General features: G+C 70.8%; 47 protein-coding genes, 1 tRNA gene and 3 pseudogenes. 29 read left to right on the forward strand and 22 right to left on the reverse strand.

What is annotated here, in order from left to right:
• The 4 genes from AC1DU4_RS15575 to AC1DU4_RS15590 all read left to right on the forward strand — a co-directional run.
• Positions 1 to 617 (forward strand): FtsB family cell division protein (locus AC1DU4_RS15575; RefSeq protein ID WP_477841279.1); only part of this gene is annotated, 617 nt, incomplete at its 5' end.
• Positions 614 to 1,165 carry a DUF501 domain-containing protein gene (locus AC1DU4_RS15580; protein WP_477841281.1) on the forward strand — a complete coding sequence of 184 codons (552 nt, stop codon included), beginning with the start codon at positions 614 to 616 and terminating at the stop codon, positions 1,163 to 1,165. The genes AC1DU4_RS15575 and AC1DU4_RS15580, both read left to right, overlap by 4 nt.
• The gene (locus AC1DU4_RS15585) at positions 1,162 to 2,118 is read left to right on the forward strand and encodes a Ppx/GppA phosphatase family protein (protein ID WP_477841283.1); all 957 of its coding nucleotides are present in this window, start codon (positions 1,162 to 1,164) and stop codon (positions 2,116 to 2,118) included. Before AC1DU4_RS15580 ends, AC1DU4_RS15585 begins: the two co-directional genes overlap by 4 nt.
• A gap of 40 nt (positions 2,119 to 2,158) precedes the next feature.
• Positions 2,159 to 2,232, forward strand: a tRNA-Leu gene (locus tag AC1DU4_RS15590).
• Positions 2,233 to 2,267: 35 nt separating this feature from the next.
• Here the strand turns inward: AC1DU4_RS15590 and AC1DU4_RS15595 are convergent.
• Both AC1DU4_RS15595 and AC1DU4_RS15600 read right to left on the reverse strand, forming a co-directional pair.
• Positions 2,268 to 2,483, reverse strand: a pseudogene (locus tag AC1DU4_RS15595) (tyrosine-type recombinase/integrase); the annotation flags it as partial.
• Between the two features lie 21 nt (positions 2,484 to 2,504).
• The gene (locus AC1DU4_RS15600) at positions 2,505 to 2,654 is read right to left on the reverse strand and encodes a hypothetical protein (RefSeq protein WP_477841285.1); all 150 of its coding nucleotides are present in this window, start codon (positions 2,652 to 2,654) and stop codon (positions 2,505 to 2,507) included.
• A gap of 308 nt (positions 2,655 to 2,962) precedes the next feature.
• On the opposite strand from AC1DU4_RS15600, the pseudogene AC1DU4_RS15605 reads away from it, so the two are divergent.
• Together AC1DU4_RS15605 and AC1DU4_RS15610 are read left to right on the forward strand one after the other, a co-directional pair.
• Positions 2,963 to 3,163: pseudogene (locus AC1DU4_RS15605) on the forward strand (transposase); the annotation flags it as partial.
• A gap of 67 nt (positions 3,164 to 3,230) precedes the next feature.
• Complete coding sequence (locus tag AC1DU4_RS15610; protein WP_477841287.1) at positions 3,231 to 4,070, forward strand: alpha/beta fold hydrolase; 840 nt, start codon at positions 3,231 to 3,233, stop codon at positions 4,068 to 4,070.
• Between the two features lie 213 nt (positions 4,071 to 4,283).
• On the opposite strand, the gene AC1DU4_RS15615 is transcribed toward AC1DU4_RS15610, so the two are convergent.
• Both AC1DU4_RS15615 and AC1DU4_RS15620 read right to left on the reverse strand, forming a co-directional pair.
• Entirely contained in the window at positions 4,284 to 4,472 is a 189-nt protein-coding gene (locus AC1DU4_RS15615) for a hypothetical protein (protein WP_477841289.1), read from the reverse strand.
• A gap of 423 nt (positions 4,473 to 4,895) precedes the next feature.
• Positions 4,896 to 5,264, reverse strand: coding sequence for a hypothetical protein (locus AC1DU4_RS15620; RefSeq protein ID WP_477841291.1), 369 nt, complete (start codon positions 5,262 to 5,264; stop codon positions 4,896 to 4,898).
• A 240-nt stretch (positions 5,265 to 5,504) separates the two neighbouring features.
• On the opposite strand from AC1DU4_RS15620, the gene AC1DU4_RS15625 reads away from it, so the two are divergent.
• The 6 genes from AC1DU4_RS15625 (at position 5,505) to AC1DU4_RS15650 (ending at position 11,238) form a co-directional block, all read left to right on the forward strand.
• Complete coding sequence (locus tag AC1DU4_RS15625) at positions 5,505 to 5,627, forward strand: hypothetical protein (protein WP_477841293.1); 123 nt, start codon at positions 5,505 to 5,507, stop codon at positions 5,625 to 5,627.
• 803 nt (positions 5,628 to 6,430) lie between these two features.
• Positions 6,431 to 7,141 (forward strand): M23 family metallopeptidase, encoded by a 711-nt coding sequence (locus AC1DU4_RS15630; protein WP_477841295.1) that lies wholly within the window; start codon positions 6,431 to 6,433, stop codon positions 7,139 to 7,141.
• A gap of 282 nt (positions 7,142 to 7,423) precedes the next feature.
• A complete protein-coding gene (locus AC1DU4_RS15635; RefSeq protein ID WP_477841297.1) occupies positions 7,424 to 8,239 on the forward strand; it encodes a M23 family metallopeptidase in 816 nt (271 codons plus the stop codon).
• A gap of 83 nt (positions 8,240 to 8,322) precedes the next feature.
• Positions 8,323 to 9,012 carry a nitroreductase gene (locus AC1DU4_RS15640; protein ID WP_477841299.1) on the forward strand — a complete coding sequence of 230 codons (690 nt, stop codon included), beginning with the start codon at positions 8,323 to 8,325 and terminating at the stop codon, positions 9,010 to 9,012.
• A gap of 31 nt (positions 9,013 to 9,043) precedes the next feature.
• Complete coding sequence (locus tag AC1DU4_RS15645) at positions 9,044 to 10,180, forward strand: class I SAM-dependent methyltransferase (RefSeq protein WP_477841301.1); 1,137 nt, start codon at positions 9,044 to 9,046, stop codon at positions 10,178 to 10,180.
• A gap of 206 nt (positions 10,181 to 10,386) precedes the next feature.
• Entirely contained in the window at positions 10,387 to 11,238 is an 852-nt protein-coding gene (locus tag AC1DU4_RS15650) for a Bax inhibitor-1/YccA family protein (RefSeq protein WP_477841303.1), read from the forward strand.
• A gap of 91 nt (positions 11,239 to 11,329) precedes the next feature.
• On the opposite strand, the gene AC1DU4_RS15655 is transcribed toward AC1DU4_RS15650, so the two are convergent.
• Both AC1DU4_RS15655 and AC1DU4_RS15660 read right to left on the reverse strand, forming a co-directional pair.
• Entirely contained in the window at positions 11,330 to 12,547 is a 1,218-nt protein-coding gene (locus AC1DU4_RS15655; RefSeq protein WP_477841305.1) for an acetyl-CoA C-acetyltransferase, read from the reverse strand.
• A 64-nt stretch (positions 12,548 to 12,611) separates the two neighbouring features.
• Positions 12,612 to 13,670: an SGNH/GDSL hydrolase family protein gene (locus AC1DU4_RS15660; protein WP_477841307.1), complete on the reverse strand. Its 1,059-nt coding sequence runs from the start codon at positions 13,668 to 13,670 to the stop codon at positions 12,612 to 12,614.
• Between the two features lie 120 nt (positions 13,671 to 13,790).
• On the opposite strand from AC1DU4_RS15660, the gene AC1DU4_RS15665 reads away from it, so the two are divergent.
• The 3 genes from AC1DU4_RS15665 (at position 13,791) to ilvA (ending at position 17,687) form a co-directional block, all read left to right on the forward strand.
• Positions 13,791 to 15,173 (forward strand): cystathionine beta-synthase, encoded by a 1,383-nt coding sequence (locus AC1DU4_RS15665; RefSeq protein WP_072846730.1) that lies wholly within the window; start codon positions 13,791 to 13,793, stop codon positions 15,171 to 15,173.
• Positions 15,174 to 15,240: 67 nt separating this feature from the next.
• On the forward strand, positions 15,241 to 16,383 hold the full coding sequence (locus AC1DU4_RS15670) for a cystathionine gamma-synthase (protein ID WP_477841309.1): 1,143 nt from the start codon (positions 15,241 to 15,243) through the stop codon (positions 16,381 to 16,383).
• 83 nt (positions 16,384 to 16,466) lie between these two features.
• On the forward strand, positions 16,467 to 17,687 hold the full coding sequence (ilvA, locus tag AC1DU4_RS15675; protein WP_477841311.1) for a threonine ammonia-lyase: 1,221 nt from the start codon (positions 16,467 to 16,469) through the stop codon (positions 17,685 to 17,687).
• A 4-nt stretch (positions 17,688 to 17,691) separates the two neighbouring features.
• Here ilvA and AC1DU4_RS15680 read toward each other — a convergent pair whose 3' ends face one another.
• Entirely contained in the window at positions 17,692 to 18,480 is a 789-nt protein-coding gene (locus tag AC1DU4_RS15680) for an FAD:protein FMN transferase (RefSeq protein WP_477841313.1), read from the reverse strand.
• Complete coding sequence (locus AC1DU4_RS15685) at positions 18,477 to 18,779, reverse strand: hypothetical protein (RefSeq protein WP_477841315.1); 303 nt, start codon at positions 18,777 to 18,779, stop codon at positions 18,477 to 18,479. The genes AC1DU4_RS15680 and AC1DU4_RS15685 overlap by 4 nt, the downstream gene beginning before the upstream one ends.
• Before the next feature lie 212 nt (positions 18,780 to 18,991).
• Between AC1DU4_RS15685 and AC1DU4_RS15690 the strand changes: the two genes are divergently transcribed.
• Positions 18,992 to 20,323, forward strand: coding sequence for a C40 family peptidase (locus AC1DU4_RS15690; protein WP_477841317.1), 1,332 nt, complete (start codon positions 18,992 to 18,994; stop codon positions 20,321 to 20,323).
• Positions 20,324 to 20,381: 58 nt separating this feature from the next.
• Complete coding sequence (locus AC1DU4_RS15695) at positions 20,382 to 22,319, forward strand: SEC-C domain-containing protein (protein WP_477841319.1); 1,938 nt, start codon at positions 20,382 to 20,384, stop codon at positions 22,317 to 22,319.
• 156 nt (positions 22,320 to 22,475) lie between these two features.
• Here AC1DU4_RS15695 and greA read toward each other — a convergent pair whose 3' ends face one another.
• Together greA and AC1DU4_RS15705 are read right to left on the reverse strand one after the other, a co-directional pair.
• A complete protein-coding gene (gene greA / locus AC1DU4_RS15700) occupies positions 22,476 to 22,970 on the reverse strand; it encodes a transcription elongation factor GreA (RefSeq protein ID WP_072846725.1) in 495 nt (164 codons plus the stop codon).
• 249 nt (positions 22,971 to 23,219) lie between these two features.
• A complete protein-coding gene (locus AC1DU4_RS15705; RefSeq protein WP_072846724.1) occupies positions 23,220 to 23,645 on the reverse strand; it encodes a DUF4307 domain-containing protein in 426 nt (141 codons plus the stop codon).
• 208 nt (positions 23,646 to 23,853) lie between these two features.
• Here AC1DU4_RS15705 and mca point away from each other — a divergent pair, with 208 nt between their 5' ends.
• Genes mca through AC1DU4_RS15720 form a run of 3 tightly spaced genes read left to right on the forward strand, consistent with a single transcriptional unit; the run spans position 23,854 to position 27,089 of the window.
• Positions 23,854 to 24,750: a mycothiol conjugate amidase Mca gene (mca, locus tag AC1DU4_RS15710; protein ID WP_477841322.1), complete on the forward strand. Its 897-nt coding sequence runs from the start codon at positions 23,854 to 23,856 to the stop codon at positions 24,748 to 24,750.
• Positions 24,747 to 25,070, forward strand: a complete 324-nt coding sequence (locus AC1DU4_RS15715) for a hypothetical protein (protein ID WP_477841324.1) — start codon at positions 24,747 to 24,749, stop codon at positions 25,068 to 25,070. The genes mca and AC1DU4_RS15715 overlap by 4 nt, the downstream gene beginning before the upstream one ends.
• Positions 25,071 to 27,089 (forward strand): thioredoxin domain-containing protein, encoded by a 2,019-nt coding sequence (locus AC1DU4_RS15720; protein ID WP_477841326.1) that lies wholly within the window; start codon positions 25,071 to 25,073, stop codon positions 27,087 to 27,089.
• Positions 27,090 to 27,120: 31 nt separating this feature from the next.
• On the opposite strand, the gene trhA is transcribed toward AC1DU4_RS15720, so the two are convergent.
• Positions 27,121 to 27,786, reverse strand: a complete 666-nt coding sequence (gene trhA / locus AC1DU4_RS15725; protein ID WP_477841328.1) for a PAQR family membrane homeostasis protein TrhA — start codon at positions 27,784 to 27,786, stop codon at positions 27,121 to 27,123.
• 174 nt (positions 27,787 to 27,960) lie between these two features.
• Between trhA and AC1DU4_RS15730 the strand changes: the two genes are divergently transcribed.
• On the forward strand, positions 27,961 to 28,728 hold the full coding sequence (locus AC1DU4_RS15730) for an isoprenyl transferase (RefSeq protein WP_072846719.1): 768 nt from the start codon (positions 27,961 to 27,963) through the stop codon (positions 28,726 to 28,728).
• 70 nt (positions 28,729 to 28,798) lie between these two features.
• Here AC1DU4_RS15730 and coaA read toward each other — a convergent pair whose 3' ends face one another.
• The gene (gene coaA, locus AC1DU4_RS15735; RefSeq protein WP_072846718.1) at positions 28,799 to 29,731 is read right to left on the reverse strand and encodes a type I pantothenate kinase; all 933 of its coding nucleotides are present in this window, start codon (positions 29,729 to 29,731) and stop codon (positions 28,799 to 28,801) included.
• 149 nt (positions 29,732 to 29,880) lie between these two features.
• Between coaA and AC1DU4_RS15740 the strand changes: the two genes are divergently transcribed.
• A complete protein-coding gene (locus tag AC1DU4_RS15740) occupies positions 29,881 to 31,101 on the forward strand; it encodes a DUF885 domain-containing protein (RefSeq protein ID WP_477841330.1) in 1,221 nt (406 codons plus the stop codon).
• 3 nt (positions 31,102 to 31,104) lie between these two features.
• Here the strand turns inward: AC1DU4_RS15740 and AC1DU4_RS15745 are convergent, their stop codons facing one another.
• Positions 31,105 to 31,578 (reverse strand): nuclear transport factor 2 family protein, encoded by a 474-nt coding sequence (locus AC1DU4_RS15745; RefSeq protein ID WP_477841332.1) that lies wholly within the window; start codon positions 31,576 to 31,578, stop codon positions 31,105 to 31,107.
• A gap of 191 nt (positions 31,579 to 31,769) precedes the next feature.
• On the opposite strand from AC1DU4_RS15745, the gene glyA reads away from it, so the two are divergent.
• From glyA to AC1DU4_RS15760, 3 genes are all read left to right on the forward strand, one after another.
• Positions 31,770 to 33,083 carry a serine hydroxymethyltransferase gene (gene glyA / locus AC1DU4_RS15750; RefSeq protein ID WP_477841334.1) on the forward strand — a complete coding sequence of 438 codons (1,314 nt, stop codon included), beginning with the start codon at positions 31,770 to 31,772 and terminating at the stop codon, positions 33,081 to 33,083.
• A 223-nt stretch (positions 33,084 to 33,306) separates the two neighbouring features.
• A complete protein-coding gene (locus tag AC1DU4_RS15755) occupies positions 33,307 to 37,545 on the forward strand; it encodes a molybdopterin-dependent oxidoreductase (RefSeq protein WP_477841336.1) in 4,239 nt (1,412 codons plus the stop codon).
• Positions 37,546 to 37,846: 301 nt separating this feature from the next.
• Positions 37,847 to 39,157 (forward strand): PhoH family protein, encoded by a 1,311-nt coding sequence (locus AC1DU4_RS15760; protein ID WP_477841338.1) that lies wholly within the window; start codon positions 37,847 to 37,849, stop codon positions 39,155 to 39,157.
• Between the two features lie 59 nt (positions 39,158 to 39,216).
• Here the strand turns inward: AC1DU4_RS15760 and AC1DU4_RS15765 are convergent, their stop codons facing one another.
• Together AC1DU4_RS15765 and AC1DU4_RS15770 are read right to left on the reverse strand one after the other, a co-directional pair.
• Positions 39,217 to 39,651 carry a carboxymuconolactone decarboxylase family protein gene (locus AC1DU4_RS15765; RefSeq protein ID WP_072846712.1) on the reverse strand — a complete coding sequence of 145 codons (435 nt, stop codon included), beginning with the start codon at positions 39,649 to 39,651 and terminating at the stop codon, positions 39,217 to 39,219.
• Between the two features lie 104 nt (positions 39,652 to 39,755).
• Positions 39,756 to 40,181 carry a limonene-1,2-epoxide hydrolase family protein gene (locus tag AC1DU4_RS15770; protein WP_477841340.1) on the reverse strand — a complete coding sequence of 142 codons (426 nt, stop codon included), beginning with the start codon at positions 40,179 to 40,181 and terminating at the stop codon, positions 39,756 to 39,758.
• 90 nt (positions 40,182 to 40,271) lie between these two features.
• Between AC1DU4_RS15770 and AC1DU4_RS15775 the strand changes: the two genes are divergently transcribed.
• The gene (locus tag AC1DU4_RS15775; protein WP_477841341.1) at positions 40,272 to 40,922 is read left to right on the forward strand and encodes a L,D-transpeptidase family protein; all 651 of its coding nucleotides are present in this window, start codon (positions 40,272 to 40,274) and stop codon (positions 40,920 to 40,922) included.
• 10 nt (positions 40,923 to 40,932) lie between these two features.
• Complete coding sequence (locus AC1DU4_RS15780; protein ID WP_477841343.1) at positions 40,933 to 41,469, forward strand: ester cyclase; 537 nt, start codon at positions 40,933 to 40,935, stop codon at positions 41,467 to 41,469.
• 40 nt (positions 41,470 to 41,509) lie between these two features.
• On the opposite strand, the gene AC1DU4_RS15785 is transcribed toward AC1DU4_RS15780, so the two are convergent.
• The 3 genes from AC1DU4_RS15785 to AC1DU4_RS15795 all read right to left on the reverse strand — a co-directional run bounded on the left by AC1DU4_RS15785 (position 41,510) and on the right by AC1DU4_RS15795 (position 45,417).
• On the reverse strand, positions 41,510 to 42,913 hold the full coding sequence (locus AC1DU4_RS15785) for a class II fumarate hydratase (RefSeq protein ID WP_477841345.1): 1,404 nt from the start codon (positions 42,911 to 42,913) through the stop codon (positions 41,510 to 41,512).
• Between the two features lie 81 nt (positions 42,914 to 42,994).
• A complete protein-coding gene (gene glpX, locus AC1DU4_RS15790) occupies positions 42,995 to 44,035 on the reverse strand; it encodes a class II fructose-bisphosphatase (protein WP_477841347.1) in 1,041 nt (346 codons plus the stop codon).
• A gap of 116 nt (positions 44,036 to 44,151) precedes the next feature.
• A complete protein-coding gene (locus AC1DU4_RS15795; protein ID WP_477841349.1) occupies positions 44,152 to 45,417 on the reverse strand; it encodes a hypothetical protein in 1,266 nt (421 codons plus the stop codon).
• A gap of 99 nt (positions 45,418 to 45,516) precedes the next feature.
• Here AC1DU4_RS15795 and AC1DU4_RS15800 point away from each other — a divergent pair, with 99 nt between their 5' ends.
• Entirely contained in the window at positions 45,517 to 46,086 is a 570-nt protein-coding gene (locus tag AC1DU4_RS15800) for a DUF4245 domain-containing protein (RefSeq protein WP_477841351.1), read from the forward strand.
• A 47-nt stretch (positions 46,087 to 46,133) separates the two neighbouring features.
• Here AC1DU4_RS15800 and AC1DU4_RS15805 read toward each other — a convergent pair whose 3' ends face one another.
• Genes AC1DU4_RS15805 through AC1DU4_RS15815 form a run of 3 tightly spaced genes read right to left on the reverse strand, consistent with a single transcriptional unit; the run spans position 46,134 to position 48,243 of the window.
• A complete protein-coding gene (locus AC1DU4_RS15805; protein WP_072846708.1) occupies positions 46,134 to 46,352 on the reverse strand; it encodes an exodeoxyribonuclease VII small subunit in 219 nt (72 codons plus the stop codon).
• Positions 46,349 to 47,635 (reverse strand): exodeoxyribonuclease VII large subunit, encoded by a 1,287-nt coding sequence (gene xseA, locus AC1DU4_RS15810; RefSeq protein WP_477841353.1) that lies wholly within the window; start codon positions 47,633 to 47,635, stop codon positions 46,349 to 46,351. The genes AC1DU4_RS15805 and xseA overlap by 4 nt, the downstream gene beginning before the upstream one ends.
• Positions 47,632 to 48,243 carry a lipid droplet-associated protein gene (locus AC1DU4_RS15815; RefSeq protein ID WP_477841355.1) on the reverse strand — a complete coding sequence of 204 codons (612 nt, stop codon included), beginning with the start codon at positions 48,241 to 48,243 and terminating at the stop codon, positions 47,632 to 47,634. The genes xseA and AC1DU4_RS15815 overlap by 4 nt, the downstream gene beginning before the upstream one ends.
• A 96-nt stretch (positions 48,244 to 48,339) precedes the next feature.
• Between AC1DU4_RS15815 and AC1DU4_RS15820 the strand changes: the two genes are divergently transcribed.
• Positions 48,340 to 49,353, forward strand: a complete 1,014-nt coding sequence (locus tag AC1DU4_RS15820; RefSeq protein ID WP_477841357.1) for a 4-hydroxy-3-methylbut-2-enyl diphosphate reductase — start codon at positions 48,340 to 48,342, stop codon at positions 49,351 to 49,353.
• Between the two features lie 24 nt (positions 49,354 to 49,377).
• Here AC1DU4_RS15820 and AC1DU4_RS15825 read toward each other — a convergent pair.
• A pseudogene (locus AC1DU4_RS15825) lies at positions 49,378 to 49,763 on the reverse strand (hypothetical protein); the annotation flags it as partial.

A 49,763-nucleotide genomic window follows, 5' to 3' on the forward strand; every position in this document is an offset into this window, starting at 1 on the left:
GACCTGCCGCGTCGGCGGGCCGCGGCGCCGCCGACGACGCGGCGCCGGACCTCGGTGCGGCCTCGCCCACCGAGAAGCCCGGGGCGCGCCGGCGCGGCTCGCGGCGCCACGGTGAGGGCTCCGCGCCGGAGCGGACCTTCCTGGGGTTGTCCACCGCGCGTGCCGTGGTGCTGGCCGTGGTGGTGTGCGCGGTCGCGCTGACCCTGGCGATGCCGCTGCGTACCTACCTCACCCAGCGGGCCGACGCCGACCAGGTGGCCGCCGAGCGGGCCCAGCTGGAGGACGACGTCGCCCGGCTGACCCGAGAGAAGCAGCAGAACGACGACCCGGCGCACATCAAGGCGCAGGCCCGCGACCGCCTGCAGTACGTGATGCCGGGCGAGACCCCGTACCAGGTGCAGCTGCCGGGTGCGGTCGCGCCGCCGGTGGAGAAGGTGAACAAGCCGAAGCACGACGACGGCTCCTGGTACACCAACCTGTGGCGTCCGATCGCCGAGCCGCAGCCCGAGCCCGAGCCGACCCCGGCCGGGCCGGTGCCACCCGCGCCCCCGGCCCCCGCGCCCGCCCCGGCGGGATCGATGACCATGCCTGATCAACAAGGAGGGCCAGTCCGGTGACCGAGCCGACCGAGAACAATTCCACCCCCGAGATTCCCCGTGAGGACCTCGACGCGGTCGCCGCGCAGCTGGGCCGCGACCCGCGCGGCGTGCTCGCCATCGCGTACCGCGCCCCGGACGGCCGCCCCGGTGTGGTGAAGACCGCGCCGCGGCTGCCCGACGGCACGCCGTTCCCCACGCTGTACTACTTGACGGACCCGAGGCTCACCGCGGAGGCGAGCCGCCAGGAGTCCGCCGGGGTGATGCGGGAGATGACCGAGCGCCTCGGGACGGACCCGGAACTGGCCGCGGCGTACCGGCGGGCGTACGAGTCCTACCTGGCCGAGCGCAACGAGATCGAGTCTCTCGGAACCGATTTCACCGGCGGCGGCATGCCGGACCGGGTCAAGTGCCTGCACGTGCTGATGGCGCACTCGCTCGCGAAGGGCCCGGGTGTCAACCCGCTCGGCGACGAGTCGGTGGCGCTGGCGGCGGAGGGCAAGCTGCGCGGGACCGCGATCCCGGCCGACTGGCCGAGGTACCAGCCGCCGACGGCGGAGGGCGAATGACCCGCGTCGCGGCGATCGACTGTGGCACCAACTCGATCAGGCTGCTGATCGCCGACGCGGACGACGCGGGCCGGTTGTACGACGTGCGCCGCGAGATGCGGGTGGTCCGGCTGGGCCAGGGCGTCGACGCCACCGGGCAGTTCGCGCCCGAGGCGATCGAGCGCACCCGCGTCGCCCTCGAGGAGTACGCCGGGATGATCCGGGAGTCCGGGGCGGGCGCGGTGCGGATGGTCGCGACGTCGGCCACCCGGGACGCCGCGAACCGCGAGGACTTCTTCGCGATGACCCGCGAGGTGCTCGGCGCGGTGATCCCCGGCGCCGAGGCCGAGGTGATCTCCGGCGACGAGGAGGCACGGCTGTCGTTCGCCGGCGCGGTCGGTGAACTCGATCCGGCGGCAGGGCCTTTCGTGGTCGTCGACCTCGGAGGCGGTTCCACCGAGCTGGTCCTCGGCGACGGGGGAGGGGTGCACGCCGCGTACTCCACCGACATCGGCTGTGTCCGTCTCACCGAACGCTGCCTGCACGACGACCCGCCGACGGCCGACCAGGTCGAGGCGGCGCAAGCGTTCGCGGCCGAGAAGCTCGGTGAGGCGTTCGACCGGGTGCCCGTCGAGCAGGCGCGCACCTGGGTCGGTGTCGCGGGCACCATGACCACCCTCGCCGCCGTGTCGTTGGACCTGCCGGAGTACGACGCGGAGCGGGTGCACCTGTCGCGGATGTCGCTGGAGCGGCTGCACGAGGTCAACCACAGCCTGCTGCACATGACGCACGAGCAGCGCGCCGCGATCGCCACCATTCACCCGGGCCGCGTCGACGTCATCGGCGGCGGTGCGATCGTCGCCGACGTCCTCGGCCGGGAGCTCGCCCGCCGCGCGGGCATCGGCGAGCTGATCGTCAGCGAGCACGACATTCTCGACGGAATCGCGTTGTCGGTCCTGGCCTCGTCGGCCTGAGGATTTCTTCAGGTTCCCCGCCTGCGGGCGGGGAACCCTCGCCCCCATAGCCCAATTGGCAGAGGCAGCGGACTTAAAATCCGCCAAGTGTCGGTTCGAGTCCGACTGGGGGCACTGGTCAGGGCACGTTTCATGCCCGAAGCCGGAAGTCATCGTGCGAGGTGGTCACGGACTGTCACAGCGGGCGCGGAACTCGCGGCCTGGAGGAGTGCAGGGTCCTGAGAGTGGGCGTACGTCGAGCGCGTGAACGCCGCTGAAGCGTGTCCCATCCACGCCGCGATGACCGCGATCGGGACTCCGCGAAGGTGCATCAATCTCGCGCACGTGTGACGAGCATCATGCAGGCGGATCGCCGGCGCCCCCGACCATCTTCGACCGAGGTCGGCCTAACGCAGGACGGGCCACCGGTATTTCGTGGCGCCGATCACGAGAATCCCCACGGTCAGGACGGCGGCGACCGTGAGGCGTGGTCTCTTGGACTTTGCGCCGATCGAGCACACGAGGAGCAGCGCCGCGGCCGCAATCGTCTTCATCATGCCCATATCCATACCAGGGCATCGCCGTACCGAATATCCATGATTATCATCGGGCCGCCGCCTGTGCCTGCGCGAGCCAGCGTGCGAAACGCCTCTGGCGCACGATGCGAAACGTCCCAGTTCGAACTGGCTCACCATGCGGCCGGTTGATGCTGCGTGAAGATGCGGTGAGCACCGCTCAGGGGACTTCCGCTCGGCGACGTCGGCGCGCGAGAGGTACACGGCTGGACGGTCGGGCATGCCGCGCTGCCCGGAACCGGTCCTTCGCGATGAACGCGATCACGCCTCCCCATACGGCCCGCAACGGCGAGCCGGGCAAGCCGTGGCAGCGCGGCTTCAACGAGAACACCAACGGGCTTCTGCGACAGTACTTTCCGAAGGGTACTGACCTGTCCACCCGCTCGCGTGAGCACCTCGATGCCATCGCCGCCGAACTTAACGGCCGGCCACGCAAGACGCTCAACTGGGACGGCCCTGCAGAACGTTTCGTGCGGTTGAGTAGCCGGTAGCGCCGGAGACCGGCGAACGGATGTCGATTCCTCATGTCCGTCGAGGTTCGGTGATTGAATCCCGAGCATGGAAATAGTCGATACCGGACGCATCCGGCTCGGGGTGGATCGACGTGGAGAAGGTCCGCCAGTCATTCTGGTCGGCGGGACAGGGATGCCCCCCATCGCGTGGGACGTTTCCGGGCTGACTTCCGCCCTTGTCGACAATGGCTTTGACGTCATCGCCTACGCCTCTCGCGGCGTTGCACCAAGCGATGCTCCGTCACCTCACTGCACCATCGCGGAATTGGGCGAGGACCTCAGGTGCCTCATCGACACCCTCGGTCTCGATGGGCCGCCAGCGCTGGTCGGCTACTCCCTGGGCAGCTTCACCATCGAACACCTGCTGTCGACATGCCCAAACCAGTTCTCAGCCGGAGTTCTCATAGCAGGTCCTGGACCGACGACACCTCTCCTTCATTCCGTGGTGAACTGCGAAGCCGCGCTGATAGATCGGCTGGGCATGTTGCCTGCTGAGGTGATGACGATGCAAACCCTGCTTACCGCACTGCCACCAACAGCTTTGGCAACGGCAGATCCGCTGGTCGAGCAGTGGGCGAGTATGTCCGCCTACCAGAGTGACCAGTGGACATCGAGCGACGGCGAGGTGGCTCAGGCTCGCGCATCCCATGCCTGGCTCCGCGACAAAGAGCGTATGGATCGACTCCAGCAGATTGCGGTCCCGGTCCTGGCCGTCGCGTTCGAGTTCGATCCGCTCCTCGGGCCAACCCAAGCGCAATCGGCAGTGGATCAGATCCAAGGCGCCGAGCTCTGCGTTGTCCCCGGTGCTGGACATGGCGGAGTAATGACCCATGCACAACATGTCGTTCCCCGAGTGGTCGAGTTCCTCGTCAAGCACCACAACTGAATCGCACGGCGGGATTCCTGGAAGCCCATCTCGATCGGCTGCCTGGCGTTAGGGGCAGTGGTCGCCCAAGTCGCACCCAAAAGTGTTGTACAGCACTCGTTGCCACAACTCGGGTATCGGCAAGGTCCACATCCAGCCGCGAGGAATCACGTGCAGCACCTCCGGGTTCAATTCCCGACCAGTCTGGCCAGGTCAGTCCTCGGATGTACTCTCCTACGCCGACCGGAGAAGTTCGTCTGTTTCGCCGCTCGGCGAGGGCGCTTCGCTGGGAATGGCGATGAACATCTGGCGCATCACAGCGCGAGTCAACGTGCCCACGACGCGAACCTGGAGGTCCAGGGCTGCGTCAGTGGTCGCCAACGCGAGCACTAGGGGTGCGCCAATCCACACCGGAATCTTCATGCGCTTCCTCCTCCGGACTGCGTGCGCCCACCAGTGACGGAGTTCTGGCGGGAATGGACCAGGCGGCCCCGTCGACACAGGGGGTGGTCGACGGGGCCTACGCCAGTCACCGAGGGATGCTGGCGTGAACTCACACTAGATGTTGCAAGTCGTTACTCGCGCGTACGGAAGAAGGCGATTCTTCAGATACTGCGCGGACGCAGCAGGAAACAACGCTCTCCGGCAGGATCGTGCACCACTCAGCCGCACACGGAGGCAGCGAGAATCTCGCGTGCCGGATGGTGTGGTCGCCGCGCCACCGGGAAGCGCCGATCCGCCTCGGGCTCCGCACTCACGTCTGCCGCGAGTGTGGCGCCGTCACCTGCACGCCGCCGTGACGCCGCGCCGGCGCCGCAGCGGGACCGGCGGACAGTTGAAGTGCGATCACCTGTGCGGACTCTGGTTGATGTGTGCCCGCAGGCGGCGCTCAAACCTCTCACGATGGTCGTGCAGCAATTCAGCCGCTGCCGCATCCACGGCTTGTTCGCGCTGCTCGATCCTGCGTAGCTGTCGTGCGCGCGTTGTACGAGCTGGGGCGGTCTGCTCGCGGAGCGCGCACGCTCGGTCGTGGGCAGACCTGTCGTTCAGCAGGTAGGCCGCCGCACGATCGCAGTCGATGAGGACCTTCTCGTATCCCAGGCGCAGCGCAGACTCCTCGGGGAGCCACGCAACGGCGGCGACCTCGATCAGTTGGAGCGGTAGGCGTGCGAGCCGGTAGTTGAATCGGGCCATCGCCAAGGGCAGGCTGGGCACTGCTCGATCGTATAGGTAGCGCGACGGCGCGGCTGTGGACAACCGCTGGGTAGTTTTCGCCCGGGGTGTCCGGGCATCTGTCATGGTGGGTGACGATGGCAGTGCGGATCCGGCCTGGTTCGCGGGCCTCCGCGATCTCTCATATCGATGTTCGCTACCGCCGGTCGGCGTCCGATCGGGACGAGAACGAGGTCGTCAGCGGTGGCGGCGCAGGTGACCATCAGAGGATGAGGTGAAGCGGTGAACGTCAACGTGCTCGAATTGCTGCTATTGCTGGCCGCCGGGATCGGTGTCGCAGTACTCGTGCGGGCGAAGGTTCACCATCCGGAATACCAGCAACCATCCGGTATCAGCCAGGGCTGACGTGGGGTGGACCCGCCAGGTCCTGGGGGCGGGCTGGCATGGCCGGCGGTCCCCAAGGGGGCAAAAGACAGCCCCCCGCAATAGTCCGCCGGCAGCGAGTGGACCTATTCGTCAGCCCCGGGGATGACTCTGTGAGGATCGGCGCCGGAACGGTCGGTTCGCCAGTCGCTTGCACGGCGGTCCGCCGCCGGCCGTCCCCGTACCGCAACGAGTCAGAACCGTCGGGGTTCGGGTACCGGCCCTTGGTCGGTGCGCTCATGCCCGCATCCGGCCCGGGGCACCGACTGCCGGGAGTAGTCGAACGCAGCCGAAGGGGTTCGGTGCCCACGCTCTGCCCACAACCGAGCGAGCGGTAGCGCGCATGCGCGTGCACACAATGCGCTGGTCATGCCGGTAGTCCACACATCGCGGCGGGTCATGCAGGCGGCGGACAGTCGGTTCCGGTCCGACCCGAGGCGCCGCCGTTGGACCGGACCTTCGAGGGTCATCCAACAAGTCCGAGTCGTCGCAGCCCCGCGCATCGGCGTGCCGGCACGGCATCGCGCCGCGGTCCCACCCGATCGACCGCCCCATTTGGCCGAACTGTGCCCGAGGTCACAGATTTTCCTGCGTGTCGCTACGAACGTGCGTTGACCAGCGGAATCGCTATATCAGTTGACGGCGTAAAACAAGATCAATTTTTGATAACGAGTCGGTCACAATCGACAGAATTGAGATCCGTTCGTAACTTTGTCGCCAACGAAAGCCCGAGTCCGCAACCTGTCGGAGACCGGGCCCAGCCGACAAAGAACGAGGTGTTAACTGTGGGAACTCTCCGCAGCACGTTCCATCGCTCCAGTTCGCTCGCCGCCCGTTCGTCCGCCCCGCAGCGTCGCGGACTGGGCCGCGCCAAGGGTGTCGCCATCGCCGCCGTCACCGGCGCCATGCTGGCCGGGGGTGTGCCGTTCGGCATCGCCACCGCGTCCGCCGCGCCGGTCGCCCTTCCTCCGTTGCCCGCGGGTGTCCAGCTGCCGGCCCCGGCCCCGGCCCCGCTGCCCGACGCCGCCGCCGCGCAGCGGTGGTTCGACGATCAGTTCAAGGCGGTCCTGCCGCCCAACTCGTCGGCCGTGCCGTCCAAGGCGCTCACCGTTCAGCCGGTCTCGGGCAAGCTCTCCTCCGGGTACGGCGCACGCTGGGGCTCGCATCACGGCGGCGTCGACATCGCAGCCGGCATCGGCACCCCGGTGCTGGCAGCCGCCGACGGTGAGGTCATCAACGCCGGAACGGCCTCCGGGTTCGGGCTGTGGGTGCGCGTGCGTCACGACGATGGCACCATCACCGTCTACGGCCATGTCAACGAGTACCTCGTGAACGTCGGCCAGCGGGTCGTCGCGGGCCAGCAGATCGCGACCGTCGGCAACCGTGGTCAGTCGACCGGGCCGCACCTGCACTTCGAGGTGTGGGATCCGAACGGCAACCAGGTCGACCCCAATGCGTGGTTGGCGCAGCGTGGTGTCGCGGTGACCTGGTCGTAGATCCAGGCGCGAGGCGAGCGGCCGCTCAGCAGGTTCCCTGCTGGGCGGCCGCTGTCGTGTTCCAGGTCTGGTCCGCTGTGGAGGTCGTGCGGGGCACGGCAACGGCCCTCTTCATGGCCGCGTGCATAGCAGGCGCGCTCCCAGTCATGGCGAGAACGCGTTACAACATCAAGATTCGGTTACGGTGGACGCGGTCGATATCGTTTTGTTATCTTCGATCGCGGACAAGGGCACAGGCCACAACCGAGGTCGCCCCCAACCCGATGTGACGAGGTACTTACCGTGGGCGATCACCGCAGGTCAGGCAGTCGATCCAACGTGTTCACGATCGACGCCGGCCCCATCCGCGGACGCCACCGCGTCGCCGCACCGCGTAACGGTGCGGGTGTGAAGGCCGCGACCGTGGCCGCCGCCACCGGCGCCGTCCTCGCCGGCGGCGCGCAGTTGGGCGCGGCCACCGCGTCCGCCGCCCCCGTCATCGCCCTCCCGACGCTGCCCGCGGGTGTGCTGCCCGCCGGTGTCGCCCTCCCGACCCACATCGAGCTGCCCGAGGGCGTTGAGCTGCCCGGCATCGAGCTGCCCGAGAGCATCGACATGGGTTCCCCGATCGCCCTGCCGGACCTCGGTGGGGGCGTCGCGGCCGCTCAGCAGTGGGCCAACGACCAGCTCAAGACCGCCACCCCGCTGAAGGCGCGCACCGTGCAGCCGGTCTCGGGGACCCTGACCTCCGACTTCGGCTCCCGGTGGGGGGCCCACCACGGCGGGCTCGACATCGCCGCAACGATCGGCACCCCGGTGCTTGCGGCGACCGACGGAACCGTCATCTCCGCCGGCGCCGCCTCCGGCTTCGGGCTGTGGGTGCGGGTGCAGGCCGACGACGGCACCATCACCGTCTACGGCCACGTCAACGACTACCAGGTCTACGAGGGCCAGCGGGTCAGCGCCGGAGACCAGATCGCGACCGTGGGCAACCGCGGTCAGTCGACCGGGCCGCACCTGCACTTCGAGGTGTGGGACCAGAGCGGCAACAAGGTGGACCCGGGGAAGTGGCTGCGTGACCGCGGCGTCTCCGTCACCTGGCTCGGCCGCAACGCCTGACCCCTGGTCAGACTGGAATCAATTCCATAAGGTGCGATGAGGACCGGCTGCGAGCCGGTCCCGACCACCCGAGGAGTTGCCGCGTGACCGATACGATCGTGTCCAACCAGGAGCAGACGCTGTCGACGCTCCTCGCCGACCGTTACAGCTGCCGATCCTTCACGTCGGAGCCCGTGCCGCACGAGGTAATCGAGCAGATCCTCGCGCTCGCCCAGCGCACCCCGTCCTGGTGCAACACCCAGCCGTGGCAGGTCGCCGTCACGGAGGGCGCGGCCACCGAGCGCTTCCGTGACGGACTGGCCGCGTACGTGCGGTCCGCGCCGCAGGAGCCGGACCTGGCCTTCCCCCGCGAGTACCGCGGCGTCTACCAGGAACGCCGACGCGAGTGCGCGATGGCGCTGTACTCGAGCGTCGGCGTCGCGGGCGACCGGGCCGCGTCGGCCGAGCAGACGATGAAGAACTTCGAGCTGTTCGGCGCCCCGCACGTCGCGGTGATCACCACCGACGAGGCGCTGGGCACCTACGGCGCCGTCGACTGCGGCCTCTACGTCAACACCTTCCTGCTGGCCGCGCAGAGCCTCGGCGTCGCGACCATCCCGCAGGCCGCCCTCGCCGGCAGTTCGAAGTACCTGCGGGAGTTCTTCGCGCTGCCCGACGACCGGCTCGTGGTGTGCGCGATCTCGTTCGGCTACCCAGACCTCGACCACCCGGCGAACAACTTCCGCACCACCCGCGCCGCCGTCGACGCGGCCGCGACCTGGGTGTCCGAGTAGGCCCGGCCGGCCACCTGAAACACTGATACGCGTGCCGGTCCCCGAAGATCTCCTGTCCCAGCTGCGTAGGTTCCCCGACGTCGAGGCGCCGAACCTGTTCGCCGTGGACGGTGCGGACCGCCTGATCCTCGACGAGGCGGGCGACGCGCTGCTCGCGGCGCAGCCGGGGACGGTCGCGGTGATCGGCGACCGGTACGGCGCGCTGACCCTCGGCGCGGTCGCCGGCTTCGGGGTGCGCTCGCCCCGCGTGCACCAGGACCCGCTGACCGGGGAGCAGGCGCTCGCCGCGAACGCGGAGTGCGCCGGGCTGGCCGGCAGCTACCGGTCCTGCGGGCTCGACGCGGAGCTGCTCGCCGGTGCGAAGGTGGTGCTGCTGCAACTGCCCCGCAGTCTCGCCGAGCTCGAGGAGATCGCGGAAACCGTTGCCCGCCACGCCGACCCGGACGTGGTGGTCTACGGCGGCGGTCGCGTCAAGCACCTGTCGGTCGCGATGAACGAGGTGCTCGCGCGCAGCTTCGCGGACGTCCACGCCACCCTCGGCCGGCAGAAGGCGCGGGTGCTCGTGGCCCGCGGCGCCCTCCCGGCGGCGTCGACCCCCGGCTACCCGCGGCGCGAACGGCTCGACGAGCTCGGCCTCGAGGTGGTCGCGCACGGCGCCGCCTTCGCCGGCACCAAACTCGACATCGGCACCCGGTTCCTGCTCGACCAGCTGCCGCGGATGAGCCCCGACGCCGCCACCGCGGTCGACCTCGGGTGCGGGACCGGGATCCTCGCCGTCTCCCTGGCGACGGCGCGACCGGAGCTGACGGTGATCGCCACCGACCAGTCCGCCGCCGCCGTCGCCTCGGCGGCCGCCACGGCCCGCGCGAACGGCGTCGAGGGCCGGGTGACAGCCCTGCGCGACGACGCCATGTCCACCCTCGCGGACGCCTCGGTAGACCTGGTGGTGTGCAACCCGCCCTTCCACGTCGGCGCCGCCGTGCACACCGGCGGGGCCCTCGCGATGTTCCGGGCCGCGGGCCGGGTGCTGCGCCCGGGCGGGGAACTGTGGACCGTCTACAACTCGCACCTGGGCTACCGGGGACCGCTGCGCTCGTTCGTCGGGTCGACCGAGCAGGTGGCGCGGAACGCCAAGTTCACAGTCACCCGCTCGGTCCGCGACGCGTAGCGGACCACACGCGCTGACGGTGCGGACGGTAGAGTCCGAATTGTCCGTCCGAGCAAATTCGCCGCCGACCCAGGCGCGGGAACCAACCGGCGGGGCCAGTCGTTTTACCAGCAACAGATCCACCCAAMCGGGATTTTCCCGGAGCGGTCGGGCCACAGCGGCCCGACCCGGCTCACAGCGAGCCAGAAGAAGAAGGGACACGCACGGTGCGCACCTCCAGCAACCCGGTGTTCCGCAACCTCCCCAAACAGGAGGGCGGCGGATACGCCTCGTTCGGTTCTGCCACGGCGGGCGCCGGGCAGATGAGCCAGCAGTTCGGCCAGCCGCAGTACACGCAGGCCGAGCCCTACACCACCGGTCCGGCGCAGCGGGCCATGACCATCGACGACGTGGTCACCAAGACCGGCATCACGCTCGGTGTGCTGTCCATCTCGGCGATCATCTCGTACTTCCTGGTCAACAACGACGTGAACCTCGCGACGCCGTTCGTGGTCGGCGGCGGCCTGATCGGCCTGGTGCTGGTCCTGGTGGCCACCTTCGGCCGGAAGATGGACAACCCGGCGATCGTCCTCGCCTACGCGGTCGCGGAGGGCTTCTTCCTCGGCGCGCTCTCGTTCATGTTCACCGACATCACCTTCCAGGGTGCGGGCGGCGGAACGCTCATCGCGCAGGCCGTGCTCGGCACCTTCGGCGTGTTCTTCGGCATGCTGGTGGTCTACAAGACCGGCGCCATCCGCGTCACGCCGCGGTTCACCCGGATGCTCATCGGCGGCATGATCGGCGTGCTGGTCCTGGCGCTCGGCAACATCGTCGCCAGCTTCTTCACCCCGGGCGGCCTCGGCCTGCGCGACGGTGGCGCCGTGGCGATCATCTTCAGCCTCGTCTGCATCGGCCTCGCCGCGTTCAGCTTCCTGCTGGACTTCGACGCCGCCGACCAGCTGATCCGCGCCCAGGCGCCGGAGAAGGCGGCCTGGGGCGTCGCGTTCGGCCTGACCGTCACCCTGGTCTGGCTGTACGTCGAGATCCTGCGCCTGCTGAGCTACTTCAACAGCGACTAGTCGCACGCGCTCAACCCCCGAACGGGCGGTTACCGGGACGACGGCCGAGAGGCCTCCCAGGTAACCGCCCGTTCGCGGTGGTGCAGAAGGACTAGCTGAGGCGCTCGAGCACCATCGCCATGCCCTGGCCGCCGCCGACGCACATGGTCTCGACGCCGAAGGTCTTGTCCTGCTCACGCAGGTTGTTGATCAGCGTGTTGGTGATGCGGGCTCCGGTCATGCCGAACGGGTGGCCCAGGGCGATCGCGCCACCGGAGACGTTGATCTTGTCCTCGTCGAGGTCGAGCGCGCGGGCGGAGCCGAGCACCTGCACCGCGAACGCCTCGTTGATCTCGTACAGGTCGATGTCCGAGGTGGTCATCTTCGCGTAGCCGAGGGCCTTCTTGACGGCCTCGATCGGGCCCAGGCCCATGATCTCGGGGGACAGGCCGGTCGCGGCGGTGGCGACGACGCGCGCGAGCGGGGTCAGGCCGAGGGCCTTCGCCTTGGTGTCGCTCATGATGACGAGCGCGGCGGCACCGTCGTTGAGCGGGCAGGCGTTGCCGGCGGTGACGGAGCCGTCGGGACGGAAGACCGGCTTGAGCTGGCTGATCTTGTCGTAGCTGGTGCCGGCGCGCGGGCCGTCGTCGGTGGAGACGACGGTGCCGTCGGCGAGGGTGACCGGGGTGATCTCCTTGGCGAAGAAGCCGCGGTTGATGGCCTCCTCCGCGCGGTTCTGGCTGCGGACGCCCCAGCGGTCCTGGTCCTCACGGCTGATGCCGGTCAGCGAGGCGACGTTCTCGGCGGTCTGGCCCATGCCGATGTAGACGTCCGGGATCAGGCCGGCCTCGCGCGGGTCGGACCAGGCGATGCCGCCCTGGGCGCCCAGCTCGGTGCGGGCCTGCGCCTCGGCGTACAGGGCGTTCTTGGTGTTCGGCCAGCCGTCGGCGGTGCCGGTGGAGAAGGACGAGACGGACTCGACGCCCGCGGAGATGAACACGTCGCCCTCGCCCGCGCGGATGGCGTGCATGGCCATCCGGGTGGTCTGCAGCGAGGAGGAGCAGTAGCGGTTGACGGTGACGCCGGGCAGGAAGTCGTAGCCGAGCGTGGTCGCGACGACCTTGGCGATGTTGTAGCCGGACTGGCCGCCGGGCTGGCCACAGCCCATCATCAGGTCGTCGATCTCGGTGGGATCCAGCTCGGGGATCTTCGCGAGCGCTGCGGCGACCATCTGGGCGGCCAGGTCGTCGGGACGGATGTCCTTGAGCGAACCCTTGCCGGCGCGGCCGATGGGCGAACGTACAGCGGAGACAATGACGGCCTCAGGCATGAGAACTCCTTGCAGTAATCGGTGTGCGTGGTGGGTGCCACACACGGTGGATTTGACCCAGACGTTACGTGGCGCTTTCCGCGCGCTGGCGACGCCGTCGGTCATCGACGATTTTCAGTACCCCGGACGTCGGTTCCGGTGCCACCTCGACGGCCCCGTCGACGCCCTGCCGGTCGCGTCGGGCGTCGTCGCGTCGCCACAGGAAACGGTTGGCGGCCTGGGTGATTCGCGATGCCAGCCGACGTGACTCGGCGGCCTCGGACACCGCGGGCAGGTCCGGCAACGGGCCGCCGTCCCATTCACCGAGAGCCGCCGCCAGCACGGGCAGCAGTTGCCGGGCGGCCAGGTCGTATCCCGCGGCCGACGGGTGGAAGCGGTCCGCCGAGAACATGTCGTCGGGGGCGGCGAGGAACTCCGGTGCCAGCAGGTCCGCGAGGGGCACTGGGTGCCCGCCGTTGGTGAGCACCGCCGTCGCCTGCGCCCGCGCCAGCCGATGCCCCCACTCCCGGACGACGGTGCGCAGCGGCTGCGGGATCGCGGTGACCACGCCCAGGTCGGGGCACGTGCCGACCACGACCACGCTGCCCGCCCGGCGCAGCCGAGCCGTCGCGTCGCCGAGCCGGCGGGCGGAGGCGTGCACGGCGTTCTTCGCGGTCACGTCGTTGGCGCCGATCAGGATCACGGCGGCGTCCGGTGGCGGTCCGGCGACGAACATCGCGTCGATCTGGCCGCAGAGCCCCTTCGAGGTGGCGCCGCCGATGGCCTTGGTGCTCAGCCGCACCCGCTTGCCCGTCTCGTCGGCGAGGCCCCGGGCCAGCCGCACCCCAGGCACCTCCTCGGCGCCGGCGCACCCCACCCCGGCGGCGGTGGAGTCGCCGAAGATCATCAGGTGCAGGTCGAAGGGGACGCCCGGCCACCACCGCTGCGGCGCCGCGCACCCGGCGGTGTAGATGCCGTCGGCCTCGGGCGGCTTGGCGACGTTACGGCCGATCACACCGCGCGCGGCGGAGGCCTGACCGTTGAGGTAGCGGTACAGCGCCCACGAGGCGGCGCCCGCCGAAGACCCCGCGACGGCCGTCGCCGCGCCCGCCTTCGTTGCCGTCTTCCATCCGCTGCTGGGCACCGCAAGACACCTTCCGTCGCCGGGTGGGCCGCCTGGCGACAAACCTAGTGCGAAAGTGTCGTCCGCGTCGTTCTGCGGACCAGGTGTTGCCGATACGGCGCGCTCTGGGAGCATGGACCCATGCGCATCGCGGATCATGTCGTGGACCTCATCGGAAACACTCCGCTGGTCAAGCTGAATTCGGTGGTCGGCCCCGGTTCGGGACTGGTGGCGGCCAAGATCGAGTACCTCAACCCGGGCGGCAGTTCCAAGGACCGGATCGCGGTCAAGATGATCGACGCCGCCGAGGCATCGGGCGAGCTCAAGCCCGGCGGCACCATCGTCGAGCCGACGTCGGGCAACACCGGGATCGGGCTGGCGCTGGTGGCGCAGCAGCGCGGTTACAAGTGTGTCTTCGTCTGCCCGGACAAGGTCAGCGAGGACAAGCGCAACGTCCTCAAGGCGTACGGCGCCGAGGTCGTGGTGTGCCCGACCGCGGTCGCCCCGGAACACCCGGACAGCTACTACAACGTCTCCGACCGCCTGGCGCGCGAGCTGCCCGGCGGCTGGAAGCCCAACCAGTACTCCAACCCGGGCGGGCCCGCGAGCCACTACGAGACCACCGGACCCGAGATCTGGCGGGACACCGAGGGCAAGGTGACGCACTTCGTCGCCGGCGTCGGCACCGGCGGCACCATCACCGGCACCGGCCGCTACCTCAAGGAGGTCTCCGGCGGCAAGGTCAAGGTCATCGGCGCCGATCCCGAGGGTTCGGTCTACTCCGGCGGCACCGGCCGGCCGTACCTGGTCGAGGGCGTCGGCGAGGACTTCTGGCCGTCCGCCTACGACCCGTCGATCCCGGACGAGATCATCGCGGTCTCCGACGCCGACTCGTTCGACATGACCCGCCGCCTGGCCCGCGAGGAGGGCCTGCTGGTCGGCGGCTCCTGCGGCATGGCCGTGGTGGCCGCGCTGCGCGTCGCCGAGCGCGAGCCCGACGCGGTGATCGTGGTGCTGCTGCCCGACGGCGGCCGCGGCTACCTGTCGAAGATCTTCAACGACAAGTGGATGTCCTCGTACGGCTTCCTGCGCAGCCGGCTCGACGGCACCGTCGACGAGCCCACCGTCGGGGACGTGCTGCGCGCCAAGTCCGGCGAGCTGCCGGACCTGGTGCACACGCACCCGTCGGAGACCCTGCGCGACGCGATCGAGATCCTCCGCGAGTACGGCGTCTCGCAGATGCCGGTGGTCGGCGCGGAACCGCCCGTGATGGCCGGCGAGGTGGCGGGCAGCGTCAGCGAGCGCGACCTGCTCTCCGCGGTCTTCGAGGGCCGCGCGCAGCTCGCCGACTCCGTCGAGAAGCACATGAGCGCGCCGTTCCCGCTGATCGGGGCCGGCGAGCCGGTCACCGCGGCGACCAAGGCGCTCGGCGACACCGACGCATTGATGGTGGTCGAGGACGGCAAGCCGGTCGGCGTCATCACCCGACACGACCTGCTCGGGTTCCTCAGCGCGGGGTCGTAAGCCTCCGTCGGACCGGGCGGCCCTTCTGGTCGCCCGGTCCCTCGGCCCGCTGGCTAGGCTGGTCGGCATGAGCGAGCAGGGATTCTCCACAAAGGCCATCCACGCCGGCTACGAGCCGGACCCGCAGACCGGTGCGGTGAACGTGCCGATCTACGCGAGTTCCACCTTCGCCCAGGACGGCGTCGGCGGCATGCGCAACGGGTTCGAGTACGCGCGCACCGGCAACCCGACCCGGCGCCCGCTCGAGGCCAACCTGGCGGCGCTCGAGTCCGGCACCTACGGCCGCGCGTTCGCCTCCGGCATGGCCGCCACCGACTGCCTGCTGCGGTCGGTGCTGCGGCCGGGCGACCACCTGGTGATCCCGAACGACGCGTACGGCGGAACCTTCCGGCTGATCGACAAGGTGTTCACCGAGTGGGGGATCGAGTACACCCCCGCCGCGGTGTCCGACGTCGACGCGGTCCGCGCGGCGATCCGGCCGAATACCAAGCTGGTGTGGGTCGAGACCCCGACCAACCCGCTCCTCAACATCGGCGACATCGAGGCCATCGCCGCGGTCGCGCACGAGGGCGGTGCGAAGCTGGTGGTGGACAACACCTTTGCGTCCCCGTACCTGCAGCAGCCGTTGAGCCTGGGTGCGGACATCGCGCTGCACTCGACCACCAAGTACATCGGCGGGCACTCCGACGTGGTGGGCGGCGCGCTCGTCACCGACGACGAGGAACTCGACACCAAGTTCGCCTTCCTGCAGAACGGCGCGGGCGCGGTGCCCGGACCGTTCGACGCGTTCCTGACCATGCGCGGCATCAAGACCCTCGCGCTGCGGATGGACCGGCACTGCGACAACGCCGAGCGGGTGGTCGAGCTGCTCGCCGGGCACGCAGCCGTCTCCCAGGTCATCTACCCAGGCCTCGAGTCGCACCCCGGCCACAAGGTCGCCGACAAGCAGATGCGCCGGTTCGGCGGCATGATCTCGGTCCGGCTCGCCGGGGGCAAGCAGGCGGCGCTCGACTTCTGCTCGCGCACCGAGATCTTCACGCTCGCCGAATCTCTCGGCGGCGTCGAGTCGCTGATCGAGCACCCCGGCGCGATGACGCACGCGTCGACCGCCGGTTCGGCCCTGGAGGTGCCGGACGACCTGGTGCGCCTGTCCGTCGGCATCGAGGACGCCGCGGACCTGCTCGCGGACGTGGAACAGGCGCTTCGCTAGCGGCTCAGCGCTCGTGCGCGGTTTTACGGGTCCACAGGCCCGTTGACCGCGCACGAGCGGCGCCGCCGCCCTAGGGTGGCGTGATGGAGCTGGTGACGCGGGAGCAGATCGCGGAGGCGGCGGAGCTGCTGCGGCCGGTGGTGCGACGGACCCCGATGCTGCGGTCCAGGGCGCTGTCCGAGCGGGCGGGTCACGAGGTCCTGCTCAAGTGCGAGAACCTGCAGCACACAGGATCGTTCAAGCCCCGTGGCGCCTACTGCCGGATGGCCAACCTGAGCCCGGCGCAACGGGCCCGCGGGGTGGTGGCGGCCAGCGCCGGCAACCATGCGCAGGGGGTGGCCTGGGCGGCGGGCCTGCTGGGGGTCGAGGCGACCGTGTTCATGCCGGTCGGGGCGTCGCTGCCGAAGCTCGTCGCGACCCGGGCCTACGGCGCGACGGTGCACCTGCGGGGCGCGACCGTCGACGAGGCGCTGGTGGCGGCCCGCGACCACGCCGAGCGGACCGGCGCGATCCTCATCCACCCCTTCGACCACCCCGACGTGGTGGCCGGCCAGGCCACGGTCGGTGTGGAGATCCTCGACCAGGTGCCCGACGTCGGCACGATCCTGGTGCCGACCGGCGGCGGGGGACTGCTCGCCGGCATCGCGGCCGCGGTGAAGGCCGTCCGTCCGGAGATTCGGGTCGTCGGCGTGCAGGCGGCGCAGGCGGCGTCCTGGCCGGGTTCGCTGGCGGCGGGCAGACCCCTTGCCGCGCAGTCGTTGTCGACCGTCGCCGACGGTATCGCGGTGGGCCTGCCGGGGGCGGTGCCGTTCGCGCACGTCGCGGCGCTCGTCGACGAGGTGGTGACGGTCGGTGAGGACGCGCTCTCGCGGGCGCTGCTGCTGTGCATGGAACGGGCCAAGCTGGTCGTCGAACCGGCCGGTGCCGCCGCGGTGGCGGCGCTGCTCACCGGGCAGTCCGGGCTGCTCGCGGCGGACGGTCCGGTGTGCGCGGTGCTCTCCGGCGGCAACATCGACCCGCTGCTGTTGACGCATGTGCTCACCCATGGCCTCGGCGCGGCCGGGCGGTACCTCGCTGTGCGGGTACGGATCCCGGACCGGCCCGGCGGACTGGCCGCGCTGTTGGAGAAGGTCGGCGCGTCCGGTGCGAGCGTCGTCGACGTGTGGCACTCGCGCACCGGCGCCGCGCTGGACCTCGACGAGGTGGAGGTGCTGCTCACCGTGGAGACCCGCGGCCCCGACCACCGCGCCCAGGTGCTGGCCGCGCTCGATGCCGCGGGCTACGAGGTGCGGGTCCAGGACTGAGAGGTCACGGCCAGCCGCCGAGGCGGGTGACGTGGCGGTCCCGGTCCACCAGGCGCGCGGGCAACTGCAGTTGCCGGAGCCAGGTGGTCGCGCCGTCGCCCATCCGCACCGCGGCCTTGCCGGCCGCCGCCGCGCGGAACGCGGACTCGGCGACCACCGTGACGGTCCGCCAGCGGGGCGGTTCGTCGGGGTGCGGGTGCAACGGGGAGACGGTGCTCGCGGTGGCCAGGCCGTACCCGGACGGGATCGACACCTGGCAGGACGGGTCTCCGGGCAGGTCCTCGACCTTGATCTGCCAGCCGGGGTCCGGTTGCGGTCCGGCGGTCGACACGTCGCCGCCGAGACCGACCAGGACGCCGCAGCCGAGCAGGGTCGCGACCTCCTCCGCGCAGCGGTCCGCGGTGACCGGGCGTGATGTCGCGGTCAGGTCGAGGGCGATGCCGGCCGGCAGGGTGACCTGGCCGTCGTGCACCACGACCGACCGCCAGGCGCGCGGCCGCGGCGCGTCGACGACGGGGTCGAGGGCGCCGTCGGTGAGTTCGGCGGCCTCAAGTGCCCGCCGAACCTGTTGTGCCAGTGCGGCACTCACGCGCACGGGCCGACCTGCCGCATTGTTGAGTGCTGCCAGCTCGGAGTCCTCGCGGATCCCGTTGGCGACGACATCGGCGCCGGCGAGGTGCCCGCGCACCAGGTGCCATGCGGAATCGAGGAGGGCAGGGTCGGCGACCACCACCGTCGCCCGCACGCCCCACATGGACCAGCTCTTGGTGGCCTTGTCCACGACGGCGGTCACGACCCGCCCGAGATGACGTCGAAGCGTCCGGTGCCGGCGCGGACCACCGGAGCGGCCGGCGCGAGGACCCGGGACGCGGAGACCGACTGCCCGGCGACGGCTGCGGCGCCGAGGGCGAGGGGCGCGGCGGCCAGCGAACCGACACCGAGTGACCCGAGGCCCAGGGCCCCGACCACTCCGGACGCCGCGATCGCGCGTCGTACCCGGGAGGGCCGGTGAGGGTGGTTGGCCGATTCGACGCTCTGGTGGTCGACGGGACGGCCCGGGACGGGTTGTGGTGCTGACGGCGTGACGCTCACGAACTCCAGCCTCCGCCTCGTTCCTGAGAACTGTCTGAACTTTGGCTGGCAATTGCCGGAACAGGTAACACGGCGCCGAAATGTCTCGATACTGGGAGCACATCAGCGAATGGTGGGCAAAACGTTAGGCAAGGTGACGAAATTGCTCCGCAGTGACGTCACAAGTCTTACCGTTGTACGCAATTGGACCTCGAAGCAGTTTGGAGTTGCGAATGCCGGTTGATCCCGCCGCGGTTATCGTGGCTGTTGCGACCGCTCTGGGCGGACTCGTACAGGGTGCAGACATTCCACTTCCGGTCAAAGACCAAGTAGCGCAAGTGATTCAATCGGTCGAGGCGGCATCGCCCGCCGCGTCCAAGCAGTTGGACGACGCGATCGAGATGCTGCCCGAGCAGGTGCAGGGACAGGCCCGGCAGACGGTCTCGGACGCGGCCGCCGCGGCCTCGGACGCGGCGCGTCCGTACCTGCCGCCGGAGCCGCCGGCCGCCGCGGTCGAACCGGCCGCCCCGCCCGCGGCGCAGCTACCGCCGCCCGTGCCGGCGCCCGCCGTGGCCGCGCCGCGCTACGAGACCCCGCCGGCGTTGGCGGACATCCCGTTCGCCGGCGACCTCTCCCGTGCGGTGTCGTCGCTGCCCGCGGCCTTCCCCGGGGTGTCGCTCGCGCCGATCGGGGCCATCGCGGTGTTCGTGCCCTGGCTGCAGAAGGCCGGCCAGATCTGCGACGGCGTCAAGGCACCGACCCTCGCCGCCCTGTACAACGCGGAGAACGGCTTCCGGTTCGGTCCCACCGCGCCGGTCTCGCGGGACGGCGCGAAGGGTCCCGGCCAGTTCATGCCGGGTACCTGGGCGAAGTACGGCAAGGACGCGGACGGCGACGGCAAGGTGGACATCCTCGGCGTCGCGGACTCCGTGATGGCGTCCGGCCACCTGCTGTGCGACATGTACGGCGAGATCGACGGCTGGAAGAAGCAGGGCCTGGTCCAGGGCGACACGCTGGACCTGACCATCGCGGGCTACAACGCCGGCGTGGGTGCGGTACGCCGGTCGGCGGGCATGCCGTCGGGTCTCCCGGACTACGAGAACCAGACCAAGCCGTACGTGAAGAAGATCCGGGCCACCGAGGCCCAGTTCGCGATGCTCCTCGCGCCCTTCTTCGGCAACTCCGACGGCAGCATCGGCAGCAAGGTCGTCGAGGCCGCGCTGCGGTTCATCGGGCTGCCGTACGTGTGGGGCGGCGGCAACGTCAACGGCCCGTCCGGCGGCGGCTTCGACTGCTCCGGCCTCACCTCGTACGCGGTGTACGCGGCGACCGGCGACAAGCTCACGCTGCCCCGTACCTCCGAGACGCAGTGGAACATCGGCGTCGAGATCCCGTTGGAGGCCGCTCGGCCGGGCGACCTGCTGTTCGGCAACTGGCAGTCGGGCGGGCCCGGACACGTGGCGATCTACATGGGCAACGGGCAGATGGTGCACGCACCGCAGACCGGCGACGTGGTCAAGGTGGGCCCGGTGTTCGACGGGATGAAGGTCCGCCGCATCCTGTGAGGCGGCGGCGGCGCTTCGGCGTTTCGGCGGGGCAGATGGGGTCGCATACGATCGTCGGGTGACCGATTCGAGCGATGCCCGCGACGACCTCTTCGACGACGGCTTCGCCGATGCCGCGATGGCGCTGTTGCGTGAGCGGGGCCCGCAGTCCACGCAGGACTGGGCGAACCTGCTGGCCGAGGCGGGGCACGGGCCGGCCGACGAGCTGGCCGAACTCATCGCCTACCTCGACGCACCCGGGCTCGGCTACCTCACCGACGGTCGCTACGCGGCGCTCGACACGGCGCTCGAGGGGCGGGTGCTCACCCATCGGATGTCCGAGGCGGAGATCGCGTCGGGCATCCTCGACATCGTCCCGGACCTGACGCCGCTGACCGCGCTCGTCGCGCCGGGCGGTCCGGACGCCGACGAAGAGTTCAGCGTGGTCTTCCCCGACTTCGACGCCGAGGTGTTCGCGGAGCGGGGACGACTCGACGCGGACGCCCCGGAGCTGGAACGGCTGCTGCTGCAGCCCGACGCGTTGTACGGGTACGCCGCCGGCGACCTGATCGGGCTCGGGCTGGCGGGCGGAGAGTTGCGTCTGGTCCGCGTCGACCGGACCGAGGAGGCTCCGGAACTCGCGGACCGACTGGGCGACATCATCGCCGAGGGCAGCGCGGAGCCGTCGGACTCGGTCCTGTGGCAGCTGATGGCCGACGACCCGGCACTGTTCACCATGCCGGTCGCGCCGCTCACCGAGCTGATCGAGGCCGCCGGCTACACCTGGGAGAGCGACTACCTCGCGGTCCGCGGGTTCGACTTCGACGCCTTCCACCGGGCCACGCGGGTCGGGATCATCGCGCGCGAGCACGAACTGCACGCCGAGGAGGCCGGCGCGGTGGTGGACTTCGCCTACCTCGTGCGCGAGGTCGCCGAGGCGACCGAGCACGGCGAGGACCCGATGGCGTTGGCGCTGGAGCGGGTGGCCGCGTCGCCCGATGCCTACGCCGGCCTCGCGGACCCGGTGAGCGCGGCCGCCGCGCTCGACCTCGCGGCGGGGCCCGAGGACGACCGGACCGCGGCCCTGCACGCCGTCGCGGTGGCGCTGCTCGAACACGCGCCGCGGCGGACGAAGGCGTCGGCGCACTGGATCGCGGCCAAGGCCGCGGACCGGCTCGGCGACGTCTCGGCGGCGGTGGCGCACTACGAGAGCGCACTGGACCGGGACCCGGACTGGGTGCCCGCGATCTTCGACCTCGCGCTGCTCGCCGCGGACGCGGGCGACGCCACCCGGGCGCAGTCGCTGCTCGGGCGCATCGAGGGCGGGGAGTCGGAGGCGCTGCACGAGGTGCTGCAGCGGTACCAGGCCGCCGAGCATCCCGGCCTCGGCCGCAACGACCGGTGCTGGTGCGGGTCCGGCCGCAAGTACAAGTCGTGCCACCTCGGCCGGTCGGAGCTGACGGCCGACGACCACGCGACCTGGCTGTACACCAAGGCGCAGCTCTTCGCCCGGACACCGGAACTGTTCGACCTGCTCTACAGCCTCGCCGAGATCCGGGCCGGCTACTGGTCCGACGAGGATGCCCTGCCCCGCGCGCTCGAGGGCGGCCTGGCCGTCGACGTCACGTTGTTCGAGGCCGGCGTGTTCGAGCTGTTCGTCGAGCGCCGGGGCGAACTGCTGCCGGCCGGGGAACTCGAGCTGGCCCGCCAGTGGCTGGGCACCGCGCGATCGGTGTACGAGGTGCTGGCGACGGCGCCCGGCGAGTCGTTGACCCTGCAGGACCTGCGCGGCGGTGACCCGGTCGAGGTCACCGACGAGTGGGGCAGCCGCAGCTTCGACGTCGGGGCGCTGCTGTGCGCCCGCGTGCTGCCCACCGGGGAGTCGATGCGGGCCCTCGGCGGGATGGAACCCGTCGACCCGGATGCGCGCGACGAGCTGCTCGACCTGCTCGCCGCGGACGACGTGGAGCCGGATCAGCTGGTCGAATTCCTGGGCCGGCACTTCGCGTCGAGCTGACCGCCCGGTCCCGCCGCCCCGCCCGGTCCCGCCGCCCGCCCCGCGCGTCCCGGTCCCACCGTGGGACCGGGACGGCGCCGGGCGCCGGCCGGCGCAACACAAAACCCCGGCCCGAGCCGAGGCTCGAACCGGGGTCGTGAAGGAAGCAGACGCGCGTCAGGCGTGGTAGGGCTCCGCGCTGACCAGCGTGACCTTCATGGTCTTGTTGTTCGGCAGCGTGTACTCCCGGGTGTCGCCGACGGTCGCGTTGAGCAGCGCCGCGCCGAGCGGGGAGTTGGGGGAGTAGACCTCGAGCTCGTTGTTCCGAACACCCTCTTCACGAGTGGCAATCAGGAACGTCTCGGTGTCGGTGTCGTCGCCGTCGTAGTAGACCTTCACCACGGAACCGGGCAGCGCCACGCCGGACTGGGTGGGCGCCTCGCCGACCTTGGCGTTGTTCAGCAGGTCCTGCAGCTGACGAATCCGGGCCTCCTGCTGACCCTGCTCCTCGCGCGCGGCGTGGTAGCCACCGTTCTCCTTGAGGTCGCCCTCTTCGCGGCGCTCGTTGATCTCGGCCGCAATGACCGGACGGTTGGCAATGAGCTGGTCGAGTTCGCTCTTGAGCCTGTCGTGGGAATCCTGGGTCAACCAGGTCACCTGGGTCTCGGTCATGCTCGATCACTCCTCGTAGTCGGAACCCTGGCGGGCCCCCCGGGCTGACCGCTGAACTCCAGCGGTCGTCGGTGGCAGCGCGCGCGGTCCCCCGGAAAGTGTGATCCCCCGGTTGGCTCAGTCATGTGAGCAGTACACCCTGCCGCCAATGCAGCAATACACGGTTCCAGTCAGGAACCGTGTACCTGCGAATTCTAGCACGTACGGGGTTTTTGCAGACGGAGGTCGAGTTCCGGTGCGAGTCGCCGGTCAGCCGGCGGTGAGGTATCCGGGGGTCTCGTTGCCGCAGCCGTAGATCTCCGCGATCGCCGGTCGCTGCGAGGTTCGGATGGGCAGGGTGATCTCGACGGTGCCGCTCTCCGACGGAGAGACGTACACCTCGCGGCGGCCGGTCTCCGAGCCGTCCTGGGAGCGGGCCCGCACGATGCACACAGCGGGGTCGGACGGCACCTCGCGGGTGACGGTGAACCGGACCCCGATGGTGGACTCGTTGACGATGTCGTAGGAGATGACCTGCGCTTCGACGTCCTTGTTGTCGAACTTGTTGTAGCCGAGGAACGCGAGCGCGACGCCGAGGGCGATGACGCCGATACTCAGCACGACCGCGAGGATCCGGGACCCGCGCAGGCTGCGCTGGGGGGTCGGGTAGCGGTCGGCGGGCAGGTTCTCGGTCATCGGCTCAGCTCTCGTACAGCGGTCCGGGCGAGCTGCGTCGCCCGGCGGGGCGCACCATCTTCCGGCGGCTGGGCAGGGCCACGGCTGACGTCGGAGGTATCGGGTGGAACTATAGGGGAAGGACAACGGCGTGCCGGTGGCGCGGTCCGCCGAACCGTCCGGCAGGGCCCACTGTGGCCGACAGGCGAAGCTGAGGTGAAGGAACACTGTGAGCGGATTGCGTCTCATGGCCGTGCACGCCCATCCCGACGACGAGTCCAGCAAGGGTGCCGCGACGATGGCCCGGTATTCGGCCGAGGGCAACGACGTGCTGGTGGTCACCCTGACCGGCGGCGAGCGAGGAGACATCCTCAACCCCGCGATGGACGTCCCCGGGGTCCGGAACCGGATCACCGAGGTGCGCAAGGAGGAGATGGCCGAGGCGGCCCGAATCCTCGGCGTGCAGCAGACCTGGCTGGGCTTCATGGACTCCGGACTGCCCGAGGGCGACCCGCTGCCGCCGCTGCCCGAGGGCTGCTTCGCGTTGGTCCCCCTGGAGGAGCCGACCGAGGCGCTGGTGCGTGTCATCCGCGAGTTCCGTCCGCACGTCATGACGACGTACGACGAGAACGGCGGGTACCCGCACCCCGACCACATCCGCTGCCACGAGGTCTCGATGGCGGCATACGACGCCGCCGCGGACCCGGAGCAGTTCCCCGACGCGGGCGAGCCGTGGGAGATCTCGAAGCTCTACTACTCACACGGCTTCATCCGCAAGCGCCTGCAGCTGTTCCAGGAGGAGTACGACCGTCGAGGCGAAGAGTTCCCGATGGCGGAGTGGCTCAAGAAGTGGAAGACCGAGCAGGGCGACCTGATGGCCCGGGTGACCACCCAGATCACCTGCGGTGACCACTTCCCGCAGCGCGACGACGCCCTGCGCGCACACGCCACCCAGATCGACCCGAACGGGTCGTTCTTCGCCGTGCCGCTGGACATCCAGCAGAAGATCTGGCCGACGGAGGAGTTCGAGCTCGCGAAGACCCGCGTGCGCACGGCCATTCCGGAAACCGACCTGTTCGCCGGCATCGACCATGTCGGTGGCGGGCACCACGAGGAGAAGAAGTGATCTTGGCAAGCGCGGCAGTCGACTGGCTGGCGCAGACCCCCGGAACCCCCACCGGACCCGAGTACGGCAAGGCATCGCCGTTCGGCCTGATCCTCATCCTGGTGCTGCTGGCCGGCACCGCGCTGCTGATCCGCTCGATGAACCGCCAGCTCAAGAAGCTGCCGGACACCTTCGAGCCGGAACACCCGGAGGCCGACCAGGCCGCCGACGAGGGCACCGACCGCGGCGCCGCGAAGGCGCCGGAGGCGAAGGACCCCGAGGTGGACGCGCCGGAGACCGGCAAGAAGAAGACCGAACCGCCGACGCAGACGCCCGGCTAGATGAACGCCCAGGACCGCAACGCCCTCGGCGGGGCCACCAGCCCCTACCTGCGGCAACATGCCGACAACCCGGTGCACTGGCAGCAGTGGGGGCCGGAGGCGCTGGCCTGGGCGCGGGAACGGGACGTGCCGATCCTGTTGTCGATCGGCTACGCGGCCTGTCACTGGTGCCACGTGATGGCGCACGAGTCGTTCGAGGACGAGGCGACCGCCGCGGTCATGAACGCGAACTTCGTCTGCGTCAAGGTCGACCGCGAGGAGCGGCCGGACCTCGACGCGGTCTACATGAACGCGACGGTCGCGATGACCGGCCAGGGCGGGTGGCCGATGACCTGCTTCCTGACCCCCGACGCGGAGCCGTTCTACTGCGGTACCTACTACCCGCCCGCGCCGCGCGGAGGGATGCCCTCGTTCGGCCAGCTGCTCGAGGCGATCAGCGACACCTGGCACTCCCGCCGCGGCGACGTGCAGCGCGCGTCCGCACAGATCTCCGCTGAGCTGCAGGCCAGTTCGGCCGGTGTCCCCGGGGGTCAGCTGCCGGTGGACGCGGCCCTGCTCGACGCCGCGGCCGCCGCCGCGCTGCGTGACGAGGACGTCGCCCGCGGCGGCTTCGGCGGCGCCCCGAAGTTCCCGCCCACCGCGCTGCTGGAGGGGCTGCTGCGCGGGTACGAGCGGACCGCGGACGGGGCCCCGCTGGCCGCCGTCGCGCGGACCGCGGAGGCGATGGCCCGCGGCGGCATCTACGACCAGCTCGGCGGCGGCTTCGCCCGGTACGCCGTGGACGCCGACTGGGTGGTTCCGCACTTCGAGAAGATGCTCTACGACAACGCGCAGCTGCTGCGGCTGTACGCGCACCTGGGCCGTCGCACCGGCTCGGCGCTCGCGGTCCGGGTGGCCGAGGAGACCGCCGGGTTCCTGATGCGTGACCTGTCCACGGACAGGGGCGCTTTCGCGTCCGCGCTCGACGCCGACACCGAGGGCGTCGAGGGCCTGACCTATGCGTGGACCCCCGACGAGCTGGCCGCGGTGCTGGGCTTCGAGGACGGCGTCTGGGCGGCAGGGCTGCTCGCGGTGAGTTCCGCGGGCACCTTCGAGGCCGGCACCTCGGTGCTGCAGCTGCCCGCCGATCCCGAGGACTGGTCGCGGTGGGCGACGGTGCGGGCGAAGCTCTTCGAGGCCCGCGCGCGTCGGCCGCAGCCCGCCCGCGACGACAAGGTGGTCACCGCCTGGAACGGGCTCGCGATCACCGCGCTGGCCGAGGCCGGTGCGGGATTCGGCCGCCCGGACTGGGTGGACGCCGCCGCGGACTGCGCGCGGTACCTGCTCGACGCACACCTGGTGGACGGCCGGCTGCGCCGGGCCTCGCTGGGCGGACACGTCGGGGAGGCCGCCGGGGTGCTCGACGACCACGCCTGCCTGGCCACCGGGCTGCTCGCCCTGCACCAGGCGACGGGCGAGGCCGAGTGGCTCACCCGCGCCCAGGAACTGGTGGACCTGGCGATCACGCACTTCGCGGACCCGGCCGAGCCGGGCTGCTGGTTCGACACCGCCGACGACGCCGAACGGCTGATCACCCGGCCGCGGGACCCGTTCGACGGCGCGACCCCGTCCGGGGCCTCGTCGATGGCGGAGGCGCTGCAGCTGGCGGCGTCGCTGTCGGACCCGGAGCGCTCGCCGCGGTACGCCGCCGCGGTCGCGGACACCCTGGACCGGGGCGCGCCGCTGCTGGCCCGGTCGGCGCGGTCGGCGGGGCACTGGCTGGCGGTGGCGGAGGCGTCGGTGCGCGGCCCGATCCAGGTCGCGGTGGCGACGGACGGTGCCGAGACCGGGTTGCTGGACACGGCCCGCCGCGCCGCGCCCGGAGGGGCTGTCGTGGTCGGCGGTGCGCCGGACTCGGTTCCGCTGCTGGCGGACCGCCCGCTCGTCGACGGCGCCCCCGCGGCGTACGTCTGCCGGGGGTCGGTCTGCGACCGGCCGGTGACCGGGGTCGAGGAGCTGCGGGCCGCGCTGGGCAGGTAGTCCGTGACGGCTGTGGCCCGGCGTTCGCGGGTCAGCCGAACACGACCAGCCACACCGCGACGTAGTGGCAGAGCGCGGCGACCACCGTGCCGGCGTGGAAGAACTCGTGATGGCCGAAGGTCGCCGGCCACGGGTTGGGCCACTTCGTCGCGTACAGCACGGCGCCGACGCTGTAGAGGACCCCGCCGACGGCGAGCAGGATCAGCGGCGCCCAGCCGACCTGACCGGCCAGCTCGCCCGCGACGGGCACGATCGCCCAGCCGAGGATCAGGTACAGCGGGACACCGACCCAGCGCGGGGCCGTGGGCCACAGCATCTTCAGGGCCACCCCGGCGAGCGCGCCGGCCCAGACCACGGTCAGCAGGGTGCGGCCGGTCTCCGGCGGCAGCCCGAGCATCGCGAACGGGGTGTAGCTGCCCGCGATGAACAGGAAGATCATCGAGTGGTCGGCGCGCTTCATCCAGATCCGCGCGCGGACCGTCGGCCAGTGCACGCGGTGGTACGTGGCGCTGACGCCGAACACGCCGCACACCGTCGCTGCATAGATGGCGGTGGCGAATCCGGCGCGGGCCGAGACGCCGGCGGCACCGGCCACCAGGACGGCGCCCGCGATGACGGCGACCCCGAATGCCCACAGGTGAATCCAGCCGCGCAGTCGCGGTTTCACCGGAGTGGGGGCCTGGTCAAGTGCGGTCATGTCGCGCTCCCGTGATCGTGACGACGGCCGAACCTACGGTACCGTAGGTTCGGGTTCGGTGGTCACTGTACCGGCCCCGCGGACAGCCGGGGAGGCCGTCGCCGGCGGAATGCGGCGGCCCGCGCGAGGCGCCGGTGCGCGCGGCGTAATGTGACCTCTCGTGGTGATGTCCAGGTGAAGGTGCCGAACCTGCTGTACAGCATCTACGAGCGACGGCTGACCCGAAAACTCGAGGGCCTCCGCACGCCGCGGCACGTCGCGGTGATGTGCGACGGCAACCGCCGATGGGCGCGGGAGAACGGTTTCACCGACGTCGCGCACGGTCACCGGATGGGTGCGCTCAAGATCGCGCAACTGCTGCAGTGGTGCGACGAGGCCGGCATCGAGATGGCCACCATCTACCTGCTCTCCACCGAGAACCTGCGCCGCGAGCCCGAAGAGCTGGACACGCTGCTCGAGATCATCACCGACGTGGTCGAGGAGATCTCGGGCCCCGCGCACAACTGGAGCGTCAAGATCGTCGGCACGCTCGACCTGCTGCCCGACGCGCAGGCGCGCCGGCTGCGCGAGGCGGCCGAGGGCACCCAGGGCGGCACCGGCTGCCACGTGAACGTCGCGGTCGGCTACGGCGGCCGCCAGGAGATCGCCGACGCGGTGCAGTCGCTGCTGAGCGAGAAGCTGCGCGAGGGCCTGACCGGCGACGACCTGGTCAAGGCGATGAGCGTCGAGGGCATCGACGGTCACCTGTACACCTCCGGCCAGCCCGACCCGGACCTGGTGATCCGGACGTCGGGGGAGCAGCGGCTCTCGGGCTTCCTGCTGTGGCAGAGCGCGTACTCCGAGATCTGGTTCACCGAGGCGTACTGGCCTGAGTTCCGCCGCGTCGACTTCCTGCGGGCCCTGCGCGACTACGCGGCCCGGCACCGGCGCTTCGGCGCGTAGGCCGCCCCGCGGCCCGTGCGCCCTTCCGGTAGCGGGCGCTGCCGGAGAGGCGCACGGGCGACGCGGTCGCCTACAGCTTGCGCAGGCGGAGCCGGTTGATCGAGTGGTCGGCGTCCTTGCGGAGCACCAGCGTCGCGCGCGGCCGGGTCGGCAGGATGTTCTCCACCAGGTTCGGGCGGTTGGTGGAGTTCCAGATCTCCTCCGCGGCCACCGTCGCGTGCTCGTCGGAGAGTCCGGAGTAGTGGTGGAAGTGTGCGTTCGGGTCGGCGAACGACGTCTTGCGCAGCGCCAGAAAGCGTTTGACGTACCAGCGTTCGATGTCCTCGATCCGCGCGTCGACGTAGATGGAGAAGTCGAACAGGTCCGAGACCATCAGCCGCGGGCCGGTCTGCAGCACGTTGAGGCCCTCGATGATCAGGATGTCGGGCTGCCGGATGAGGTGGTACTGGCCGGCCAGCACGTCGTACGACCGGTGTGAGTACACCGGCGCTGCAACCTCTTCCGCGCCCGACTTGACCTCGGTGACGAAACGCAGCAGCTTGCGGCGGTCGTAGCTCTCGGGAAAACCCTTGCGGTGCATGATGCCCCGCCGGGTCAGTTCCGCGGTCGAGTAGAGGAATCCGTCGGTGGTCACCAGGTCCACCCGCGGGTGGTGGTCCCAGCGGGCCAGCAGTGCCTGCAGCACGCGGGCGGTGGTCGACTTGCCGACCGCGACACTGCCCGCCACGCCGATCACGAAGGGGACCTGGCGGTCGGGGTGCTTCTCGCCGAGGAAGGTGGCGGTGGCCGCGAAGAGCCGCTGCCGGGCCGCCACCTGCAGGTGGATCAGACGTGAGAGCGGCAGGTACACCTCGGCGACCTCGTCGAGGTCGATCTGCTCGCCCAGACCGCGCAGGCCGAGGAGCTCCTCCTCCGTGAGCACCAGCGGCGTGGACTTACGCAGGGTCCGCCACTGTTTACGGTCGAATTCGACGTACGGGCTGGACTCGCTCACCTTGGCCATGCGCTCACCTCGCGCTCGGTCTGCATGGTCGAATTGTGCGCGTTCCCACACCGGCCGGCTGCGGCGGGTCCGGATTGCGCGCTGTGCCCCGAGGTCCGGGCGCGAGTCCGCCGCCGCGCCGGCCGGGCGGCCCACTACCCTCGGTCCACATGGATCCCGTTGCGTTCGTCCGCGAATACCTGCTGCTGGGACTCGGTTTCGACCGGTTGGAGGAGGGGTTCGTCGACGCCTACACCGGCGACCCGGCGCTGCGTCGTCAGGTGGCGGACGCGCCGGCGCCGCTGCCGAGGGACCTGGCCCGGCGGGCCGCGGAACTGCGCGCCGAGCTGCCCGACGTGGACCTGACCGCGGACCGCGCGGCCTTCCTCGACGTCCACCTGCGCGCGCTCGAGTGCTCCGGCCGCAAGTTCGCCGGCGAGGACATCGGCTTCGTCGACGAGGTGCACGCCTACTTCGACGTCCGCATCGAGCCGGGGTCGGAGGAGGACTACCGGGACGCGCACCGGGCGATGGACGAGGTGCTCGCCGGCGGCGGGGCGGCGGACCCGACGCGGTCGCTGGCCGAACGTCTGCAGGCGCACCGGTCCGCCGACGAGATCCCGCCGGAACGGCTGGCCGAGTGCGTCGAGGCCTTCTCCAGCGCGCTGCGCGACCTGGTCCGCGACCGCTACCCGCTGCCGGAGACCGAGCGCGTCGAGTACGAGGTGGTCGGCGACAAGCCGTGGTCGGGATTCAACTACTACCTGGGGGACTACCGGTCCCGGGTCGCGATCAACTCCGACCTCAAGCAGCACATGGCGAACCTGCCGCACCTGATCGCGCACGAGTCGTACCCCGGCCACCACACCGAGCACTGCCGCAAGGAGGCCGGGCTGGTGGCCGCCGGGCAGCAGGAGCAGACCCTGTTCGTCGTGAACACCCCGCAGTGCCTGATGGCGGAGGGGCTGGCGGACCTGGCGCTGAAGTCGATCGTCGGGGGCACCGGTGGTGCCGGCTGGGGGCTGTGGGCGCAGGAGATCTACGCGGACCTGGGGCTGCGCTTCGACGGCGAGCGGGCGGAGGCGCTCTCGGCGGCGTCGGGCAAGTTGCTCGGGGTCAGGCAGGACGCGGCCCTGCTGCTGCACGACCGCGGCCGTGACCACGACGAGGTCGCCCAGTTCCTGCAGCGCTGGACGCTCACCACGCCGGACCGGGCCCGGCAGTCGCTGCGGTTCCTGTCCTCGCCGCTGTGGCGCGCCTACACCTCCACCTACGTGGAGGGCTACCGGCTGCTCGGGTCCTGGATGGACCGGGGCGCGGACGCGGACGAGCGGTCGGAGCTGTTCCGGCGACTGCTCGACGAGCCGCTGATCCCGTCCGCGCTGCGCTGACGCTCAGCCGCGCGGTGCCCAACCGGCCGGACCGGGTCCGAGGACCTCGAACGATCCGGTGTGCGCGCGGCTGACCTTCACCCGCCTGCTCAGCAGCCATTCGCCGCCGCGCCGGACCCACTCGTCGTGGTAGTCGCCGAGGGTGCAGAACGTCAGGTGCGAGCGGTCGCCCGCGCCGACGTGCATGTCGCTGACGTACGCCCGGCTGGTGGCGGTCTCCCCGTTGACCTCGACGAGGACGTTGCCGAGCAGGTGCTGGGTGGGACCGCACTCGTCGAGGAACGAGCGGATGCTCGCGACGATGTCGGCGAGGCCGGTCAGCTCGCCGGTGCCGAGGTTCGCGGTCGCGTCCGCGAGCACGAGGTCGTCCAGCGCGGCCCAGGCCCGCTCGTCCATGGCCCGGGCGATCCGCGTCAGGGATCGGAGGATCGCGCGTTCGGCGAGCAGGTCCTCGAACGTCGTCTCGGCTGTGGTCATGGGCGCTCCTGGGCGGTCGCGGCGGGCTCGGGCCGGGCGGCCCGGTGGGCACGCTAACCCGGCCGCGCGGGGCCCTCGTCGCTGTGATCTCGATCACCGGGACCGAACTGGGGTAGGACCCGGGGGTTCGTGCTGTTCGCACGGTTCTAGACTGGAAGCGCCCCTGCCCGGCTTCCCTTGGAGAATCTTCGATGACCGCTGTGCCCAGCACCGACGTCAACAACGCTTCGCTCGCCGAACTCGACCCCGAGGTCGCCGCGGCGATGAACGGCGAGCTGGCCCGTCAGCGCGACACCCTCGAGATGATCGCCTCGGAGAACTTCGTGCCGCGCGCGGTCCTGCAGGCGCAGGGCAGCGTGCTCACCAACAAGTACGCCGAGGGCTACCCGGGCCGCCGCTACTACGGCGGCTGCGAGCACGTCGACGTCGTGGAGAACCTCGCGCGTGAGCGTGCCAAGGCCGTCTTCGGCGCCGAGTTCGCCAACGTGCAGCCGCACGCAGGCGCGCAGGCCAACGCCGCGGTGCTGATGGCGCTGATGAACCCGGGCGAGAAGCTGATGGGCATGGACCTCGCGCACGGCGGGCACCTCACCCACGGCATGAAGCTGAACTTCTCCGGCAAGCTGTACCAGGTGGCGTCCTACGGCGTCCGCGAGGACACCCACGTCGTCGACATGGACCAGGTGCGCGAGACCGCGCTGGCCGAGCGTCCGGAGGTGCTGATCGCGGGCTGGTCCGCGTACCCGCGCCACCTCGACTTCGCGGCGTTCCGTTCGATCGCCGACGAGATCGGCGCCAAGCTGTGGGTCGACATGGCGCACTTCGCCGGCCTGGTGGCCGCGGGTCTGCACCCGTCGCCGGTGCCGCACGCCGACGTCGTCTCCACCACCGTGCACAAGACCCTCGGCGGACCCCGCTCCGGCATGATCCTCGCGAAGAAGGAGTGGGCCAAGAAGCTCAACTCCGCGGTCTTCCCGGGCCAGCAGGGCGGGCCGCTGATGCACGCGATCGCCGCGAAGGCCGTCGCGATGAAGATCGCCGCCACCGACGAGTTCAAGGACCGTCAGGCCCGCACCATCGCCGGCTCGAAGATCCTCGCCGAGCGCCTCACCGGCGCCGACGTCGCGGGCAACGGCATCTCCGTGCTGACCGGCGGCACCGACGTGCACCTGGTGCTGGTGGACCTGCGCCACTCACAGCTCGACGGCCAGCAGGGCGAGGACCTCCTGCACGAGATCGGCATCACCGTCAACCGCAACGCCGTGCCGTTCGACCCGCGCCCGCCGATGAACCCGTCGGGCCTGCGCATCGGCACCCCCGCGCTGGCCACCCGCGGCTTCGGCGACGTCGAGTTCACCGAGGTCGCCGACATCATCGGCACCGCGCTGGCCGCCGGCTCCGCCGCCGACGTCCCGGCCCTGCGGGCCCGGGTCTCGAAGCTGGCGCTCGACTTCCCGCTGTACGACGGACTCGAGGGCTGGGGACTGCTCTCCAAGAACGTCTGACGTCACCGACGGCTCGCGCGGCGGCCCGCACTCCCGACGAGGGGGTGCGGGCCGCCGTTCTGGTCGCAGACGTGCACGTCGAGGTCACGGCAACCGCACAGTCGATTCCCGTCCGCGGAGTGCAAGTGTTGACCGATACGCAACACCGGGTGTGACGTCCCGAAACATCCGGGCCCGATGATTGGTGGCGACCTTGATCCGCGGCCGAAGGGATGCACGGACTATGGGCGCACGCCGCGACGGCACCAGTGTCGACACACTCTGCGCGTACTGCGGCGTCGGGTGTGGCCTGGTCCTCGACATCGTCACCGACCCGGAGACGGGACGCCGGAGGGCCGCGAAGTCGTCGGGCCTCGCGTCCCACCCCACGAATTTCGGGCGACTGTGCACGAAGGGCGCCACGACCGCGGACATGCTGGCCGGACCGGGCCGCATGGAGTCGCCGTATCTGCGGCCGGCCCGGGGACAGTCGCTCGAGGCCGCCGACATGGACGCCGTCATCACCGGCACTGCGCAGCGGTTGCGGGCGATCGTCGACGAGCACGGCCCCGATGCGGTGGCCCTGTACGTGTCGGGGCAGATGTCTCTCGAGGCCCAGTACCTGTCGAACAAACTGGCCAAGGGTTTCATCGGCACCAATCAGATCGAGTCGAACTCGCGCCTGTGCATGGCCAGCGCCGGCACCGGGTACAAGCAGTCCCTCGGCGCCGACGGGCCGCCCGGTTCGTACCAGGACTTCGAGCACGCCGACGTCTTCTTCGTGACCGGCGCCAACATGGCCGACTGCCACCCGATCTTGTTCCTGCGGATGATGGATCGGGTCAAGGCCGGAGCGAAGCTGATCGTCGTCGACCCCCGGCGCAGCGCCACCGCGGACAAGGCCGACCTGTTCCTGCAGGTTGCGCCGGGCACCGACCTCGCGCTGCTCAACGGACTCCTGCATCTGCTCGTCGAGAACGGTCACACCGATCCGGAGTTCATCGACGACTTCACAGAGGGCTGGGAGGTGATGCCCAGCTTCCTCGAGGAGTTCACCCCGGACAAGGTCAGTGAGATCACCGGAATCCCGGCGGCGGACATCCGCACCGCCGCGCAGTGGATCGGTGAGGCCGGCAACTGGATGAGCTGCTGGACAATGGGTTTGAACCAGAGCACGCACGGGACCTGGAACACCAACGCGATCTGCAACCTGCACCTCGCCACCGGTGCGATCTGCCGGCCCGGCAGTGGCCCGTTCTCCCTGACCGGCCAGCCGAACGCCATGGGCGGGCGCGAAATGGGTTACATGGGACCGGGTCTGCCCGGCCAACGCGCGGTGATGTTCGACGACGACCGCGAGTTCGTCGAGGACCGGTGGGGAATCCCCCGCGGATCGCTGCGCACCGACATCGGCGGCGGGACGATCGACATGTTCTCCCGGATGGCCGCCGGCGAGATCAAGGCCTGCTGGATCATCTGCACCAATCCCGTTGCGACGGTGGCCAACCGCAAGACCGTCCTCGACGGACTCGAGAAGGCCGAACTCGTCGTCACCCAGGACGCGTTCCTCGGCACCGAGACCAACGAGTACGCCGACGTGCTGCTCCCGGCGGCGCTGTGGACCGAGTCCGACGGGGTGATGATCAACTCCGAACGCAACCTGACCCTGTTCCAGCAGGCCCTGGCCCCGGTCGGGCAGGCGCTGCCGGACTGGCAGATCATTGCCCGGATTGCCTGCGAGATGGGCTACGCGGACGCGTTCACCTACACCTGCGCGGAGGAGGTGTTCGAGGAGATCAAGCGGTTCTGGAATCCCAAGACCGGCTACGACCTGCGGGGGATCACCTACGAGCGCCTTCGCGAGAGCCCGGTCCAGTGGCCGTGCCCACCCGACAGCGATCAGGACCGTCACCCCATCCGATACCTCAACGACGGCGTGAGCCAGCGGCTTCTCGTCGGGGAGGACGGCGCCGCGCCGCGACTCGCGTTCCCCACCGCCAGTGGCCGCGCGATGTTCTTCGCCCGGCCGCACCTGCCGCCCGCCGAAATGCCCGACGACGACTACCCGTTCCTGCTCAACACCGGCCGTCTCGCGCACCAGTGGCACACCATGACCAAGACCGGCAAGGTAGCCAAGCTCAACAAACTCAATCCGGGGCCGTTCATCGAAATCCACCCCGACGACGCCGCCCGCCTCGGTGTCACCGACAAGGACGCGATCGAGGTGTCCTCGCGTCGCGGACGCGCGGTGTTGCCGGCCCTGGTCACCGATCGGGTGCGTCCCGGGAACTGCTTCGCGCCGTTCCACTGGAACGACTCCTTCGGCGAGTACCTGTCCATCAACGCGGTCACCAACGACGCGATCGATCCCGCCTCGCAACAGCCGGAGTTCAAGGCCTGTGCCGTGACCCTGACCAAGGTTGCCGTGTCCACACCCGAGGCCACACCCACCGAGACCGCCGATGCGCCGGAGACAACTCCCGCCGCCGCGTCCGCGCCGCCCGCCGCCGCGGACGGCGGTTCGTCGCGACTCGACGTCCTCGCCGCCGTCCTCGGGCAGACCGATACGCCGGCAGTCGAGTTCGACCCGTTGGAGAAGCTCTACCTCGCCGGACTCCTGGCGGCACTGCGGTCGGACGCGGGTCGGACCCCCGGCGTGCCGACCCTGCCCGCGAACACCCCGTTCGATGCCGGCAAACGGATGTGGGTCGACGGCGTCCTGGCCGGGCTGTTTTCGCGCACCGCGGTCCCCGGGGGCGAACGGCCCGAGCCGTCCCCCGGCGCCCCGCGGACGGTTCCGGCGGAGGTGCCCGTTCCCTGGCGGGCCCCGATCGTGGTGCTCTGGGCCTCGCAGACCGGTACGGCCGAAGAATTCGCCGCCTCCTGCGTCGCCCGGCTCGGCGAGGCCGGCCTGCCCGTGGTGATGCACGGCATGGAGGAGTTCGCGCCGGCCGACCTGCCGACGACACGCGAGCTCCTCCTGGTCACCAGTACCACCGGCGACGGCGAACCGCCGGACAACGGCAGCGGCCTGTGGGACGTCCTGAGCTCGGACACCGCGCCGCGCCTGACCGAGATGCGCTACGCCGTCATCGCTTTCGGCGACTCCAACTACGACGACTTCTGCGGACACGGCCGAAAGCTCGACGACCGACTCGCCGAGCTCGGCGCCACCCGCATCGTCGGCCGCGTCGACTGCGAACCCGACTACGAAGAGTCCGCCGCCGGGTGGCTGGACGCGGTGGCGGTCGCACTGCAGAACCCGACGGCGTCGATCGGCGGAGGGGCGGATCGCGACGCCGGCGCGGACGATTCCAGGACGGAGGTCAGCGCCCGCACGGTGACGGCACCCAGCGAAACGCGCCAGTACAGCAAGAAGTCGCCGCTGGTCACCTCGCTGACGCGCAACGTGGTCCTCAACCGGCCCGGGTCGACGAAGGACGTGCGGCAGTTCGGCTTTCACCTACCGCCGGGCACCGTCAGCTACGAGGCCGGCGACGCACTCGGGGTCTGGCCCCGCAACAGCAGCCCGTTCGTCGACGAATGGCTCGCCGTCACCGGACTCGACGGGGATGCCACCGTCGAACTCGCCGAGCACGGTGCGATGACGCTGCGCACCGCCCTCGTCGAACGCCTGGAGATCACCCGCCTGACCGGCGACCTGCTCCGGTTCGTGCAACAGCGCACCGCGGACGCCGACCTTGCGGAACTGATGAAGCCGGAGAACAAGTCCGCTCTCAAGGACTGGTCGTGGGGGCGCCAGTCCGTCGACGTGCTCGGCCAGTCCTCGGTTCGCGCCTCCGTCGACGAGTGGCTCACCGTCCTGAAACCCCTTCAGCCGCGGCTGTACTCGATCTCCTCCAGCCCGAAGGCAAGCCCCCGCGAGGTGCAGCTGACGGTCTCCGCCGTTCGGTACAACGTCGCGGGCGTCCCGCGGCGAGGGGTGTGCTCGACGTACCTCGCCGACTACGCCGACCGCGACGACATCGGAATCTACGTGCAGAAGTCCAGTCACTTCCGTCCCCCGGCCGACTCCGAGACCCCGATGATCATGGTCGGGCCGGGCACCGGCATCGCCCCCTTCCGCGCGTTCCTGCACGAGCGACGAGCATTGGGACACACCGGACCGAACTGGCTGTTCTTCGGCGAGCAACACGCCGCGACCGACTTCTACTACCGCGAAGAGATCGAGGAGCTACGCAGGGACGGGTTCCTCACCGAACTCGACGTCGCGTTCTCCCGCGACCAGTCCGCGAAGGTCTACGTCCAGGACCGGATGCGCGAACGTGGGGCGCTGCTGTGGGACTGGCTGCAGAACGGTGCCCACTTCTACGTCTGTGGAGACGCGGCCAGGATGGCCAAGGACGTGAACGTCGCCCTCAACGGCATCGTCGCGCAGTTCGGCAGGCTCGCCCCCCGCAGCGCCGAGGCGTACGTCAAGGCCCTCGCCGCGGAGAAGCGGTACGTGCGTGACGTCTACTGACCCACCGGATCGAACCGCTGTGGACGAGACGGTGGCCCGCAGGCGCAGCTCTCGGCGGTTACGTCCCACCCGACGTTTACACAACGTTCATCGTGTTGGTCCGACAGGTGTGTGGCCCGCCGTCGTAGCGTTCAGGTCAACGGGTGGTGCAGAAGCCGCCCGTCCGGGAGGTTCGAATCGTGACTGACTTGTTCAGGGCGAAGGGGCCGGCGCCCGGCCCCTGTGGGACGTAAGTCCCACCCGGACCGAACGGCCCAGYGAACGCCGCTTGCGCGGGTGCCGCGCAGGTCGAGGAGCCACCGTGACCGAATCCCGCTCCGTCCGCACCTACGTCCTCGACACCTCGGTCCTGCTCTCGGATCCCTGGGCTGTCACGCGATTCGCCGAGCACGAAGTGGTGCTGCCGCTGGTCGTGATCAGCGAGCTCGAGGGCAAGCGTCACCACCACGAGCTCGGATGGTTTGCGCGAGAATCACTTCGGATGCTCGACGACCTGCGGATCGAACACGGGAGACTGGACCGGCCGGTGCCGATCGGCACCGAGGACGGAACGCTGCAGGTCGAGTTGAACCACACCGACCCGGCCGTGCTGCCGGTCGGGTTCCGGAGCGACTCGAACGACTCCCGGATCCTGGCGTGCGCCCTCAACCTGGCGGCCGAGGGCCGGGACGTGGTGCTGGTGAGCAAGGACATCCCGCTCCGGGTCAAGGCGGGCGCGGTGGGCCTGCCGGCCGACGAGTACCACGCCCACGACGTGGTGGCGTCCGGGTGGACGGGCATGGCGGAGCTCGAGGTCGACTCGGCACGCATCGACGAGTTGTTCGGCGAGGGTGTCGTCGACCTGGACGACGCGCGGGACCTGCCCTGCCACACCGGGATCCGGCTGATCGGCGGCCGCTCCAGCGCCCTCGGTCGGGTCACCCCGGACAAGCGCGTGCAGTTGGTGCGGGGCGAGCGTGAGGCGTTCGGGCTGCACGGCCGCTCGGCCGAACAGCGGATCGCCCTGGACCTGCTGCTGGACGAGAGCATCGGCATCATCTCCCTCGGCGGCAAGGCGGGCACCGGGAAGTCGGCGCTGGCGTTGACGGCGGGACTGGAGGCGGTGCTCGAACGCCGGTCGCATCGCAAGGTGGTGGTGTTCCGCCCGCTGTACGCGGTCGGCGGCCAGGAACTGGGCTACCTGCCGGGCAGCGAGAGCGAGAAGATGGGGCCGTGGGCGCAGGCGGTCTTCGACACCCTCGACGGCCTCGCCAGCCCGGAGGTGATGGACGAGGTGATCGCCCGCGGCATGCTGGAGGTCTTGCCGCTCACCCACATTCGCGGTCGGTCCCTGCACGACTCCTTCGTCATCGTGGACGAGGCGCAGTCCCTCGAGCGCAACGTGCTGCTGACCGTGCTCTCCCGGCTGGGTAGCGGGTCACGGGTGGTCCTGACCCACGACGTCGCGCAGCGGGACAACCTGCGCGTCGGCCGGCACGATGGGGTCGCCGCGGTGATCGAGAAGCTCAAGGGGCATCCGCTGTTCGCGCATGTCACGCTCACCCGCAGCGAGCGTTCGCCGATCGCGGCACTGGTGACGGAGATGCTCGAGGAGTTCGGCCCCACCGCCTGACCGGGACTGTTCGACCCGGTGCCGCATCGGTCAGGCCGATGCGGCACCGGGCGTCCGGGTCAGGACTCGGTCGACGGCTCCAGCGGTCCGAGTTCCGCGGTCAGGACCTCCTGCACGACACGCATCGCGGCCAGCCCGGCCGGTGCCCCGCAGTAGGCGCTGGCGTGGATCACCGTTTCGACGATCTCGGTGCGGGTCAACCCGTTTCGCAGCGCGCCGCGGACGTGGCCACGCAGTTCGTTCTCCGCCCGCAGGGCGATCAGCATGCCCAGGTTGATCAGGCTGCGACTGCGGCGGTCGAGGCCGGGGCGCGTCCAGACCGACCCCCACACGTTCGCGGTGACGAACTCCTGAAGTGCCTCGCCGTCCGTTCCCCGGGTGCGCTCGAAGGCCGCGTCCACGAAGTCCGCACCCATGACCTCGGTGCGGACCGCGAGCCCGGCGTCGAATGCGGGGGAGGTGGGGGAGATGGAGGTGTCGTCCTGATTGCTCATTTGACCTGGTCTTTCCGTGGGTAGTCCGGCGGCACCGTCGCGGGCGCCGCACCCGGAATCGTACCCGTGGAGCGTCCGTGGCCCGGGGCCGCCGGGAGGGGCCGCTACTGGCCGCGCGCCGACCGGAGCGTGCCGGTCACGGCGCCGAGAAGGACGTTGCGCCAACTGAAGTAGTCCCGCCACACGGCGATCTTCCCGTCGCGGATCTCGAAGGTGCCGCACACCCAGAAGGTCGAACGCAGCGGGCCGAGTGTCAGCGTGTCCGTCCGCTCGACGAGCACCGCGTCGCCGTCGCTGGCGATGTGGTGCACGACGGCCTCGAACCGGCACCGTGGCCGGGCCGCGGCCCGCAGCGCCCGGGTGACCGTCGGCAGCCCCCGGAGGGTGGGCAGCGTCGTGTTCCGCCACACCACGTCCGGGGTGAGAAACGTACCGGCACGAGGGACGTCGAGTGCGTCGAGTGCGGCGAAGAAGTCGGTCACCGTCGCCACGGCGGCGTCACGACGGTCGGTCGATGCGGTGGGATCCACGGGTGCTCCTGGGGACGGTGCCGGGCCCGGTCGGGCCAGGTAGAGCCTATCGGGGTTGACGGGGCCTGTGACTCACGTCACGATGTCCTGATGCGGAGAGCGGGTAGCGCGGTCCTCTCGGTTGTCGTCGCGACGTTGCTCGCCCTGCTGTGTGCGCCACACGCGGTCGCGCAGGGTCCGTGGTTCGACCACGCGGTCGGCTCCGCGAACCAGGTGATCGCCGTCCGCGGCTCGGGTGCGGGTGCCACCGTCGAGGCCTGGCAGCGCTCCCCGCTCGGCTGGCACCGGATCTCGCCGGCGATTCCCGCGGAGGTGGGGGCCGCGGGTTTCGCGGCGGAGGCGGCGGACGGCGTGCCGGCCACTCCGGAGGGCGTGTTCAGCCTCGACGCGGCGTTCGGCACCCAGCCGTCCCCGGGCGGCGGGCTGCCCTACCGGGTGGTGGGCCCGGACGACTGGTGGGACGGCGACCAGCAGAGCCCGACCTACAACACCCACCAGGTGTGCCCACCCGGCAGCTGCGGCTTCGACGAGTCGCAGGGCGAGCAGCTCGCGATCCCGGCCTACCGCTACGCGGTGGTGATGGGCGTCAACGCGGAGCGGCGGCCGGGTGGGGGCGGCGCGTTCTTCCTGCACGTGGCCAACGGCCAGCCCACCGAGGGCTGCGTCGCCGTCGACGAGGCCCCGCTGGTGTGGTTGATCCGCTGGCTGCGGCCCGGCGCGGTCATCGCGATCACGGCGTGAGGAGACTCTTGTGGCTGGTGACCGGTCCACCCCGTCGGCGGACGCGAAGTCCGTCGCGGTACGGAGCGTCGAGCTCATGGCCGCGGGCGGCCGCGACGACTTCGGTGCCGTCATCCATCCGGACGCCGTCAACCGCGAGAGTGTGACCGAGCCGCCGCGGACCCGGGGCCGCGGGCCGGACGCGTGGCACGCGACCGCGCTGTGGCTCCGCCGGGCATTCGCGGACCTGAGGTTCGAGGTTCGGCATGTGGCTGCGGACGGCGACCTGGTGGCGGTGGAGGTGGCCATGAGCGGCCGCCAGGTCGGGCAGTTCCTGACCTACGACGCGGACGGCGAGGTCGACCAGGCGTTTCCGTCGACCGGCGGGAGTTTCACTGTCCTCCAATCGCATTGGGTCCGCATCGAGGACGGACTGGTCGTCGAGCACTGGGCGACGCGGGACGACCTCGGCCTGGCGCAGCAGCTCGGGTGGATACCGCCCAACCCGGTCTACCTGGCGCGGATGGCGTGGGCCCGGCGTCGGGCACGGAAGGCGCCACCCGGCTGAGGTGCGCGGCCCCTTGTCCGGCCGGGATCGGGCGTGGCGCTCACTCCTCGACCTTCGCCATGGCGAGCACATCGAGGCGTTGGTCGAGCTCTGCCTCGGAGAGCGTGTCGCCGATCAGTCCACGGTCGATCACGGTCTGCCGGATCGTCTTCTTCTCCTTCAGCGCCTGCTTGGCGACGGCGGCCGCCTCCTCGTAGCCGATCGCGGAGTTCAGGGGCGTGACGATGGACGGGGACGACTCGGCGAGGGTCCGCAGGCGCTCGGTGTCGGCCTCGAGTCCGGCAACGCACCGGTCGGCGAACAGCCGGGAGACGTTGGCCAGCAACCGAAACGACTCGAGCAGGTTGCGCGCCATCACCGGGATGTACACGTTGAGCTCGAAGGCGCCCGCCGCGCCGCCCCAGGCGACGGTGGCGTCGTTCCCGATCACCTGCGCCGCGACCTGGGTGACGGCCTCGGGCAGTACCGGGTTGACCTTGCCGGGCATGATCGAGCTGCCGGGCTGCAGGTCCGGCAGGTGCAGCTCGCCCAGTCCGGTCAGCGGTCCGGAGCCCATCCACCGGATGTCGTTGGCGATCTTTGTCAGTGACACCGCGACGGTGCGCAGCGCGCCGGACGCCTCCACCAGGCCGTCGCGCGCGGCCTGCGCCTCGAAGCTGTTCCGCGCCGGGGTCAGGGAGTCCAGTCCGGTCGACTTGACAAGTTCTGCAACAACTTTGGGCCCGAACCCGTCGGGGGCGTTGAGTCCGGTGCCGACCGCGGTGCCGCCGATCGGCAGCTCGCCGAGGCGGGGGAGTGTCGCCATGACGCGTTCGACGCCCGCCTCGATCTGCCGGGCGTAGCCGCCGAACTCCTGGCCGAGGGTGACCGGGACAGCGTCCATCAGGTGGGTGCGGCCGGACTTGACCACGGTCCGCCACTCCTCAGACTTGTCGCCGAGGGCCAGACGCAGGTGGTCGAGCGCGGGGATCAGGTGGGTGACCGCGGCCTCGGTCGCGGCGACGTGCGTCGCGGTGGGGAACGTGTCGTTGGAGGACTGCGACATGTTCACGTGGTCGTTGGGGTGCACCTCGACCCCGTGGGCCAGGGCGATGCTCGCGATGACCTCGTTGGCGTTCATGTTCGAGCTGGTGCCGGACCCGGTCTGGAAGACGTCGATCGGGAACTGGTCGTCGTGGCGGCCGTCGGCGATCTCGTTGGCGGCGGCGACGATGGCGTCGGCCTTGTCGGCGTCGAGCAGCCCGAGGTCCTTGTTGACCTGCGCGCACGCGGCCTTGAGCAGACCCATCGCGCGGATCTGGGCGCGTTCGAGGCCGCGGCCGCTGATCGGGAAGTTCTCGACGGCGCGCTGAGTCTGCGCGCGCCAGAGTGCGTCCTTGGGGACCCGGACCTCGCCCATGGTGTCGTGCTCGATCCGGAACTGCGATTCGCTGTTGTCCGTCATGCCAACCAAGCTTGCCACCAGAAACAACTGTCCGCGCCCTCCTCCGATCGAGACCGGGGGAGGGCGCGGACAGCGGGCGGATCAGAAGGTGGGCGGAACCGCGCCCTCTTCGCCGTCGAAGTCGACGGACGAGTACTCGCGCAGCTTCTCGAGGCGGTGGTACGCGTYGATCATGCGCACGGTGCCGGACTTGCTGCGCATCACGATGGACTGGGTGCTCGCGCCGCCACCGTAGTAGCGGACGCCGCGCAGCAGGTCGCCGTCGGTGACGCCGGTCGCGGTGAAGAAGACGTTCTCGCCGGAGACCAGGTCCTCGGTGAGCAGCACGCGGTCCAGGTCGTGGCCCGCGTCGATCGCCTTCTGGCGCTCGTCGTCGTCGGTCGGGGCGAGCCTGCCCTGCAGTGCGCCGCCCATGCAGCGCATCGCGGCCGCGGCGATGATGCCCTCGGGGGTGCCGCCGATGCCGACCAGCATGTCGGTGCCGGACTCGGGGCGGGCCGCCGCGATGGCGCCGGCCACGTCGCCGTCCGAGATCAGCCGGATGCGGGCGCCGGTCGCGCGGACCTCCGCGATCAGCTGGGCGTGGCGGGGCCGGTCCAGGATGCAGACGGTGACGTCGGAGACCGACGCCTTCTTGACCTTCGCGACCCGCTTGATGTTCTCGGCCATCGGCGCGGTGATGTCGATGACGTCGGCGGCGTCCGGGCCGACGGCGATCTTCTCCATGTAGAACACGGCGGACGGGTCGAACATCGCGCCGCGCTCGGCGACGGCCAGCACGGAGATCGCGTTCGGCATGCCCTTGGACATCAGCGTGGTGCCGTCGACCGGGTCGACCGCGAAGTCGCAGTCGGGGCCGTCGCCGTTGCCGACCTCCTCGCCGTTGAACAGCATGGGCGCCTCGTCCTTCTCGCCCTCACCGATCACGACGACGCCGCGCATGGACACGCTGCTCACGAGCTGACGCATCGCGTCGACGGCCGCGCCGTCCCCGCCCTCCTTGTCGCCCTTGCCGACCCAGCGACCGGCCGCCAGTGCGCCTGCCTCGGTGACGCGCACCAACTCGAGTGCGAGGTTGCGGTCGGGGGCCTCGCGGCGACTCGATGGGGTGCTGGCCGTCATGGGCAGTGCCTCCTTGCACGCGACGCTGTTGGCGTCGGCATAGGTTTCTTCTCCGGGGAGAATGTGGTCTCGAAGCGTGATTGTCTCATCACGGGTCGGACCAATTCGTCGTCGGGTTACGGCTCCCGGGTCAGTGACCAGCCGCTGCTCAGGTCGCGGGCGAGTTCGGGCGCGCGCCGAACGACCCGCTGCCGGTCCATGAAGGCGCCGAACGGCTGCGACAGCACCGCCTGCGCCGGCTGCGGGCCGCCGGCGACCAGGCGCGCGTAGGCCACCGCGGTGTCGCTCGCGATGTACTGCCACCGCGGGGCGCGGTCGGCCCAGTTGAAGCCGGGGAGCGGGGCCTGCAGTCGGAAGCCGGCACCGGTCACCGACAGGGGGGAGACCACCCCCGGCGCCTGCGCGCCCGGGATCGCGGGCTGCGCGGCCACGGTGGTGACGTAGGCCAGCACCCGGCCGACGCCGTCGCGGCCCGCGGCCGTGGCGTCCCACTGGTCGGCGACGATCTGGTTCTGCTCCCGGTCGGCCATCCGCAGCGTGGCATCGACGAGGCCGGCGGGGGTGCCCGAGAAGATCGCGTCCCACGCGGCCCGGGCGTTGTCGTCGAGCAGGCCCGCCGCGCCGAGTTCCTCGACGGCCGGGCGGCCCGCCTCCAGGTAGGCCTCGTGCATGGGCACCATGTCGAAGTAGATGTGCTTCTGCATGATCAGCAGGCGCTTCTGGTACCAGTCCAGGTCCGCCGTCGTGGTGGCCGGGCCCAGCACGGCGAGGGCCCGCACGTCCGGGGGAAGCGCTGCCGCGGCGTCGGCGGGCAGCGACGCGACGGCCCCGGCGACGGCGGTCCCGAGGGTGTGGACGGCGTCGACGGCGACCAGGTCGCGGCCCATGTCGAGGTCCCAGAAGCCGGCGGCGAAGGACGCGCCGGCCATGCCTGCCATGCCCGCCCAGTTCAGTTCGCCGCGTTCACGCTGGTAGCGGCCGTAGTTCGAGTACACCCGCTCGACCAGGTCGGCGTTCGCGACGAAGCCCGCGTTCGGGTCCCAGCCGGCCAGGTCGATGCCCGACGCCGCGGTGCCGCGGGCGAGCCAGTACTGGTGCAGCAGCGCGGCGTAGCGGGTCGGCGGGACGCCGTCGGCGCGGGCCGCACTCAGGGCCGCGTCGAGCGCCCCGGGGTCGGTGGGCAGGCGGGGGTCGAGGCCGCCGGCGAGCTCGGCGTCCGAGTTGGCGGGCACGAGGTCGAGGAGGCCGGCGTAACCGGCCGGGGCGCCGGTGGCCGTGGCGGTGGTCGTGGTGGCCACCGCCACGACACCGAGCAGCGCGACGACTGTTCGTCGCCGCCAGCGGGCGCGACGCGACGGGCGGGCGGTCTCGGTCGCACTCATGCTGCGATTGAACAACATGTATGTGACTGTCGGTACCGGATTCGCCGCACACGGGAACCGGCACGAGCGCGACCGCGGCCTACTGGGATACTGGTGCCCGTGGCCGCCGACAAACCCCGAATTCTGCACAACAACCGCGACATGCTGCTCTCGATGCTGCCGTTGGTGCTGATCTGTCTGGTCATCGCGGGTATCGCGAGCCAGTGCACGCTCAGCCCCGGCGGACCGACGCCGGGTCAGGTGCCGCACGTCGACATCAACGCGGTGCTCAAGTACGACGCCCGCGACCTCGGGTTCCCGATCCGCAACCCGGGCGTGCCCGAGGGCTGGCAGCCGAACTCCGGCAGCCGCGGCACCGTCGCAGGCGATCACGGCGGCGACGTCAGCACCGTCGGCTTCATCACCGACAAGGGTCGCTTCGTGCAGCTGACCCAGAGCTCGGCGAGCGAGGAGACGCTGGTGCCGTGGGTGGCCGGCGACAACCGCAGCCCGTCCGGCGCGGAGCAGGTCGGCGCAGAATCGTGGACGCTCTACCCCCAGGAGGGCAGCGAGCAGATCTGGGTCACCGACCTCGGCGACGTGCGCGTCCTGCTCACCGGCAGCGGGTCGACGGAGGAGTTCACCACGCTCGCCGACGCGGTCGGTGCGGCGCAGCCCATCATTCCCTGACGCGCCCGTCGCACCGGCCGGCCGGGACTCGGCCGGCCGGGGCGGGACTAGTCGGACCCGGACTCGTCGGCGTGGGAGAGGGCCTTCTCGACCCGGGCCCGCGCACCCGCGAGGTGTTCCTCGCAGCGCTCGGCCAGGGCCTCGCCCCGCTCCCACAGCGCCAGCGAGTGGTCCAGGTCCAGTCCGCCCTGCTCGAGCATCTTGACCACCTCGGCCAGCTGGTCGCGCGCGGCCTCGTAGCCGAGTTCCGCCACCGGTTCGTTCACTTCTTCTCTCCTGACTTGTCGCGGCCCATGACGGCCGCGATGACCGCGCCGTCGCCCACTCGTACCCGCAGCTGGGTGCCGGGCGGTGCGTCGTCCACGAACCGCAGCACCTCGGGATCGGCGCCCGGCACCATCTTCTGCACCACCGCGTAGCCGCGGGCCAGCGTCGCCGCCGGCCCCAACGTGGTCAGCCGCGCGGCGAGGTGCTCGACGACCGTCGCCTGGCCGTCGAGGAGTCGGGTGACGTCCCGGCGCCCCGCCGCCCGTAGCCGGTCGACGTCCTCGGCGCGGCGTTCCACGGCGGCCAACGGGTCGGCCAGCACCGGTCGGCTGCGCAGGTCCGCGAGCGAGCGCGCCTCGCGGGCCACCCAGTTCCGCAGGGCCGCGGCCCCGCGGGAGCGGAACTCCGAGACCAGCGCCTGCTCGGCGGCGGCGTCGGGCACCACCCGCTTGGCCGCGTCGGTGGGGGTGGCGGCGCGGACGTCGGCGACGTGGTCGCACAGCGGGTTGTCCGGTTCGTGGCCGATCGCGCTGACCACCGGGGTGGTGCACTTGGCGATGGCGCGACACAGCGTCTCGTCGGAGAACGGCAGCAGATCCTCGACGCTGCCGCCGCCGCGCGCGAGCACGATCACGTCGACCTCGGGGTTCTCGTCGAGTTCGCCGAGCGCCGCCACGATCTGCGCGGTCGCGGTCGGTCCCTGCACCGCGGTGTTCCGGACCTCGAACCGGACGGCCGGCCACCGAGTTCCGGCGACGCTGAGGACGTCGCGTTCGGCGGCGCTGGCCCGGCCGGTGATCAGCCCGACGGTGCGCGGCAGGAACGGCAGCGGGCGCTTGAGGCGGGGGTCGAACAGGCCCTCGGCGTTCAGGAGGGCACGCAGGCGCTCGATCCTGGCCAGCAGCTCGCCGATGCCCACCGCCCGGATCTCGGTCACGCGCAGCGAGATGGTGCCGCGTCCGGTGTAGTACGACAGCTTCCCGAACATCACCACCCGGCTGCCCTCGGTCAGCGGGACGGGGGAGTCGCGGATCAGGGTGGGCGAGCAGGTCACCGACAGCGACATGTCGGCGGACGCGTCGCGCAGCACCAGGAACGCGGTGCGGGTGCCGGGGCGGACGTTGATCTGGGTGATCTGACCCTCGACCCAGATGCTGCCGAGTCGGTCGATCCACTGCGCGACCTTCGTCGAGACCGACCGCACCGGCCACGGGTTCTCGGCCGAGTTCGACGTCTGCGCGGCCGGCGGGCCGCCCGGCCGGCTGGTCTGGGCGGAAGTCACTTGGYGGTGGCGGTGGTGATCCGGTTGCCGAGCATCGTCTGGAACGGGGCCCGGGACCGGGCGGCGTTCTCGTACTCGAGCAGTGCGGTGAGCTCCGGGACGGACAGGGAGCGCAGCCGCGCGCGCAGCTGGGCCAGGGTGAGGTTGTCGTAGTCCAGGTACTCGGCGATCTCCGGCGCGGCGGCCGCACCGCCGGTCCCCGCCTCGGGTTTCGGCGATGCCGGCGTCGCCGCGGGTGCGACCAGGTCGGCGTCGGCGCCGGCCGGCATCGAGTAGAGCTCGAACCGGCCCTGGTTGGCGGGCTTGGCGGAGGTGGCACCGTTTCCGGTGGCCGTCGCCTTGCCGTTGGCCGGGGTGGGCGCCTCGTCCTCGTCGAACGTCGCCCACGTCGGCTGCTCCTGGTCGGTGTGGAACAGCACCGACAGCGCCTCGTCGCCCTTGATGGCCAGCGCCGTGACCGACTGCTGAACCCGCATGGTCGTCTGCAGCATCTGGCTGACCGCCGTCATCGGCAGCGAGACCGCCGTGCTCGGCAGCTTCTGTACCTCTTCGACGACGGTGACGGCGATCCCGGCGGCCACTCGGGCGGCGAAAGGAGGACGAATCATGGTCCTAGCCTGCCTCACCGACGCCCCGATGGGTAGCCGACCGGGCCGTCCACGCCTGATCCGACCGCACCCGAGTGGCCCCCGTACCCTTGAGGCATGTCTTCTGCTGTCCCCTTGAACCTGGGTATCGCCCGTTCCGGTACTTCCGCGACGGGTACCACCGGCAAGCGCATCCTGCTCGCGGAGCCGCGTGGGTACTGCGCCGGCGTCGACCGCGCCGTCGAGACGGTGGAGCGGGCGCTGGAGAAGCACGGCGCGCCGCTCTACGTCCGCAAGGAGATCGTGCACAACCGGCACGTGGTCGAGACGCTGACCGAGCGGGGCGTCGTCTTCGTCGACGAGACCGACGAGGTTCCGGAGGGTTCGGTCCTGGTGTTCTCCGCGCACGGGGTGTCCCCGGCCGTGCACGAGGCCGCGGCGGAGCGCAGCCTGCACACCATCGACGCCACCTGCCCGCTGGTCACCAAGGTGCACCAGGAGGTCAAGCGGTTCGCCCGCGACGACTACGACATCCTGCTGATCGGGCACGAGGGTCACGAAGAGGTCGAGGGGACCGCGGGTGAGGCGCCCGAGCGCGTGCAACTGGTCGACGGCCCCGACTCGGTGGAGGCGATCACCGTCCGGGACGAGTCGAAGGTGATCTGGCTCTCGCAGACGACGCTGAGCGTCGACGAGACGATGGCGACGGTCGCGCGACTCCGCGAGAAGTTCCCGCTGCTGCAGGACCCGCCGAGCGACGACATCTGTTACGCCACCCAGAATCGTCAGGTCGCGGTGAAGGCGATGGCGCCGGAGTGCGATCTGGTGATCGTGGTGGGGTCGCGGAACTCGTCGAACTCGGTCCGGCTGGTGGAGGTCGCGCTGGGCGCCGGCGCGAAGGCCAGCTACTTGGTCGACTACGCCCGCGAGATCGACCTCGGGTGGCTGGACGGGGTGCAGACGGTGGGCATCACCTCGGGCGCCTCGGTGCCGGAGATCCTCGTCAGTGGGGTCATCGAGTTGCTCGCCGGACACGGTTTCCAGGACGTGCAGTCCGTGACGACGGCAAACGAGACGCTGGTGTTCTCGCTGCCGCGCGAACTCCGGAAGCCCGCGACACCGAGCGTCTAGCCCGGACCGGCCGCCGCGGCGCTCCTACGGAGCGTCGTGCCGGTCGCGGTACCGGACCTGCGGGAGCGGATGGACCGGGACGTCGGGGTCGGCCGGCTGGGTGTACTGATCGGCCGCGTGTCCGACCGGTTCCGACTGACGGGCGTACTGCCGGGTGGCCGGTTCCGGCCGGAGCCTGGCCGCGGGCACCGGAGCGGACGCGGGCCGGAACGGTTCACGCGGCGACCCGCCGGTGGACGCGGCGCGGTAGGAGCGTCGATCGCCCTCCACGTCCAGTCGCCGGTCCCGGTCGAACTGATCGGTCAGGTCGAACTGACCGCTGTCGAGTTGGGGCTCGGCGACCCGGCGCCGCGCTCCGGTGGAGTTCTCGCCGCCGCGGGTGCGACGGCCCGACTGCGCTTGGACCTGGG

This window comes from Rhodococcus sp. P4_F5, from assembly GCF_056401315.1.

What these genes read in the sequence shown, in the direction of transcription:
- AC1DU4_RS15600 (WP_477841285.1), bottom strand. Translation starts at nt 2,654, where the DNA reads ATGATGAAGACGATTGCGGCCGCGGCGCTGCTCCTCGTGTGCTCGATC.
- AC1DU4_RS15785 (WP_477841345.1), bottom strand. Translation starts at nt 42,913, where the DNA reads ATGACGGACAACAGCGAATCGCAGTTCCGGATCGAGCACGACACCATG.
- AC1DU4_RS15765 (WP_072846712.1), bottom strand. Translation starts at nt 39,651, where the DNA reads ATGAGCAATCAGGACGACACCTCCATCTCCCCCACCTCCCCCGCATTC.
- AC1DU4_RS15705 (WP_072846724.1), bottom strand. Translation starts at nt 23,645, where the DNA reads ATGACCGAGAACCTGCCCGCCGACCGCTACCCGACCCCCCAGCGCAGC.
- greA (WP_072846725.1), bottom strand. Translation starts at nt 22,970, where the DNA reads ATGACCGAGACCCAGGTGACCTGGTTGACCCAGGATTCCCACGACAGG.
- AC1DU4_RS15610 (WP_477841287.1), top strand. Translation starts at nt 3,231, where the DNA reads ATGGAAATAGTCGATACCGGACGCATCCGGCTCGGGGTGGATCGACGT.
- ilvA (WP_477841311.1), top strand. Translation starts at nt 16,467, where the DNA reads ATGGAGCTGGTGACGCGGGAGCAGATCGCGGAGGCGGCGGAGCTGCTG.
- AC1DU4_RS15720 (WP_477841326.1), top strand. Translation starts at nt 25,071, where the DNA reads ATGAACGCCCAGGACCGCAACGCCCTCGGCGGGGCCACCAGCCCCTAC.
- AC1DU4_RS15795 (WP_477841349.1), bottom strand. Translation starts at nt 45,417, where the DNA reads ATGAGTGCGACCGAGACCGCCCGCCCGTCGCGTCGCGCCCGCTGGCGG.
- AC1DU4_RS15615 (WP_477841289.1), bottom strand. Translation starts at nt 4,472, where the DNA reads ATGAAGATTCCGGTGTGGATTGGCGCACCCCTAGTGCTCGCGTTGGCG.
- AC1DU4_RS15740 (WP_477841330.1), top strand. Translation starts at nt 29,881, where the DNA reads ATGGATCCCGTTGCGTTCGTCCGCGAATACCTGCTGCTGGGACTCGGT.
- AC1DU4_RS15745 (WP_477841332.1), bottom strand. Translation starts at nt 31,578, where the DNA reads ATGACCACAGCCGAGACGACGTTCGAGGACCTGCTCGCCGAACGCGCG.
- AC1DU4_RS15690 (WP_477841317.1), top strand. Translation starts at nt 18,992, where the DNA reads ATGCCGGTTGATCCCGCCGCGGTTATCGTGGCTGTTGCGACCGCTCTG.
- coaA (WP_072846718.1), bottom strand. Translation starts at nt 29,731, where the DNA reads ATGGCCAAGGTGAGCGAGTCCAGCCCGTACGTCGAATTCGACCGTAAA.
- AC1DU4_RS15655 (WP_477841305.1), bottom strand. Translation starts at nt 12,547, where the DNA reads ATGCCTGAGGCCGTCATTGTCTCCGCTGTACGTTCGCCCATCGGCCGC.
- AC1DU4_RS15755 (WP_477841336.1), top strand. Translation starts at nt 33,307, where the DNA reads ATGGGCGCACGCCGCGACGGCACCAGTGTCGACACACTCTGCGCGTAC.
- AC1DU4_RS15665 (WP_072846730.1), top strand. Translation starts at nt 13,791, where the DNA reads ATGCGCATCGCGGATCATGTCGTGGACCTCATCGGAAACACTCCGCTG.
- trhA (WP_477841328.1), bottom strand. Translation starts at nt 27,786, where the DNA reads ATGACCGCACTTGACCAGGCCCCCACTCCGGTGAAACCGCGACTGCGC.
- AC1DU4_RS15775 (WP_477841341.1), top strand. Translation starts at nt 40,272, where the DNA reads ATGCGGAGAGCGGGTAGCGCGGTCCTCTCGGTTGTCGTCGCGACGTTG.
- glyA (WP_477841334.1), top strand. Translation starts at nt 31,770, where the DNA reads ATGACCGCTGTGCCCAGCACCGACGTCAACAACGCTTCGCTCGCCGAA.
- AC1DU4_RS15585 (WP_477841283.1), top strand. Translation starts at nt 1,162, where the DNA reads ATGACCCGCGTCGCGGCGATCGACTGTGGCACCAACTCGATCAGGCTG.
- AC1DU4_RS15820 (WP_477841357.1), top strand. Translation starts at nt 48,340, where the DNA reads ATGTCTTCTGCTGTCCCCTTGAACCTGGGTATCGCCCGTTCCGGTACT.
- AC1DU4_RS15670 (WP_477841309.1), top strand. Translation starts at nt 15,241, where the DNA reads ATGAGCGAGCAGGGATTCTCCACAAAGGCCATCCACGCCGGCTACGAG.